Below are 57,671 nucleotides of genomic sequence, written 5' to 3' on the forward strand. Positions count from 1 at the left end.
TGGAATTACCTAATCAAACAACAAAACAAATAAAGTTGTTTAAATGTTTAACCTTAAATTGATGTATTATGAAAAAAATTACTTTAGTATTGAGTGCAGTAGTTCTTTTATTTGGAACAAGTATTGCTAAAGCATCAGCAGAAAAGGTTTTGATGATGTGGAAAGAGGAATGTATCCTCCAGTAGATTACCGTTACGCTGAACCAATTGTGTTCATGGAAAGAGGAATTGAATTTATGGTATTACCAAATGGTGAATTTGATTTTAATACTGTTGCTACTACTGCTCCAAGACCAAGAAATACAACTTATGGCGCTCCAAGAGGAAACGCATATGGTTATTATGGAAATTCAAATGTAGGAGTTCGTGTAGAACATGATTATATGGGACGTGTTAGACGTATTGGAAACGTATACATTAACTACGACAACGTGGGTAGAGTAAAAAGAATTGGTACCGTTTATATGAGATATAACAGTTTTGCGCTAACACAAGTAGGTGGTTTAAGAATTGTATATGATCGAAGAGGACGAATTGTAAACATTGTAGGAAATGTAAATAGTTCTAGTTATGGCTACAACTATAGCCCACAAGGAAACCATTACAGTCCTTCAAACGGAAACTACAACTACGACTACAATGACGATTATGGATATAATGATAACGACTTCTACTACTACAGAACTGATGGTACAAAAGCAAAAATGAGTGATGATGATGTTGTAGAAATCAAGAAAACTGAAAAAGAAAGTTTAGATCGTAAAAAATAAAGTAAATAGATTGGTTGGTTAGTTTGTTAAAAGTCCTGCGGCGCTATATGCAAAGCAGGATTTTTTTATTTACAAACACTATTTCTCTTCGCTTAAAAATAATTGAAATTTTTCTAAATATTGCGCTATGTGATATCCGTCCATTAAAGCATGGTTTGCTTCAACCGAAACAGGTAAAAATCTTTTATTGTCTTTCAAATATGCTTTACCAAACGTAATTTTTGGAACCGATTCACTAGCGCTATTCTTTGTTGGATGTAATAAACCTGTAAAAGAAGACCAAGGCAACGTAGAATGTCTTATTAGATTATGTTTTAAATCTTCATTATTTAGGCGTAAACCTGTTGATTTTTGTACCGCTTCAATCTCTTTTTGTAATTCTAAATTGAACGTTTCAAAATCTTCGGAAAAATGAATAAACGAAAATCCAAATGTTCCATCTGCTCTACCAATTGTAGTTCCAGCATGAATAACATCATAAATAACGACTTCGTCTTCTAAAATTCGATATTTAAAAGCTTCTACTTCATTTACAGCTTTCATCGATTTGTGCAAATAACTCGCAAAAAATGAAATTTTATTTTTTTTAGCATTGTCAAACGCAACGGTACAATCAACTTCAGTAACAATTCCAAAATAAGGATTATCAAAATTTTTAAAGAATTCGTAATGCTCTTTTCTGTTCCAATTTTGTAAATCTAATTTCTTCATTACTGAAATGTGTATTTATTTTAATAAATGACTTAATTGTGCTGTTAATTGCTTTCTGCTGTATTTTTGAAGTCCAACTGCATAAACTTTTAACTCATCTTTTAAAAACGCTCCAAAAAGCTCTAAAATGTGCTTTTTAATATTTTCTTTATCTTGATAGGTAAAAAACTTTCCGGTATTAGTTTCTTTTATTATGGAAGCAAAATCCGCATTTTCGGGTCCAATTGCTATAATTGGTCTATCTGAAACAATATATTCAAAAACTTTTCCAGGAATAATGCATGCTGTTTCTTTCGAATCTATTTCAATTAATAACAATACTTGCGAACATCTTTGTTCTTGTAAAGCTTCTTCGTGTGAAACATAACCTAAATGATGAACAAAATTTTCAAGTCCGCTATCTTTTATGGAACGTAAAACATCTTCGCTTACAGCTCCAATTAGTTTTAATTCAAAAAGTCGAGAAAATGAATCATTTTCTTCCATAATTTCGCTTAAAACTTCCCATAATACTTTTGGATTTCGTTCTGAAAGCAATGAACCAATATGTGCCAAAGTAAATTTTTCATCCATTGGCTTCTTCTCTACTCTTTCTACATCGTAACCATTTGTAATTACAGAAATTGGCTTAGAAGTAATTGCTTCAAACTCTTTTTTGGTTGTTGGCGAGGTTACAATAACTTCATCACAAGTGTTTAAAACTTCTTTTTCTAAAGTCTTATGCTTTTTTGCAGCCCAATTACTCAACTTTAACTTATTGTGATAACCAATAGTTGTCCAAGGATCACGAAAATCGGTAATCCAATTTACATTTGTTTCTTTTTTTAATTGTAAACCAATTAAATGTAAACTATGTGGCGGACCAGTAGTGATAACAGTTTCTATTTGATGTTCAACAATATATTTCTTCAAATAATTAACCGATGGTTTTACCCATAAAATACGAGCATCTGGAATAAATAGATTGCCTCTTACCCACAACATCAGTTTTTCTAAAAAATATTGCTTTTTCTTTTCAGAAATTATTCCTGAACTTATTTTTTTTGCTTTCCCTTTTGAAAAAACAGCCGCTAAAGCATAAGGTTCTCTAATTTTCTGTTTTACAACAATTGCTTTATCCGAAACCTCTTTAATTAATTTCTCATCAAGTAAAGGATAAGTTGGATTTTCTGGAATATATACATGAGGTTCAATTCCGAAATCGGGTAAATACTTTACAAACTTTAGCCAACGTTGGACACCTGGACCTCCAGCTGGTGGCCAATAATATGTAATAATTAATATTTTCTTCGAATCTTTCAGTGCTAAAAATTGAGTCACAAATATAGTCAATAATAAAAGACAACTTTTTAATGCAGATTAAAATTCTATAAAACTTTCAAAAAATTTAATAACACGTTGGCCACCTCCCAAACGTAACTTTGTATCATAATCATAAAATAAAATTGCTATGAAAAAGTTTGTAATAACAACAGTATTAAGTTTAATGAGTTTTGGTTTTTATGCACAAAACTTAAATGTAAAAAGTGAAACTACAACTGAAGTCACAACAGTTAAAGACTCAAAAGGTGTAAAAGAAGTTGAGAAAAAAGTTGTAACCAAAGAGTTTCAAGATGTAAAAGTAGACGACACTAAAAGACATGGTAAAAATGGTAGAAACATGCCACAAGTTACCACAAACCCAGTTGAAGTAGTTGAAACAACTAGTGTTTCGGTAGATGGTGATGTAAAATATGTAGATGTAGATCGTTCTGCTTATTACATGTACAAAGGAAATAAATATCAATTAAAAAGAAATGATAAAGGTTATACATTTCATGCCGATAATGGAAACAAAAATGGTTTCTTAAGAAAAACTAGTGATAATCATTACATATATGTGAGAGGAAACGAAATTTCTGTTGGACACTTTAATGCTGAAGGAAATTTAGTTATTGATACTTACGATAAAGACAGCGACTCCATTATTACCACTATATATACCTCGGCAAAATAATAATTTGCGAGACAAAAAAAAGCCTTAAACAATGTTTAAGGCTTTTTTTATTTTTATTACTTTTTACTTTCCAAGTAAACTCCGTATCCAATTATTAAAAACATAATTATTGAAGCTATTAATGCAATTGTACTTCCTGTTGCAACTACTTTTGGTTCAAATGAAAACTCAATCGTATGTTTACCAGCCGGAACTTGCAAACCACGTAATACATAATCTACATTATAAATACTTGCTTCTTTTCCATCAATTGTCGCTTTCCAACCATTCTTGTAATACATTTCAGAAAACACTGCAAAACCTTCATTTGAATTATTAGATATATATTTTAAATAATTTGGTTTATATACTTCTAATTGAATTGAAGCTAATGAATCTTTTTTATATTCTTGATTTCTAAAAAAATGCTTAGAATAAGATGTTAAACTATTTTCTTTAACACTATTCATTATCTGAAAAATAGTTGCTTCATTCTTAGTGTCTAGTTTATCTAAAGCTTTAATTTCTTCATCTGCAGAATTTACTACTTTAACTTTTTCTACAAACCAAGCATTTCCGTTAGCCGAAGGATTTTTTATTACAATATCTTGTTCTCTACCTGGAAAAATTAAATATTTTACATTTAATAAATCTAAAACAGCATTACTTTTGTTTAAATTGCCCGTTTCTAAATCTACTGAATTAAACAATTCATCAAACTTATTTTCTACTTCATAATTAAACAATTCATCCATTCTTCTTGGCCTTACAGCACTATAGCCACCCACCGATTTATGAAAATATGAGGTTCTTCCTTGCAATCTTCCCTGAACTTCATAAACTCTAAAAATTGATTTATCATTCATGATTTCTTTGTCAGCTTCAGTTTGTTGGAAAGGTTGCTCCATTCTATATGCATCTACAAATTTATCTTGTGCTACATATTTTTTGTCGATTGTAAACAAATCGGATACCATTAGTAATCCTACAACTACAACAGCAATTGTTGACGATAATTTTTCTTTAGTATATAAAAATAAAGCTCCCGCAACTGCTAAAACAAAAAACAAACCTCTTAACAAATCGTTAGTGTACATATTTTTACGATCTTGTTTTAAAGCATCCACAAAACCAACTCCAAATGAATTATCTCCACTTTGTTGGAAAACTTCTAATAATCTTCCATCTATAGCACCTGAAAAACTGAACATTCCTTTTAAAACTAATAAAGCAATTAAAAGTCCGCCAGTATACATTACCGAATTCTTTAAACCTTTTATTTGAGTTTCTTTTGAAGAAATAAAAAACGATTGTAATCCCATCATGGCTAAAATTGGAAAACACAATTCTAACACAACTTGTATAGATGATACCGCTCTAAATTTATCGTATAATGGCACATAATTCACGAAAAACTTCGTTAAGAAATCAAAGTTTTTTCCCCATGATAAGAATAAAGAAATCAAAATTCCAGCAACGAAAACATATTTTACTTTTCTATTATCTATAAACAATGCTAACATTGCCAAGAAAAACACTACAATACCAATATACGCTGGAGCTTCAACAATAGGTTGATCGCCCCAATATGTTCGCCCGTATTCTTGAGCAGTTTGTAAAGCTTCATAAGGAGAAGCGCCGTAACCTAATAAAAATTTATAAACTTCAGAATCTTCATTTAAAGTTTCACCATGACCACCACCATATAATCTAGGAGCAATTAAATTTAAACTTTCCCCTATTCCATAACTATATTCTGTAATATAATCATACTTCATAGAAGTTTTAGTATCATTCTGAGTGCCATCCGGATTAAAAGTTAATTCACTTTTTCCACGAATACTATAATCTGTATATTCCGATGTTGCCATTAAATTTGTAGCATTGGCACCAATTGCTAATAAACCTGCAACTGCAAAAACTCCTAATATTTTAGCTAAATCATTAAATGCTTTTTCTTTTACTAATTGTATAATGTAATAAACACCAACAATCAATAACAGAATTAGCAAATAATAGGTCATTTGAAAGTGGTTGGCTTGAATTTCTAACGCTGCTGCCAACATAGTTAAAATTCCACCCGACCAATATTTTTTTTGAAAAACCAGCAATACACCAGCTAAAACCATTGGAAAATAAGCAATGGCATGTGCTTTTGCATTATGTCCAACACCAAGTATTATAACTAGATATGTTGAAAAACCGAAGGCTAAAGCTCCAAAAAAAGCTTTTAATGGATCTACTTTTAAAACCACTAATAAAATATAGAATCCTAAGAAATATAAAAACAAATAATCTGCAGGACGAGGTAAAAATCGTAAAATACTATCTACTTTCTTAATATAATTATGAGGATAATTTGCACCTAATTGATAAGTAGGCATTCCTCCAAAAGCACTATTTGTCCAAAAAGGTTCTTCTTTAAATTCGCTTCTAAAATCGTTTTGCTCTTTTGCCATTCCGGTATATTGGGCAATATCAGATTGATAAATAACTTTTCCTTCTAAAACCGGATAAAAATAAATAAGCGCCACAATTACAAAACCAATAATAACTAAAGCATGTGGCCAAAGCGATTTTAATCTCTGCATAAATTTGAATTTTAAGTTGCTAAGGTAACAAAAAAAGGATATTGAAAACCAATATCCTTAACATTGAATGTTGTGAATTAATAATTATTCTATTTCTTCAAAATCTACATATTCACCAACTTTTTTCTTCTCTTTTGGCATTTCTTTTTGAGCTGATTTTTGTTGGTTGTATTGTTGATTATTATAAGCTTCTTGCTGTCTTCTCATTTGTTCTTCCATCTTTTCTTGAACCTTTTGTGCCGTTTTTTGAACTAAAATTGGAGCAAAAAGTCTAACTAAGAACTTAAAGAAATAATAAAATAAAATAATGTATAACAAGGTTCTAAAAAAACCTAATACTGAAGCAGTCTCCATTTTACATCTAATTTAAAATTCAAATATACCATTATTAGAAGCTAATTCCATAAAATTGTTTCTTAAAATTATGATAAAAAACATTATTTTTGAAAATAAAATTAAAAATATGAAGTTTACAAAAAGCTTATTAATCGCGTCTTTATTTAGTATTCAATTTATAAATGCACAGTTTACCGATGATATTAATTCAAATCGTCCTGGTAAATCGATGATGGCGTTTTCTGTAGGTAAAACTATTATACAAGCCGAAACAGGTTTATCTTATATTTCAGAAAATCATGATAAATTAAATTATGATGCAAAAGGCTTTATGGGAGAACTTGTACTTCGATATGGTGTTTGGAAAGAAGAATTGGAAGTTATTGGAGAAATACAATACCAAAGAGATAAATTTAATTCAGTTTATGTAGATGAAAGTAGAAGCGGATTTAAACAATTGACGCTTGGTGCCAAATATTTATTTTATGATCCACATAAAAACTATGAAGAAAAACCAAATTTATACAGTTGGAGAGCACAACATAGTTTTAAATGGAGACAATTAATTCCTGCTTTGGCAGGTTATGCAGGTGTAAATTTTGGAATTAGCGATAATCCTTTCAACTACGCTCCTTCTAATATTGAAGAACCTTCATTTAGTCCAAAAGCAACAATTATAGCTCAAAATCAATTTGGTTCTCGCTGGGTTTTGGTTACCAATATTAGTTACGACAAAATAGGAACTGATTTTGCGAGTATCAACTACATCTTAACTTTAACAAGAGGATTTAATTCACAATGGTCGGGTTTCTTTGAAAACCAAGGTTATAATGGTGATTATTATTCTGATGGCGTGTTTAGAATTGGTGCTGCCTATTTATTTCACAAGAACATGCAATTAGATGCTTCATTAGGTAAAAATGTAAAAGGAACACCTAGTATTATGAATGCAAGTGTAGGTTTTTCTTGGAGATTTGCTGATAAATATGAAGAAGTGAAAATTGAAAAAGATAACGGCAGTAAAATGGATAAAAAAATGAAGAAAAAAGCCGACAAAGAGAAAAAAAGAAAAGATCAAGTTGATATTGAAGAATAATGATTGAAGTTAAAGTAGTTAGCACTAAAAAAGAATTAGAACAGTTTGTTAAATTTCAATTTGAAATTTTTAAAAACAATGATTTTTGGGTTCCACCGTTAATTTTTGACGAAATGGATACCTTTGATAAAAGCAAAAATCCAACTTTAAAAAACTGCGATATTCGTTTATTACTTGCTTATAAAAACCATAAAATTGTTGGTCGCGTTGCAGCAGTTGTCAATTGGGAAGAGGTTAACAAATTAGGAAAATCAAAAACACGTTTTGGTTGGTTTGACGTAATCGACGATGTTGAAGTAACCAAAGCATTATTAGACGAAGTTTATAAATTTGGTAAAGAAAAAGGAATGGATCATGTTGAAGGTCCGTTAGGATTTTCTAATTTAGATAAAGTTGGTGTTTTAATTGAAGGTTTCGACCAATTAAGCACTGCTATTTCGTGGTATAGTATGCCTTATTACAAAGAGCATTTTGAAAAATTGGGTTACCAACAAGAGAAAGTTTGGCAAGAAACCATTTTTTCATTTGACAATGTAAATGGAGATGCATTTTTAAGAGCTAGTAGTTTAATTGCTTCGCGTTACAATATTAGTACCAAAAACTTTAAAAAAACAGCTGAAATTCTACCTTACGTTAATGATATGTTTCAATTATTTAATGAAACCTATAGTAAACTAGAATCTTTTGTTGCGGTTACACCAGAGCAAATTGAGCATATTAAACATAAATTTATAAGGTTCATCAATCCAGAATATATTAAGTTTGTATTAGATAAGGACAATAACATTTTAGCTTTTGCGATTGTAATGCCCAACTTTGCACAAGCTTTACAAAAAGCGAAAGGTAAATTATTTCCTTTTGGATGGTGGCATATTCTAGATGCAAAAAAGAACTCTAAAGAAGCTGTTTTTTATTTGATTGGAGTTACTCCAGAATATCAAAACAAAGGAATTACTGCTTTAATTATGGCCGACTATTACAAAGTTTTTACAGAAAAAGGAATTAAAACTTGTATTAGCACACCTGAACTAGTTGATAATCATGCTATTCATAATTTATGGAAGAATTTTGGTCCAAAAGTTAATAAAATGCGTGCTACCTATATTAAATCAATAGACTAAAAATAAAAAGGGATTCCAATGGAATCCCTTTTAAAATTAACATAATCAAATCAGTTATTAAGATTTAACTAATTTTTTCATTCCTGTTTTACCTGATATTGTTTCTACTTTTACCATATAAATTCCAGACATCAAATTAGACACATCTACTGTTGTTACATTTGATGTCGTCACTACTTTACCAGTTATATCTACAACTGAAATTGTTTTTACAGAATCGTTTGGAACATCTACTGTAAACATCGAATTAGTTGGATTTGGATATAAACTAATTTCTTTTAATTCGAAGTTAGAATTTGATAAAACGGCTGCAGGTGAAGTAGTTCTATACATAGTGGCTAAAATCTCTGACTGATCTAAAACTCTGTTATAAACATATACTTCATCAATATTGGAGTTTTGTAGTCTTTTACTACTCATTATATTACCAGAAGCATCTGTACCACCAGCAATTACAAATTTATCAATAAAGCTATATACCGAAGTTGTAGAAGTATTATTGGCTGTTTTGGATAATAACTCTCCATTTCTGTAATAAACTGCATTAAATGATCCGTTATAACTTTTTACGGTTACAGTGTGATGTACCCATTCTGAAATAGGGTTCACAGATGTAGAACCTTCTCCTAAGAACGTTGTTGCGTTACTTGCATACCCTGTCTTAAAAAGACTTTGTCTTCTTCTTGCATAAAGTGATGAACCCAATTCATAAACAGTTGCAAAGTCAGCCCCGCTTTGATTTACATTGGTTTTTTCCCAAGCCATTATGGTAAATTCACCATAATTTATAGCTTGCCCTATAGCATCGTTATAAACAGGATTACCTAAAAATTTTCTTGACTGACCAATAATACCTGTTTCATATGTGTTTTCTGCAGGGTTTTGTGCCGTTAAATTATAAGTAGCATCATTAGTACAATCTAAATTATTTTCGAAACCGTAATATGCAACTAAATTTGTTGGATTAAAAGCTACTTCATCAGCATACATTTGTTTAATTTGAGCTTGTGTGAGTACTTGATTATAAATTTTGAAATCATCTAATAGAAAATCAAGGGTAGAATCCGTGGTATAAGTATCCATAAGTGGTAATCCAAATCTTATATTGGTGCCACTTGTAGTTAAAGTAATAGAGTTTGTAGCTATAAGCACACCATTCTTGTAAAGTTTTGTTCCAGATGCTTCAGCAGTAACAGTATAGTGTATCCAGGCATCTTGATCTGAGGAGTTTATCGAAACATAACGAGGATGTCCGCTGTTTGCAAATTGAACATACGTATTTGGACCGTAAACAATATATGCAACTGTAGTTGTTGAAGGAATAACCATACTAAACATGTTACTATTAGTTGTACCTCCGTATGAAAACAAACTTTGATTTCCAGGATTTTTAATTCTTAGCCAGAAAGAAAATGATCTTGGGTTATTACCTTGTGGTAAATTAGCCAAATTTGCATAATAGATAAAGTCAGTTTGATTTTTAACAATTAAGCTACTACCTGAGTTTCCAAAACGATCCATTCCGAAATTTGAGGCATTTGTAGTACCTCCAGAAACTTTAAATAATGAACCACCATAATATCCTTGAGGGTTTACTGGTGATGAATTACCATCAAATGCATAATGCCAAATAGGTGTTTGTGCAACTAAATTTAAGCTAGTTAACACTAAAAAAAGTAAAAATTTTTTCATAATAAATAGATTTATTTTAAAGCAAAAGTCTTGTTTTGTGAGCTGAAATTATTTTGAAATATGGTGAAACCCTTGTTTGAGTTTGTGAAAATAAAAAAGCACTTATTTCTAAGTGCTTTTACAAACCAACCCACTCTATGATTACTTTACTGCCATCTTTTTAAACTCTGCAAATTCTGCATCGGTTAAATCTTGGTCAGCAAATGAATAACCGTTATAATAAGGCTTATCGTAACCTGATCCGTTATATTTTCTTCTTAAATTAGCTCCTATTAAATAGTACTTTCCTCTTACATCCTTTTTCATAGCTTCTGGAGAACGCTCTACAACAAACCAATACGTAGCTGATTGATACAATGGCACTCCAAATAATGGATGATAAGTAGTAATCCAACCTGCGTTTGGCGCATACCCGTACTTAATTGTTTTTCCAGCCGATAAATCATTCGTCATGCCTGATTTAGCAGTGTTATACCATTCTTTAGTCGTGTAAAATTCGCCAGAAGTTGTACCTTTTGGTTTTGCTTGATTTCCAGCTCTTGCTGCTGCAGCCATAGAAAAATATTCTTTTGGAATATATTTTTTCTCAATTGTTTCTATTAGTTTTTTACCTGTTAATCCTTCTAATTGTTTTAAATCTTTAACTAATATCAATAACGTTTTTTTAGGTTCTTTTAAGAAACCATTGACTTCATTAGATATATCATAACTATTCGATACTCTACTATCAGGAAAAGGTTCTTGTGTATTTAAGTCATAATTATTTTTAATCCAACCTTTATCATCGCGCATATTTCTTGGATAATTCAATACAAACATATCTTGCTCTGGACTTAAAATTTTACCCGGTGTAATTTGATACAACAAACCGTGAGCACTTAACAAATTACTTTCATAAGGATACAAATCGTATCGCATATAGGATTTATCTGCACTTTCTTTTGTCCAAATAGAAGTTACTACGTTCATCCCTGGAAAAGTTTTCGATTCACTTTTATAGGTGTAATCGTTCCAACGAACAAATACTTTTTCAACCGTATTAAAAACTGGCGAATACATATAATAATATCCTGAAATCTTTTTGGCGTCTTTTACTTCTTCATTCTTAGTCCAATCTGCATTTTTTACAGTTAAAGTTCCGTCGTAATTAAAATTCTCTAACGCTTCTTGAACTTGAACCGTTAACGGACTTTTACTTTTTTTAGATTTCGTTTCTGATTTTGAATTATCAGCTTTCTCTGTTTTTTCTTTTTTCTTAGCTAATTTATTTTTTACCAAATCTCCTAATTGAGCCTGAGATTGTAAACCACTTGTTAGCAACACAGCTGCTAAAAATACTTTTAACTTCATACTTTTTATTTTTATAATTATCAGTGAACGAGGCAAAAGTGATCGTTTTCAGACAAAAAAAGGGATGAAAATTAGGTGAAAACCATATTTGAGTTTGTGAAATACACTTTTAAAACTAATTTTATCAAGTACATTTGCAAAAACCCTATTTGTGAAAAAATATTTTTTCAAAATTATCGGCTTCTTTCTTTGCGTTTCCTTACATGCGCAGGGCGTTTTCTTTGAAAATATCAATTCGCAATCGGGTTTACCTTCCGAAAATATTTACGACATTTATAAAGATTCCAAGGGTTATATTTGGTGTACTTCTGAAATTGGGTTACTCCGATTTAATGGAAAATCTTTTAAGTTATTTGAAAACAATTGTAGTTTATCTAAATCAGGCTCTTACATTAAAGAAGATCCTTATGGAAGAATTTGGTACCAAACTTTTGATGGTTATTTCTTTTACACCGAAAATAATAATTTAAAACAATTAAATTCTACTGAAAGTTCAGGTTTTAAATCCTATGCGATAAGTAAAGATTATTTATTTAAGGTTGTGGATCAAGGAATTGAGCAAATTAATTTAAAAACACTAAAACAAGATCTTTTAATTAAAGGAAATTACTTTGTTTTTTGTCAAATTTTAGGCGATTGGTTGTATTATGGTGATAAAACTATTTATCGTTATCATCTTAAAAAGAAAACTACTGAAAAAATCATAAGTCTTCAAGACGATTTTAAATCTCTGATTACTTTTGCTAATGATAAATGTATAGCTGTGGCCGATAGAAGTCAGCCTAAAACTCCTTTTATCCTTTTAAACACTTCGGGCATTGTTACCCAAAAAACTTTGGCTTTGCCAGAAACTCTTCAAAATATATATTTACAAAAGGATGAAATTTGGTGTTTAACCAAAAATGGTATTTATCGATTAGATTATGAATTGCAACCTAAAGCCGATTTTCATTTTTTAACCGATAAAAATGTCTCAAGTTATACTAAAGATTCCAATAATTTTATTTGGATAGGTTCGCCAACTAATGGAATTTACGTTATTAAAGATTTATTAAGCAAAGAATTTTCGTTACCAAATGATGAATTTTCGAGTATTTCTCAAAAAAACGGAATCATTTATACCGGAACCAATAGCGGAAAAATCTATGAACATTCACCTAATCTTGAAGCTCAACTTTTTTTTGACACCAAAGAAAATAATCACATTTTATTTCTCGATTTTAATTCATTTTCGAATTGGAATTTCTTTACTGGAAACGGATTTTATGCTCAAGATATTTCGAAAAATAAATTGTACCGAAACTATACTTCAGTAAAAGATATAGTAAAGATTAATGATACTTTAGTTGGAATTGCATCGACTGGTTATGCTGGAAAAGCAGATTTACAAACCATCATTAAAGAAGAAGTTAACCGACACAATACCATAGAAAATTTAAGAGCTAAATCATGCGCTTATTCCTTTAATAGCCAAACTCTTTTTGTAGCAACAAACAAAGGTTTGTATAGTATTAGCAAACAAAATTCTGTAACTAAAATTCTTTTTAACAATCAAGATATTTATGCTAATAAAGTTGCTTTTGCTAATGATACTTTGTGGGGTTTAACTAACGATAGAAAAGCATTTTATAAAACGAAAAGCAACATAAACTTTATAAACGAAAAAATTGATTTCAGAAACATAAAGGTTTATAAAAATCGTTTTTATTTATCTTCAAAAAATGCGATTTTTAAATTACAAAAAAATAAAATACAGAAATTAAATAGTATAAGTGCTTCGTACTCAATTATTGATTTTGAAATTGTAAACAATGAACTGTTTTTAATTACCAATAAAAAACTGATTCAAATTCCATTAGAAAATAACACTCAATTGAAGGAATTACCCAAAATCAATATCAACTCCATAACTTTTAACGATAAAATATTTCCAATTACGGAATTTAGAAAAATACCGCATAACTTTAATTCGGTTACCATTAATTTTGATATTATCAACTTTGACATTCTAAATGAGTATGATTTCTATTATTACATTAATGGCAAAGCTTTTCGATTTGATGCAAATGCAGAATCAATTGTTTTACCTGAGTTAAAATCGGATGATTATATCATAGATTTCAAAATTTTTGATCAAAAAACCAATAATCTAATTTTTTCAACTGAAACCGAACATTTTAAAATATTACTTCCATTTTGGAAACGATGGTGGTTTGTCAGCTTGATTGTTCTTTTCATCTTACTCATTATTTATTGGATTTATAGCATCAAAATTCAACAAATATAAAAGAAAAACTTAGCTAAAGTGGCTCAATTAACATTGGAAAATAACTTAAAAGAATCGCGCTTACAATTAATTAAATCACAAATGAATCCGCATTTCTTTTTTAATGCCATTAATAATATTCAATCGTATATTTTTACAAATGAAACTAAAGAAGCTTCTCAATATTTATCTAAATTTTCTAAACTAACACGCAAGATTTTAGAATTTTCAGATGTTGATACTATTAGTTTGAAAGAAGAAATAGAATCGCTTCAACTCTATTTAGAATTACAACAAATGCGTTTTAAAGATTTACATTTTACAATCGATTCGCATAACATTGATAACTTGGAACAAATTAAAATTCCAACAATGATGTACCAACCTTATGTAGAAAATGCCATTTTACACGGTTTAAGTCATAGTTTAAAACATAAAGAATTAGCCATTGATTTTTCATTGGAAAACCAAAACACGCTTATTGGAATTATAAAAGATAATGGAATTGGTAGAATTAAATCGGCTGAATTAAACAGTTTAAATACCAATAAACCAAAATCTTTTGCCACAAAAGCTAATTTAAAGCGCATACAATTACTGAATAAAGACCAATATAAAATTACTGTTGAGTACACTGACTTATATACTGAAAATGGAGAAAGTATAGGTACTCAAGTAATCATTAAAATCGAACTGTAATGGAAACTATTAAAGCTATTATAATTGAAGACGAAAGCAGAGCCCAAATTTATTTAAAAGGTGTTTTAGAAATGGTAGCACCACAAGTTGAAATTGTTGCTGTTTGCGACGATTTGCCGTCAGGTGTTATTGCTATTCGAAAACACAAACCAAGCTTAGTTTTCTTAGATATTGAAATGCCAAAGTACAATGGTTTAGAAATTGTGAATTTCTTTGATGAAAACGAAATGAATTTTTCCATTATTTTTACAACCGCTTATAATCAATATGCCATACAAGCTTTTAAAACCTCAGCCATTGACTATTTACTTAAACCTATTGATCCTGAAGAATTAAAAACAACGATTGAAAGATTTACCAAAAAACATTCCAATCCATTTAACGGTATCATTCAAGTTTCGGAACAATTAAAAAAAGAATCTAAAATTGCTGTACCAGATGGTAATAATTTGGTTATGATTGCGCCATCGGAAATTTTATATTTAAAAGCCGATAATAGCTATACGCAAATTGTATTAACTTCGGGGAAAAAGATGGTGACTAGTCGGTTTTTAAAGAATTTTGAAGAAAGTTTGAAAGAATATAATCAGTTCTTTAGATGCCACAAATCGTACATCATTAATACAGAATATATTGTGAGTTACAGTAAATCAGATGGCGGGACCGTAACACTTCAAAATCAGATTGAAATACCGGTTTCTACAGATAAATCGGAAGAACTATTGGCTTTATTCATTAGAGTTGTTAGATAATAAAAATTAAATAAAACAATAATGTTCCTAAAGCAGCATAAAGTAAAACAAGTAAAATCTCTAATCTATATTCCTGAATTTTTCTTCTCATGACTAATTAATTTGTTCCCAAAATTAATTACTAAGAATTTAGAACCTAAAGGGAACTTTACGAAAAGGTGATTTCAATTTTTGAAAACAAAAAAACCACTTGTAAACAAGTGGTTTTTTAAAATATTTTTTAGAAAATTATTTTTCCATATCTACAACATTCGCTTCTGCAATTTGCTTATAAGTTCCGTTTACTAATTTCTCACGGATAGCTTCAAACGCTGCTAATGTTTCTTCAATATCTTGTAATGTATGCGAAGCTGTAGGAATCATTCTCAATAAAATAATACCTTTTGGAATTACTGGATAAACCACAATTGACAAGAAAATACCATAGTTCTCTCTCAAGTCATTTACCATTACCATTGCTTCAGGAATAGATCCTTCTAAATATACTGGAGTAATACAAGTATTAGTATCACCAATATTAAAGCCTCTTTCTTTTAAACCATTTTGTAATGCATTTACGTTTTCCCATAATTTATCTTTAATTTCAGATGAATTACGCAATAACTCTAAACGTTTCAAAGAACCAATAGTTTGAATCATTGGTAACGCTTTAGCAAACATTTGCGAACGTAAATTGTATTTTAAATAATCGATAATGTCTTTATCTGCAGCTACGAAAGCTCCAATATTTGCCATTGATTTAGCAAATGTCGAGAAATAAACATCAATTCCATCTTGACAACCTTGCTCTTCTCCTGCTCCTGCTCCAGTTTTCCCTAAAGTACCAAAACCATGAGCATCGTCAACTAATAAACGGAAATTGTATTTTTCTTTCATGGCAACAATTTCTTTTAATTTCCCTTGTTGACCACGCATACCGAAAACACCTTCTGTAATGAATAAAATTCCTCCTCCAGTTTCAGTAGCCATTTTTGTAGCTCTCTGAAGGTTTTTCTCCATACTTTCTAAATCGTTGTGCTTATAAGTGAAACGTTTTCCCATATGTAAACGTACTCCATCAATAATACAAGCATGAGAATCAACATCATAAACAATAACGTCATTTTTAGTCACCAAAGCATCAATTATTGAAACCATTCCTTGGTAACCAAAATTTAACAAATAAGCAGCTTCTTTTTGAACAAAAGCAGCTAATTCATTTTCTAATTGTTCATGGTATTTTGTATGGCCACTCATCATACGAGCCCCCATCGGATATGCCGCTCCCCATTGTTGCGCTGCTTCAGCATCTGCTTTACGCACTTCTGGATGATTTGCTAATCCTAAATAATCATTTAAACTCCAGTTTAAAATATCTTTGCCGTGAAATTGCATTCTTGGCCCTAATTCACCTTCTAACTTAGGAAAAACATAATATCCCTCTGCCTGTGAAGCCCACTTTCCTAGAGGACCTTTATTATCTTGTATTCTTGCAAATAAATCTTTTACCATGATTTTAGTTCGATATTTAAAAATCGGGACAAAAGTATAAAGAAAAAAGTTTTTATTATAAATTTTGCGACTAAAAAAAATTTCAAACAAAATAAAATCTAAAAAAAGATTGTTAAATCAATAAATACAATTACATTTGCAGCAGAACGCACAGAAATGTGGTTACACGTTCACTTAAAAAGTCGGGGGCTCCACCTCGGCTTTTTTACTTTTTATACATTTTGTATTTTTACTACCTAATTTTTTCTTATGAAACTAGTCTTTGCCTCTAACAATAAAAATAAAATTGCAGAAATAAAACAAATGTTACCCGAATCTATTGATCTATTAAGTTTAGAAGATATTGGTTGTACTGAAGATATCCCTGAAACTGCTACTACTATTGAAGGAAATGCAATTTTAAAAGCAAATTATGTAACTGAAAAATATGGTTTACCTTGCTTTGCTGATGATACAGGTTTAGAAGTTGCCATTTTAAATGGTGAGCCCGGAGTTTATTCGGCGCGTTATGCTGGCGAACAAAAAAATGCGGACGACAACATGAATAAACTTCTTAAAAATCTAGAAGACAAGCAAAACAGACAAGCTCAATTTAAGACAATTATTGCGTTAAATATTAATAACACACAACATCTTTTTGAAGGTATTATAAAAGGTGAAATCATCTCAGAAAAAAGAGGTATTAAAGGTTTTGGATACGATCCAATATTTGTTCCAGAAGGCTTTACAACTACTTTTGCCCAGATGGAAATGAGCGAAAAAGCTAAACTAAGTCACCGAGGAATTGCTACTCGAAAACTTATTGATTTTTTAGAAACTAATTTTTAATCGAAACTACTGGTAAACTCCAATTATAACGCACAGCTGCCAATCGAACTGAAATAATAGTTAAAGAAGTTACTAATTCGTTTATTGAACTTTCTAAACCTAATTTACGTAATATAAAAAACTGAATACCTCCAAAAATACAAATGGTGGCATAAATAGTTCCTTTTCTTAATAATAATGGAATTTCATTACATAAGATATCACGAATTAAACCACCAAAACTAGCCGTAATGGTTCCTAAAGCTATACAAATAATAGGATGCAAACCATATTCTAAACCTTTTTCAATCCCTATTAAGGTATAAATTCCTAAACCAATAGTATCAAACAAAAAAAGTGAAACTCTTAGTTTATTTAAGTAATTTCGAAAAAATAATGCGGTTAAATAACCTACAATTATAATGTAAACATAATCTAAATTTTGCATCCAACCTACTGGCATTCTACCAATTAAAACATCGCGTAAAGTACCGCCACCAACTGCAGTAACAAAGGCAATTATAAATACCCCAAACAAATCTAGCTTCTTGTTTATAGCTGTTAAAACTCCAGAAATAGCAAATACAAAAACCCCTATTACATCTAAAATTTCAATCATTTCTTATTTTTTTACAAATTTAAAATTTTCGTCATTCAATACCGAGATTTATTTCTTTTAAACCAACTATATTTCATTTTTTTTATAACAAATTAATATTCAAAACTTTATAAATTAGATTATCTCATTTATTAACACTACCTTTGCACCCAATTTTAAATATATACATGAACAAATTTGAACAATTAGGTCTTAATGAATCGCTTCTGCTGGCGATAAAAGACCTTGGATTTGAAAATCCATCGGAAGTACAGGAAAAGGCGATTCCTATTTTATTAGAAAAAGACACTGATATTGTTGCATTAGCTCAAACCGGAACTGGTAAGACAGCAGCTTTTGGTTTTCCGCTTATTCAAAAAATTAATGCTGATGATAGAAATACTCAAGCGTTAATTTTATCTCCAACAAGAGAATTATGTTTACAAATCACTAACGAAATTAAGCTTTATTCAAAATATATCAAAGGCTTAAACACGGTTGCCGTTTATGGTGGTGCAAACATTAATGAACAGGCTAAAGAGGTGAAACGTGGAGCACAAATTATTGTAGCTACTCCAGGTCGTATGCAAGATATGATTAACCGTGGTTTGGTTAACATTAAAAATATCGATTATTGTGTTTTAGATGAAGCAGATGAAATGTTAAACATGGGATTCTATGATGACATTTGCTCAATCTTAGCTGACACTCCAGATGAAAAATCTACTTGGTTATTCTCTGCAACTATGCCACAAGAAGTTGCTAGAATTGCTAAAGAATTCATGAGTAGACCATTAGAAATTACTGTTGGTCATAAAAACTCTGGAAACACAAATGTTTCTCACGAATTTTATGTAGTTAACGGACGTGATAGATATTCTGCTTTAAAACGTTTAGCAGATGCTAATCCTGCAATTTTCTCAGTTATTTTCTGTAGAACAAAACGTGATACTCAAGCTATTGCTGATAAGTTAATTGAAGATGGTTATAACGCTGCTGCTTTACACGGAGATTTATCTCAAACACAAAGAGACAGTGTAATGAAATCGTTCCGTCAACGTCAAATTCAAATGTTAGTTGCTACTGATGTAGCGGCTCGTGGAATTGATGTAGATGATGTAACACACGTAATCAATTATCAATTACCTGATGAAATTGAAACGTATACGCACCGTTCTGGTCGTACAGGTCGTGCAGGGAAATCAGGAACTTCATTAGTAATTATTACCAAAAGTGAAATTCGTAAAATTCATCAAATTGAGAAAATCATTAAAACTAAATTTGAAGAAAAACCAATTCCTTCTGGAATCGAAATTTGCGAAATTCAATTATTCCATTTAGCAAACAAAATTAAAGATGTTGAAATCGATCATGAAATCGACACTTATTTACCTGCTATTGAAGAAGTATTAAAAGATATTCCAAAAGAAGAATTAATTAAGAAAATGGTTTCTGTTGAATTTAACCGTTTCTTATCTTACTATAAAAACTCTAGAGATTTAACTGCAATAAGCGCTGGAAACAACAAAGGAGAAATTCCAACTGAAGGTTCTGTTCGTTATTTTATTAATATTGGAACTAGAGATAATTTCGATTGGATGTCTTTAAAAGATTTCTTACGTGATACGTTAGAAGTTGGTAGAGACGATATTTTCAAAGTGGATGTAAAAGAAGGTTTCTCTTTCTTTAATACTGATGCAGAATTAGTAGAAAAAGTAATGAGTACTTTCGAAGAAATTAACATTGAAGGAAGAAAAATTAACGTTGAAATTTCTAAAAACGACGGTTCTAGAAACTCTGGAAGAAGAGATCACGGTGGAAGAGGCGGAAAAAGAGAAGGTGGTCGCGACGGTGGAAGAAGAAATGAAACTTCTGGAAGAAGAAATGAAGGTGGTGGAGATAGAAGACGTAGTGATAGAAGCGATAGAAACGACAGAGGTGGCGACAGAAGACGTGACAGCAAACCATCTGGAGAAAGATCTGGAAGAAGAAGTAATTCTTCATCAGACAACTCAAAAGGTTTCTTCGATAAAGCGAAACGTTCTAGAAGAAGTTAACTCCTTTAGTTAATTTTCTGATAAAAAACATAGAAACTATAAAATATCTCGGTTTGATTTGTATTTTTGAATCAACATTGCCCATATGAGATATTTTATAGTTTTTTTATTTCTACTAATTACAACAATAGGTTTTTCTCAAAACGATACTATTGCAGTAGCTATACAAGGTACAGTTATTAGTGCCGAAACTCGTTTACCTATGAATAACGTTCACGTTATTAATGCTACAAGAGTAAAAGGTGTCATTACAGATGGAAATGGTTTATTTGAATTAACAGCTAAAGCAAACGACACCATTTTATTTTCTTATTTAGGTTATGAAACTATTAAAGTAAGGGTAACAAACGACTGGATTAAAAACAAAACAGCTAAAGTAGCCTTAACCGAAAAGGCTTATGCTTTAGAAGAAGTTGTTATGGCGCGCTATAATTTAACAGGATATATTGAAGTCGACACAGAACTAATCCCTGTAGACGAAAATAATTATCGTTATAGTATTTCTGGATTAAATGCAGGTTATGAAGTTGGTGATAAATCACCTAGTGCTGTTGGTAAGGTTTTGCAATCTATTTTTAATCCGGCAGATTTCCTGTATAATGTTTTTGGCAAACGACCAAAACAAATGAAAAAGCTAAAGGAAATGAAAAAAGACGATACCATTCGTGAATTACTAGCAACAAAGTACGACAGAATTGTTTTAGCTTCTATGTTAGAGATTGACAAAGACGATATTCCTTTAATTCTACAAAACTGTAATTATTCTGAGCAATTTATAAAAACAGCTAACGATTTACAGATTCTAGATGCTATTAGCGGTTGTTATGAAGAATACAAAGTATTGAAAAAGAATAAATAGTTTCAAGTAAAAAGTAAAAGGGATAAGTCAAAAGAAAATCTTAAAAATACTTTTGCCTTTTTACTTTCTACTTTTCACTTTCGTAGAATTTCTTTTCAATAAAGTCGATATCTTTTATTGATTTTCGTGTCCAATCTAATTGTTTTTCCAAAAACTCTTCTTCCGTCAATTTCCAATCTATAGCTGAGCGTCGCAATCTTGCTGTTATATCTTGAATAACAATTGCTGCCGAAACTGAAATATTCAAACTCTCGGTAAAACCAACCATCGGAATTTTCAAATAACCATCAGCTTGCTGCATAACTTCTTCTGATAGCCCCAATTTTTCGGTTCCAAAAAATATTGCTGAAGGTTTACTGATGTCAAAATCTTGCAACAAACACGAATCATTGTGTGGAGTTGTGGCAATAATTTGGTACCCATTTCCTTTTAAATCATCGATACAATTTTGAATAGTAGAAAATCGACGAACATCAACCCACTTCTCTGCTCCTAACGCTATTTCTTTATCGATTCGCTTTCCAAAACGTTGTTCAATTACATTTAATTCTTGTATACCAAAAACTTCACAACTACGCATAACCGCACTGGTATTATGTAATTGGTAAACATCTTCCATGGCAATAGTAAAATGCTTGGTACGGTTTTCTAAAACGCGTTTAAATCCTTCTTTTCTGTTTTCGGTAATAAATCCTTCTAAATATTCTAAAAGTGCTTTTTTCTCGGTATTCATTTATTGTTATCTTTAATGCAAAGAAAACATTTTTTTATTTATTGAAAGAAAATACGTGATGTATAGCCCCGATGGAAGCGGCATCTTTTATGAGTTCTCGATACATTTTGTTTCGTCACTTCGAGTTTTCGCAAGAAAGTATCGAGAAGCGAAACAAAAAACTCAAACTGACGAATAAAAATACAGCGGACAGCGGGACAATTAGTAAACTAAAAAACAAAATAATTGCTACAAATGAAGAAAAAACTTGTTGTTTTAAGCGGAGCCGGAATTAGCGCCGAAAGTGGTATTAAAACATTTCGAGATGCCGATGGTTTATGGGAAGGACACGATGTTATGGAAGTGGCTTCACCTCAAGGTTGGCGTAAAAATCCTGAATTAGTTTTAGATTTTTATAACCAACGTAGAGTGCAATTAAAAGAAGTTCAACCGAATGCCGCACATACCATTTTAGGTGAATTAGAAGAGCATTTTAATGTTCATATCATAACCCAAAACGTGGACGATTTGCACGAGCGAGGTGGAAGTACAAAAATTATTCATTTACATGGTGAATTGCTTAAAGTGCGTGGCGAACATTCTCAAAATGAATTGATTCACTTGGAAGACGAAGTTAAACTAGGCGACAAAAACAAATTAGGCGAACAATTACGTCCCGCAATTGTTTGGTTTGGAGAAGCTGTTCCCGAAATTGAACGTTCAATACCTGTTGTGGAACAAGCTGATATTTTAGTGGTTATCGGAACTTCGTTACAAGTATATCCAGCAGCAGGATTGATGCATTATGCTAAACCGCATATTCCAGTGTATTATATTGATCCAAAACCTGCAACTATTTACGATTTACCAAATCCACTTGAGGTATTTGCACTTTCTGCCACAGAAGGAATGATGAAGCTTCGTGATTTGTTGATTCGTTGATTTGTTTAATTGGTTTGTCATGCTGAGCTTGTCGAAGCATCTTTTTAACACCCCGCTATTTGGTTGCACAAATAATCCTCAAGGGGACAATATAAATTAAAAAAACTATCTACTAATAACTGATAACTAATCACTAATTACTAAATTTGCACTTTCTTAAAAACAACACAACAAAATGCAACAACTTACAGAACTAAATGCTATTTCGCCAGTTGATGGTCGTTATCGTAGTAAAACTCAAAATTTAGCGCCTTATTTTTCAGAAGAAGCTTTAATCAAGTATCGTGTTTTAGTAGAAGTAGAATACTTTATTGCACTTTGCGAAGCGGGAGTTCCTCAATTATCAGGTGTAGATAAAAATCTTTATCCAGAATTACGTAAAATGTATGAGCAATTTTCAACTGAAGATGCTCTTTGGATAAAAGAAACTGAGAAAACTACCAATCACGATGTTAAAGCAGTTGAGTATTTCATTAAAAGTAAGTTCGATGCTTTAAATTTAGAACAATATAAAGAGTTTATCCATTTTGGGTTAACTTCTCAAGATATTAACAATACAGCTATTCCGCTTTCTACAAAAGAAGCTTTTGAAAACGTTTATATGCCAAGTTTAATTTCGGTGATTCAAAAGTTAAAAGATTTATCGATTGAATGGAAAGACGTTCCAATGTTAGCAAGAACACATGGACAACCGGCTTCTCCTACTCGCTTAGGAAAAGAAATTTTAGTTTTCGTAGAACGTTTAGAAGAGCAAATGCGTTTATTATTCAACGTGCCATTTGCGGCTAAATTTGGTGGTGCAACAGGAAATTACAACGCACACAAAATTGCGTATCCAAACACCGATTGGAAAGCTTTTGGAACTAAATTCGTAGAAGAAAGTTTAGGTTTACACCATTCGTTTCCAACGACACAAATTGAACATTACGACCATTTTGCAGCGTTTTTCGATGCTTTAAAACGTATTAATACAATTCTAATTGATTTAGATAGAGATATTTGGACCTATGTTTCAATGGATTATTTCAAGCAAAAAATCAAAGCGGGAGAAATTGGTTCGAGCGCGATGCCACATAAAGTAAACCCAATTGATTTTGAAAACTCGGAAGGAAACTTAGGCATAGCTAATGCTATTTTCGAACATTTATCGGCTAAATTACCGATTTCGAGATTACAACGCGATTTAACAGATAGTACGGTTTTACGTAACGTAGGTGTTCCTTTTGGACATACCATTATTGCTTTTGAAGCTACATTGAAAGGTTTAAACAAATTGTTGTTAAACGAAGATAAATTTGCCGAAGATTTAGAGAAAAACTGGGCGGTTGTTGCCGAAGCGATTCAAACAATTTTACGTCGTGAAGGCTATCCTAATCCTTATGAAGCTTTGAAAGATTTAACGAGGACCAACTCGGTTATTAATAAAGAATCGATTCATGCGTTTATTGAAACGTTAATAATAAACGATAATATTAAGAACGAGTTAAAACAAATTACACCAAGTAATTATTTGGGAATTTAAATTAGTGTTCAGTCTCAGTTTTCAGTGTTCAGTTTTGTCATTAGCTACGCTCTGTTCGTCTTTGCCTCGAGTCTAAACGTAAGTGAAGAATCTAAAATCGTCAGTTCGAGTATTCCGATAAAATCGGAATGTATCGAGAACATATCTAAATGTTAAAAACTTTATTATATATTAATCCTGTCGAAAGACGGGATTTTTTATATTTGAAATATTAAAGAATTACTTACATAAAATAGTTAGTTACAAGCTTATGAAAAAACACGATGTCGAAACATATACAAAACTAGCTGAAGGAGCAAAATTCTTTTTAGATGAATCTTTTAAATATATAGATGAAACATTAATATCTGAATCTGCTTCATTAATATATTCAAAGATACTTGACAAGATAGAACCAAATGAAAAAGACATTGAAATTTTCAATACAACAACTTTCTCAGATAACACTATAGAATTATCACAATCAGAAGAAGGAATTCTACTTTCTGAGGAAACCCAAGATGCTTTCATAAAAGCTTGGCAAGATGCAAATACATTGGCTCGTAAATATGTAATTAAACATCAAATAACCCACAAAATTAACTCGATTGAAATTTTGGGACATTTAAATAATCTAGGTTTTTTTATTGAAACACTTACTAATAGACACTTACTATTTTTATATCAATCAAGAATAATAGATGATTTTTGTTATTCGCGAATTTCGGTAGCAAAAATTATGGAAAGACTAATTTTCATATTTAAAGATGAAATAATTAGTAAAAAAGTACATCTAAATGAGATAACAAATTTATTTTCCTTGAGAAATAAAACTGTACATTATACTCCTGACAATTCGATTCTATTAAAACCAAGTATTTCCGAATTAATACAAATTTGGAATCAATGTAAAAAAATTATAGAACGATTTGAAAAAATTGAAAAGATAAACGAGGAAAAATTCTCAATACTAATAAATGCATATATTGATGGTTTTAAAAATAAATGGATTTAAAATTCTGTCTATAACTGCAATTTTATGAAAATGATTTTTGATTTATATTAGTTAGAATTAGTAATTTCATTTTTTCTCTATGATAAGATTTTAATTATCCTTTTTTTAATTTTTTAAACGCTTTTTTATTGGTGCAAAATTTGATAAATTCAAATCATGAAAAACCTTATTTTATACCTTTTTCTTTTAACGAATTGTATTTCTTACAGTCAAGAAGACAGTAAAATTGATTTGGAACAATTAGAAAGCAAAGTTTTTAGCTTAATAAATGATTATAGAGTGTCTTTACAGGTAACGCAATTAGAAAAAGATATAATCTTACAAAAAGCGGCAAAAGATCATTCTATTTATATTGCTAAGAAACAATCGCTAACACACGAACAAAGCAATCCAAATAAAAAGCTTCCTAAAGACCGAGTGTATTTTTATAAAGGAACTGATTTTATATTAGTTGGCGAAAATATCCTTTATACTTCCATAAAGAACAAAGTTTATACAAATGATGATTTAGATATTCTAGCCGTCAAAATTTTCGACTTATGGAAGAATTCTCCAAATCATTTAAAAATTCTTTCCGACTCAAAATTTACTTTCACTGAATTAGGCTTCACTTTAGACTCGAAAAATAATCGCCTCTATGTAGCGCAAGTTTTTGGCGCAAAATAAAAAATCCACTAGCATACACTAATGGATTTTTTTATAGATTGCTTCGTTCCTCGCAATGACATTTTATTGTATAGTCACTTCGAGTATTTACGAGAAGTCATATAAAGATGAGATGCTTCGACAAGCTCAGCATGACAATTCTTATAAATTAACGTGAATAATTCGGAGCTTCTTTAGTAATTGTAACATTGTGAGGGTGGCTTTCCCCTATTCCACTTGCTGTTAAACGAACAAAACGAGATGATTCTTGTAATGTTGGAATATCTTTTGCACCGCAATATCCCATACCAGCACGAAGTCCGCCAACAAACTGTAACATACTTTCTGCCAATTCCCCTTTGTAAGGCACACGACCAACAATTCCTTCAGGAACTAATTTTTTAACATCGTCTTCTACGTCTTGAAAATAACGATCTTTTGAACCTTCTTTCATGGCTTCAACTGATCCCATTCCTCTATATGATTTAAATTTTCTTCCTTCAAATATAATGGTTTCACCAGGTGATTCTTTGGTTCCTGCTAACATTGAACCTAACATAACACTGTCTGCTCCAGCTGCTAATGCTTTAGGAATATCTCCCGTATAACGAACTCCACCATCTGCAATTACCGGAACTCCAGTACCTCTAATAGCAGCTGCTACTTCTAAAACTGCAGAAAATTGAGGGAAACCAACACCTGCCACAACTCGAGTTGTACAAATAGATCCAGGTCCAATACCAACTTTTACACCATCGGCACCATTTTCAACTAAATATTGAGCAGCTTCTGGCGTAGCAATATTTCCAACCACTACATCTAATTGCGAAAATTCAGCTTTAACAGCCTTTAAAACATCAACTACACCTTTTGTATGTCCGTGAGCCGTATCTATAATTACAGCATCTACACCAGCATTTACTAAAGCTCTAGCGCGCTCCACAGCATCAGCAGTAACACCAAGTGCAGCAGCAACACGTAAACGTCCATACTGGTCTTTATTTGCCATTGGTTTTAAAGTTAACTTTGTAATATCGCGAAATGTAATTAAACCGATTAATTTAAAGTCTTCACCAACAACTGGTAATTTCTCAATCTTATTTTCTTGTAAAATTTCTTCGGCTTGTGCTAAAGTTGTTCCTTGTTTTGCAGTTACTAAGTTCTCAGAAGTCATAACTTCAGTAATCGCTCTTGCATTTTCTTTTTCGAAACGTAAATCACGATTAGTTACAATTCCTTTTAAAACCATGTTTTCATCTACTACAGGAATTCCACCAATACTATATTCTTTCATAGCACGTTTCGCATCTCCAACAGTAGCTGATAATGGTAAAGTAACAGGATCTATAATCATTCCACTTTCGGCACGTTTTACTTTACGTACCTCAGCAGCCTGACGCTCAATAGACATGTTTTTATGTAAAACACCAATTCCTCCTTCTCTTGCCATAGCAATTGCCATGTCACTTTCTGTAACAGTATCCATAGCTGCAGAAATTACAGGAACGTTTAATGTAATATTTCTTGAGAATTTAGACTGAATGCTTACTTCTCTTGGTAATACTTGTGAATAATTTGGGATTAATAGGACGTCGTCGTAGGTTAAACCTTCACCTACAATTTTAGCATTGTGTGCTTTCATTGCAATTTAGTTGTAGTTGTTAAATTGCATGCAAATATATAATTTTTTCGGTACATAATAAAATTTTTATAAGTTTGCAACATGCTGAATTTCTTACTAATAGTTTTTGAAATATTATTATTAGGCTTTCTAATAACATTTATGCACTATATGCGAAAACAAATCGGGTATGGTGTGCTTTATGTTTTTGTAGGAGCATTGCAATTTTTTCAAACATTATTGGTCTCAAATGTATACGATACCAGTATCTTTAATTACCAATTTTCTCCAGGATCAACCATATTTTATACTGCCTCACTATTCACCATATTATTAACGAACTATTCCGAAGGAATAGTTAAAACAAGAGGTCTTATTTATGGAGTAATAATTTCAAATATTGCATTAACCTTGTTTTCGCATTTTTTACTCATTCATGCGGAGACGAATGCAACAGATAGTGGCATTTTTCTAGAAGAAATTTTAAGTTTTGAACTTAGTCTGTTTGTAGTAGGAACAAGTTTACTATTTTTTGAAAGCTTTTTTATTGTGTATACTTTTCAATATTTACATTTAAAAATGCCCAAATTAAATTTATTTCTAATTATTTATTTAACAATGTCAATTGTTTGTTTATTTGATTCTGTAATCTTTTATTCTGTCTTTTTTTATGAAAAAGAAAATTTTAAACAAATGTTAATTGGCAATATTGTAGGCAAACAAATAACAGTATTTTTCTTATCTATTATGTTTTATACTTACATAAAAGTAAATCCAAATACTAAGAATGTAAGAGTAAAATCTTTAAAAGATGTAATTCACATTTTTACATTTCAATGATATACATTAAAAATCTTTAAAGCTTCATTATATGAGCTTTCAAAACTCATTGCGTGACAATTTGTATCTACTTTGTTAGCAGTAAAATAAGATAATATTTTTTCGGTAGGCATATTACCCGTTAAATCGTCTTTAGCCATTGGACAACCTCCAAAACCTTTTATAGCTCCATCAAATCGTTTACAACCTGCTTTATAAGCTGCATCTATTTTTTCGTGCCAAGAATCGGGAGTCGTGTGTAAATGTGCTCCAAACTCAATTTCTGGATATTTAGGAATTAAATTTGAAAACAAATAATCTATAACTTCTGGTGTTGAACTTCCAACAGTATCTGAAAGCGATAAAATTTTCACTCCCATATTGGCTAATTTTTCGGTCCATTCTCCAACAATTTCAACATTCCATGGATCTCCATAAGGATTTCCAAATCCCATTGACAAATAAGCTACAACTTCTTTGTTAGTTTTATTGGCTATTTCTAATATTTCTTGAAGCGTAACGATAGATTCTGCAATGGTTTTATGCGTATTACGCATTTGAAAGTTTTCGGAAATAGAAAACGGAAAACCTAAATATTGAATTTCTTTATGAACCGAAGCTAATTCCGCTCCTTTTGTATTCGCTATAATGGCTAATAATTTACTTTCTGTCTTAGATAAATCTAATTGAGCCAAAACTTCAGCAGTATCAACCATTTGCGGAATTGCTTTTGGAGAAACAAAACTTCCAAAATCGATTGTATCAAAACCTACACGCAATAATGATTGAATATATTGCACCTTTTTTTCGGTCGGAATAAAATCTTTAATGCCTTGCATTGCATCGCGCGGACATTCAATAATTTTTACTTGGCTCATAGGTTTCAAAAATACTAAAAAGAAATCGTTTTCGTAAAATTATTTCTTTGCTAAAGCTTTATTAATTTCTTTAATCAATTGCGGACCTTCATAGATAAATCCTGTATACAATTGCACTAAACTTGCTCCTGCCTCTAACTTTTCTAAAGCATCTTCTGCGGAATGAATACCACCAACACCAATAATTGGAAACGCTTTGTTACTTTTTTCAGAAAGAAAACGAATCACTTCTGTTGAACGTTTCGTTAATGGTTTACCCGACAAACCTCCTGTTTCAGTCTTATTATCCGATTGTAAACCTTCTCTTGAAATGGTTGTATTTGTAGCAATTACACCTGCAATTTTAGTTTCTTTCACAATATCAATGATATCTAACAATTGCTCGTCTGTTAAATCAGGAGCGATTTTTAAAAGAATTGGTTTTGGCTTCTCGACTCCGTTCGAAGTAACAGGTTTTTCGTTATTTAAATTTTGTAAAGTTTGAAGTAATTTGGTCAACGGCTCTTTGTCTTGTAACTCACGTAAATTTGGAGTATTTGGAGAGCTTACATTTACCACAAAATAATCTACATAAGGAAACAAAGCTTCAAAACAAATTTTATAATCATCAACTGCATTTTCGTTTGGTGTAACTTTATTTTTTCCAATATTTCCACCAATTAAAACGCCTTTATTTTTCTTTAATCTTAAAACAGCTTCTTCTACTCCTCCATTATTAAAACCCATTCTATTGATAATGGCTGAATCTGCTTTTAAACGAAACAAACGTTTTTTTGGATTTCCTTCTTGAGGTTTCGGAGTTAACGTTCCTATTTCAATAAAACCAAAACCTAAATTTGATAATTCTTGATATAAGTTAGCATCTTTATCAAAACCTGCTGCTAAACCAACTGGGTTCTTGAATTTTAATCCAAAAACTTCTCTTTCAAGCTTAGGATCATTTACTTCGTAAAGGCTTTTAAAAACTGGTCCGAAACCAATTTTATTTAAAAAACGAATTAACGAAAAGGTAAAATAATGCACTTTTTCAGGATCAAAAAGAAAAAGTAACGGACGTATAAATAATTTGTACATGTGTTGTGTTGTTGGTACTGCAAAAATAGAAATTCAAAAGCAAAATTTAAACATTGTTTTAAGATTTTACAACTAGGTCATTTCTTTGATAAATAGTATCTTTGACAAAATTAAAATTAAAACATGCAAAAAATTATAGATAGATTTGTAAGTTACGTTACAATCGACACTGAATCTGATCCAAATTCATCAACAACTCCAAGTACAGCAAAACAATGGGATTTAGCTAATAAATTAGTTGAGGAACTTAAAGCAATAGGAATGGAAGACGTTACTATTGATGAAAATGCATACATAATGGCAACTTTACCAAGTAATGTAGAACATGAAGTTCCTACAATTGGTTTTGTTTCACATTTTGATACTACGCCAGATTTTACTGGAGCTAATGTAAAACCGCAAATTGTTGAAAATTATGATGGTGGAGATATTGTTTTAAATGCTGAGCATAACATTGTTTTATCGCCAAGTTATTTTGAAGATTTATTACTTTATAAAGGTCAAACTTTAATCACTACTGATGGAACAACACTTCTAGGTGCTGATGATAAAGCTGGAATTACAGAAATTATGTCGGCAATGGAATACTTAATCCAACATCCAGAAATTAAACACGGAAAAATTAGAGTTGGATTTACACCAGATGAAGAAATTGGTCGTGGCGCTCATAAATTTGATGTTGAAAAATTCGGTTGTGATTGGGCTTACACTATGGATGGAAGTCAAATTGGTGAATTAGAATATGAAAATTTCAATGCTGCAGGTGCAAAAATCATTTTTAAAGGTAAAAGTGTTCATCCAGGTTATGCAAAAGGGAAAATGATTAATTCAATGTTATTAGCAAATCGTTTTATTTCTTTATTACCTGAAAATGAAGTGCCAGAAAGAACTACAGGTTATGAAGGTTTTTTCCATGTACACCATTTAAATGGAAGTCTTGAAGAAACTGTTTTAGAATTAATTATTCGAGATCACGATAGAGAACATTTTGAAGCAAGAAAAGAATTAATCCATACTATTGCAGCTAAATTTAATGCAGAATATGCTAAACAATTTGGTGAAGATATTTGTATTGCTGAAGTAAAAGATCAATATTTCAACATGCGCGAAAAAGTAGAACCAGTTTTCCATATTGTAGAAATTGCTGAAGAAGCAATGAAAGAATTAGGAATTGAACCAATTATCAAACCAATTCGTGGTGGAACGGATGGTTCGCAATTATCATATATGGGATTACCTTGTCCAAATATTTTTGCTGGCGGACATAATTTCCACGGAAAATATGAATATGTTCCGGTTGAAAGTATGATTAAAGCAACTGAAGTAATTGTAAAGATAGCAGAGCTTACTGCAAAAAAATAAAAATTTAAAGAGCTTTTTTAAAGCTCTTTTTTTATATTTGAGAATATCGTTTTTAATATAAAAAGCATGCAAATATTGAAATCAAAAACTATTATTCTTGTCACATCACTTTTCTTTTTATTAGTAATGCGCAAGAAACAAACATAAAAAACTTAAAACAATTAACTTTTGGTGGAGATAATGCCGAAGCATATTTCAGCCCAAATGGAAAAAGCTTAACACTGCAAATTACAAATCCTCAATTTGGAATCGAATGTGATCAAATTTATAAGTTAGATTTAAATAAAGACAGTCATTCTCCTGAAGATTTACAATTAATTTCAACTGGATTAGGAAGAACAACTTGTTCGTTCTTTATGCCTGATGGGAAACATATTTTATATGCTTCAACTCATGAAGGCGGACATGCTTGTCCAGCCCCGCCAAAATCGACGGATGGAAAATACCTTTGGGCAGTTTATCCTGAATTTGATATTTACGTTGCCGATTTAAACGGAAAAGTGGTGAAACAATTAACAAATTCTCCAGGTTATGATGCAGAAGCTGTAGTTTCTCCTGATGGAAAGAAAATTGTTTTTACCAGCACGCGTAGTGGCGATTTAGAATTATGGATAATGGATATCGATGGTTCAAATTTAAAGCAATTAACTGATAGATTAGGTTATGATGGTGGTGCATTCTTTTCACACGATAGTAAAAAATTAGTTTTCCGTTCGTCTCGACCAAAAACAGCTGAAGCTATTGCTGAATACAAAGATTTGTTAAGCAAAAACTTAGTTGCGCCAACAGAAATGGAAATTTATACCATCAACATTGATGGAACAAACTTAAAACAAGTAACACATTTAGGAAAAGCAAATTGGGCGCCTTACTTCCACCCTTCTGATAAGAAAATTATCTTCTCGAGTAATCATCATTCTACAAGAGGTTACGATTTTCAATTGTTCATGATTGATGAAGATGGGAAAAATTTACGTCAAATTACATGGGAAAGTGAATTTAATGCGTTTCCAATGTTTTCTCCTGATGGAAAAAAATTAGTTTTCTCAAGTAATAGACAACAAAGTAAGCCAAGAGAAACTAATGTTTTTATTGCTGATTGGGTTGAAACAGATGAAAAAGAAGTCATAAACGACGCTAATTTAAAAGGTCATATCAAATATTTAGCTTCTGATGAATTAGAAGGTCGTTTAACAGGTTGAATTGGTGAAGAAAAAGCAGCAAATTACATCGCTACTGAGTTCAGAAAATTAGGATTAAAACCTTACGATAAAAGCTATACGCAAAAATTCAATTATAAAGTTCGATTAAACCCGCATGATAGCACCAGTGTTAAAGCTAATCACGGAATGAACGTAATTGGAGTGATAATAAAGCGAAGAAAACTATAGTAATTGGTGCGCATTACGATCATTTAGGACGAAATGAACACAATCACTCAACAAAACCAAATTCACACGGAGAAATTCATAATGGTGCTGACGATAATGCTTCTGGAGTTTCAGGAGTTTTAGAATTGGCTCGCATTTTGGCACAAAATAAATCTAAAGAAAAAGTAAATTATGTTTTTGCTCTATTTTCAGGAGAAGAAGACGGTTTAATTGGTTCAAAATTCATGGCAGAAACTTTAAAAGATAAATTTCCAAATGTAGTAGCTATGATTAATATGGACATGATTGGTCGTCTAAACGATAACAAAGCGTTGGTTGTTGGCGGTGTGGGTACAAGTCCAGTTTTTGAAAAAATAATCGAAAAGAACAAACCTGCAGGTTTTAATGTAACAATAGAAAACACTGGAATTGGCCCATCAGATCATACTTCATTCAATTTAAAAGATATTCCAGTATTGTTTTTCTTCACAGGAACTCACATGGATTATCACAAACCAAGTGATGATGAAGAAAAAATCAATTATTATGGTGTAAGAGCTATTGTTGATTACATTTTTAGAGTTACTAATGAAATTTCAAATACAAACGAAATTCCATTTACAAAAACTAAAGTAGAAGCTGGGAAAAAAGTTCCAACTTATAAAGTAACTTTAGGAATTATGCCTGATTATACCGATTATGGAGATGGCTTACATATTGATGGTGTTACTGATGATCGACCTGCTGCAAAGGCTGGAATACTTTCTGGTGATGTTTTAACTCAAATTGGCGATTGCAAAATAAAAGAAGTTTACAGTTACATGGATTGTCTATCAAAACTAAAAATTGGTGATGAACGAGAGATAACTGTTATTAGAAAAGGTGAAGAACTGAAATTTAAAGTTATATTTTAATAAAAAAGGAAGCTTTTAGCTTCCTTTTTTATTTTCTAACCATATCAACTTTTCCTTTTGAATCAATTGTTACTATTTCAGTTGTAGTTGTCGATTTGGTTAATTTCATTTCATCTGGAGTTCTCAAATAATTATTTTGAACCATTGTTTTATTAACAATTAAATTTCCATTTTCAATTTTAATATTTGTTTGTGTAATATCTTCATAAGCAGTTACAGGATCTTTCATATAGTTCAATTTATAACGATTTTCACCAATTACAAAACTATTCTTCCAAGTTCCATTAACATCATACATATCTATATTGTAATACGACTCTAAATGACCATCAGAATTGTATTTTGTTACAACGTAGTAAATTAAAAAAGTTAATTCGTTAAATTTAAATTTTCCAACAGAAAAATAACGTGAATTTGAGTTATAGTACTCTCCATTATCTTTAAATGTTTTTGTTATTTCTGATATTAATCCACCTTCATTTGGAACAAAATCTACTTCAACATCGTAAAGTTCGTCATGTCCAATTTTAGGATAATAATCTTTTGTAGTTTCATAAGGCAATTTTATTTCTTTAAACTCTTTTTCTAGTTTTGAAAAATTTTTTTGAGCAAAGCCAATGTTTGCCATAACTACAAAAAACAATACTATTTTTTTCATACTTTTACTATTATTGATTTGTTTTCAAAACTATTTTTAAATGACTTAGAAAACAATACGACAATTGCCTTATTTATGGAAGAAAAAAAGAAAAATCCTTGGAACAAAACCAATCAATGGAGTGAAGAATTAGATTTACTTCATAGTATTTTAAGAAAAACTCCTCTAGTCGAAATGACAAAATGGGGTGGTCCAACTTATACTTACAACGGTAAAAATGTGGTTGGAATTGGAGGATTTAAGTCGTATTTTGGAGTTTGGTTTTTTAATGGCGTTTTCCTTAAAGATGATAAAAATCTTTTGATTAATGCTAATGAAGGAACTACCAAATCTTTACGACAAATGCGATTTAATTCAAAAGAAGAAATTGATGAGAAAATAATCTTAGCTTACGTAACTGAAGCAATAGCTATTGAAGAAAAAGGATTGGCAATAAAAAAGAGAAAAAAGAAACTGTTATTTCTGAGTTTTTTGAAAATTTTCTAAATGAAAATTCAGTTTTAAAAAAGCAATTTGAAAGCCTTTCTCCTTATAAACAAAGAGAATATTTAGAATTTATTGATACTGCTAAACAAGAAAAAACAAAACTATCCCGACTAGAAAAAATAAAACCTTTACTTGTTGAAGGTAAAGGTCTTAATGATAAATATCGTTAATTTTTCTTTGTCATTCTGAATGAAGTGAAGAATCTTTTTACTAAAATTATGAGATTTCTCGACTTCGCTCGAAATGACATAGATTAACTTGTTATTTCTTCTCGTTTAATTTAGCACTCATTTCCATTGAAATTGCTGACTTTTCCATTTTAATTTTTCCTGCCATAGTTTCGATAACTACAGTCGAATCTGCCATTTCAGCTATTTTCCCATGAATTCCAGCTTTGGTAATAATTTTATCACCAACTTTTAAAGCGGCTTCAAATGCTTTTTCTTTTTTAACTCGTTGTTGTTGTGGACGTATTAATAAAAAATAGAAAATTGCTACCATAAGTAACAACTGACCTATCATCATTGGACTCATAATCTATTATTGTTTTGGATTAACATTTGCTTTAATTGAAAAGGCTTCGCTACCATTTTCAGTATTTGTTGTTAGGGTAACCGTTTTGTTTTGTTGCCCTGATTTACCAGCTGAATTAAAAGAAACTTTTATAGGTGCAGATTCTCCTGGTTTAATTGGTTGTTTAGGATAATCTGGAACTGTACAACCACAACTTGCTTTAGCATCTGAAATTAATAAATCAGATTCTCCATTATTTGTAACTGTAAATTCTGTTTCAACAACATCTCCTTCTGTAATTGTCCCAAAATCATATTCTGCTTTATCAAAAGATACTTTTGGCAATTTAGTAGCTAATTCTTTTGCTGTCTCTACTGCTTTAATATCTTCTTCAGTAATTTTACTTTTAGCAGCATCATTACAAGATACTAAACCAATAATTAATGAAAACGATGCGATTGATAATAAGTTTCTTCTTTTCATTTTTTTATTTTTAAATTTATAATAAACCTCTTCCCGCTTTATTTAAACGGTTTTCATTTTTAAATTCTTTTACAAGATTATCTAAAATTCCGTTTATAAAAATACTACTTTTTGGTGTAGAATACTCTTTGGCAATTTCTAAATATTCGTTAATTGTTACTTTTACCGGAATTGATGGGAACTTTAACAATTCGCAAATTGCCATTTTTAAAATAATAGTATCCATTTCTGCAATACGTTCAGCATCCCAATTCGGAGTTTTATCTATATATTCCTTAGAAAGTTCTTGCTCATTTAAAACCGTTTTTCTAAATAAACTTTTCACGAAATCTTTATCGTCTTCGTCTTTGTATAAAGCTGAAACTCTAAAAATATCATCTTCCGATTTTAAACTTTTAATTTGTTTTAAAATTAAAGTATTTACAGAAGCTAAATCGTCTACCCAGGTTAACTTATAATCTTCGATATAATCATAAAGTTTTTCATTTGGCGCAATAACTTCCGAAAATAAATCGGCTACAAAATATTTATCATCATTAAAATTACTTTCCGTTTTGCTCATGTAATCTTGATAAATAGTACTTGCTTTTACTTCTTCTAATAAAAGTAAAATAATATCATCATTGCGTTTCCAGTTAGAAATACTATTTTCTTCTAAAGCATTTTCGATATTACCTGAATTAACTAATAATCGTAAAACTTTATTATTGATAAATTTTTTGTTTGGATTGCGTTCTTCTTTTGTTGCTAAATGCTTTTTAGAAGCCAAATCAAGATATTCTTCTTCTTTGTTACGAATTTCTATTAATGCTGCAACCAATAACAAGTAGAGATCTTGCATGTTTTCAATACTTTGAAATAAGAATTTTTCTTCCTTTTCAAGATTATCTGATTCGTGTTGATGCATGGCATAAATGCTTTGCATTACTTTAATTCGTATATGTCTTCTGTTTAACATACTTACTTTAAGAACTTTAAAAAATTAAGAAAGCGAAAGATTACTCTTTCGCTTTGCAAAAATACAATATTATTTAAAAATTACTTGTTTTGTAATTCATTTTTTCTGTCTTCAATTCGCTTTTGAGCTATTGATAATGCAGCAGCATGTGTTGTTACATTATTTTTATCAGCAAAATCAAAAATTTCTAAAGCAGTATTGTAAATGTTTTCAGTTTTCTCCATTACTTGAGCTTTTGTCAAGTTCGCTAATTCTGAATATACATTAATTACACCACCTGCATTAATTAAGAAATCTGGCGCATATAAAATTCCTTTTTCCTTAAGAATTTTACCATGTTTTAATTCATTTGCTAATTGGTTATTTGCAGCACCTGCAATTACTTTTGCTTGAATTTTATCAATGGTGTCGTCATTAATAGTAGCACCTAAAGCACAAGGAGCATAAATATCAACATCGGCAGCATATAAATCGGCTCCTGTAAAGATTTTCGCACCATATTTTGAACCAACTTGGTGTACTCTATCTTCGTTGATATCAGTAATTGAAACAATAGCACCACTTTCTGTTAAGTGTTGTACTAAAACCTCACCTACGTGACCAATTCCTTGAACTAAAACGCTTTTTCCTTCTAAATTATCAGAACCAAATTTGTACTTAGCTGCAGCTTTCATTCCCATAAAAACTCCGTAAGCTGTAACAGGAGAAGGGTTACCTGAACCACCTCTTTCTACTGAAATTCCAGCAACATGCTTTGTAACATTATTTACAATATCCATGTCTTTAGTCTCCATTCCTACGTCTTCAGCTGTAATATATTTTCCTGATAAAGAATCAACAAACTGACCGAAACGAGTCATTAATTCAGGAGTTTTTTCAGTTTTAGCATCACCTATAATAACAGCTTTACCTCCACCTAAATTTAATCCAGAAATTGAATTTTTAAAAGTCATTCCACGAGATAAACGCAAAACATCGTTTAATGCTTCCCACTCGTTTGTATATTTCCACATTCTAGTTCCACCTAATGCTGGACCTAAAACGGTATTATGTATACCGATAATTGCTTTTAAACCTGTATCTTTGTCGTAGCAAAATACAACTTGCTCATGACCGTCAAAAGACACTTGACCAAAAACCGGATCTACTTTGTGAAGCTCACTAGTAGTTAATAAATCTGCTGTCATGCTGTAAAATTTTGAAAATTATTCAATAAATGTATGCAATATTACGAATAAATTTAATTTGTTTCAATTTTTTATATTTTTTTAATAATATGACAATACAAATCATGATGTTAATATTAACCAAAAGTTCATTTTTGTTGGGCTTTAATTTATAATTTTACTAAAAAATTGCTTTTTTATCTACATAAATGAAAGAATTACAATATTTAAATAAATATCTCCTCAAATATAAATTCCGCTTTTTATTTGGGATTTTGATTACAATTGTTGCCCAAATCATAAAACTATTTGTTCCTGAGTACATTGGAGATTCAATTGCTTTGGTACAAAAGTTTATAGAAAACTCTCAAACCAATACAAGCGAACTTTTTTCTGCAATCTTAGAAAAATTTATCTGGGTTTTAGTGGTAACTATTGTTGCAGGTTTTTTTACTTTTTTAATGCGTCAAACCTTAATTGTAATGTCGCGTTATGTTGAGTTTGATTTAAAAAATGAAGTTTACAAACATTATCAAGTTTTATCGCAAAGTTTTTATAAGCGCAATAGAACTGGAGATTTAATGAATCGTATTAGTGAAGATGTTAGTAAAGTGAGAATGTATGTTGGTCCGGCTGTAATGTATTCCATCAATACCTTTATAACGTTTGTAACAGTAATTGTTTACATGTACAACATTTCTCCTCGATTAACTATTTATTCATTATTGCCATTACCGCTATTATCTTATGGGATTTTCAAAATAAGTTCGGAAATTCATAAAAGAAGTGGAGCATTTCAAAAGAATTTATCGACGCTTTCTTCATTTGCACAAGAAATGTTTTCTGGAATTAGAGTTATCAAAGCTTATGCTATCGAACCTCAAAAACTAAATGAATTTGGGGAACTTACCGTAGACAGCAAAAAAAAGGCTATGGACCTAGCGAAAGTGAACTCGCTTTTTGGTCCCTTAATGATATTGTTAATTGGCTTGAGTAATTTAGTTGTAATTTACTTTGGTGGTTTAATGTATATGGAAGGAAGTACAGAAATTAACGACCTTGGAAAGATTGCCCAATTTATGCTATACATTAATATGCTAACTTGGCCAGTTGCTTCATTAGGTTGGGTTTCTTCTTTAATTCAAGAAGCAGAAGCTTCACAAGAACGAATTAATGAATTTTTAAAAGAACAACCTGATATTAAAAATAATAATCCTGAATCTTCTCATATAAGCGGAAAAATCGAATTTAACAATGTAAGCTTCACTTATGACGATACTAATATTGAAGCTTTAAAAAACATTTGTTTTACAGTAAATAAAGGAGAAACGTTAGGTATTTTAGGAAAAACAGGTTCTGGTAAATCAAGTATTTTATCACTTATCAGTCGCTTGTATGATACTACAAGTGGAGACATATTTATTGACAACCAAAATATTAAAAATTTAAACTTATACAGTTTAAGAGATGCCATCAGTGTTGTTCCGCAAGATGCCTTTTTGTTTTCCGATTCAATTAAAAACAACATCAAATTTGGTAAAGAAGATGCAACGGATGAAGAAATTGAAGATGTTGCAAAAAAAGCTTTGGTTCACCATAACATTATGGAATTTACTAACAAATATGATACTGTTTTAGGCGAAAGAGGAATTACATTATCTGGCGGACAAAAACAACGTGTTTCAATCGCAAGGGCTTTAATTAAAAATGCTCCTGTTTTACTTTTAGACGATTGCTTAAGCGCTGTAGATACAGAAACCGAAGAAGCTATTTTAAATAATTTAACAGAATTTTGTAAAGACAAAACAACACTAATTGTTAGTCATAGAATTTCATCTGTTAAAAATGCAGATAAAATTATAATTCTAGACGATGGTAAAATAATACAGCAAGGAACTCATAATCAATTATTAGACGAAGAAGGATATTACAAAGAATTATATTTAAAACAATTGTCTGAAAAAGAAATTGTATAAAAAATTGGTTTATAATTTTTTTTTTAGATTTTTGAAACACTAAAACCACTAATTGAAAGATTGGATTATGAGAGAAAATGAAATGTTAGAAAAAGAAGAAATCTTTTCTAAAGTATTAAGAGCTGGTAGAAGAACATATTTTTTTGATGTAAGATCTACAAAAGCAGACGATTACTACATTACAATTACTGAAAGCAAAAAATTTACTGAAGAAGATGGTTCTTACCACTTTAAAAAACACAAAATTTATTTATACAAAGAAGATTTTGCTGCTTTCCAAGAGATTTTAACTGAAATGACTGATTTTGTAGTTTCTCAAAAAGGAGAAGAAGTAATTTCAGAAAGACATCAAAAAGATTTTAAAAGAGAAAGTTATTCTACTGAAGGTTCTTCAACAGAAAGCTTTACCGATATTAGTTTTGAAGATATTTAATTGAAACTTAAATATAAAAAAGTCCAACAATTGTTGGACTTTTTTATTTTAGAATCTGAAACAAGTTCAGATTGACAAAATATTTATAGCTTTTATGCCATTCTTAAACCGTTTTCTACTTTAAAATTAGGCGAAAGTAATACTACATCTTTATCGTCGCCTACAATTCCTAAAACTAGACATTCACTCATAAACTTGCCAATTTGCTTTTTAGGAAAATTTACAACCGCAATTATTTGTTTTCCAATTAACGCTTCCTTTTGATAGCGTTTTGTAATTTGTGCCGATGATTTTTTAATTCCTATTTCTGCACCAAAATCTATATGTAATTGATAAGCTGGATTTCTTGCTTCTGGAAAATCATTTACTTCCAAAATAGTTCCTACCCTTATATCTATTTTTTCAAAATCTTGCCAAGTTATTTCTTCTTTTATCATGATTCCTTTTTTATTCAAATTTAAGAAAATTCATCGCTTTTGTAACATTCTCTATACAATTTCGTATAACAACTATAACTTCTAATTTCCAAACCAAAAATGGCGCAAACTCCATCAAATATGTTAGCTCTTGGAACAAAAGCTCCTGATTTTAATTTACCAGCAACTAATTTTAATCAACATTTTTCATTTAAAAATATAAAAGGTAACAAAGGAACACTAGTAATCTTTATTTGCAATCATTGTCCGTTTGTGCTACATGTTATTGAAGAAATTGTAATGATTGCGAACGATTATCGCGTTCAAGGAATTGGTGTAGTTGCAATTTCAAGCAATGATGTGGTGAAATATCCACAAGATGCACCTGATAAAATGGCAGATTTTGCATTGGAACAAAAAATAGATTTCCCTTATTTGTTTGACGAAACGCAAGAAGTTGCCAAAGCTTATGATGCCGCTTGTACACCGGATTTTTATTTATTTGACAATCAAGATAAACTAGTTTATCGTGGACAATTAGACGATTCTCGTCCAGCAAATGGTATTCCAGTTTCGGGAAGTGATTTGCGTAATGCAATTGATGCTATTATTTACAATAGAAAGATAAATGATATTCAAAAACCAAGTATTGGTTGTAATATTAAATGGAAGTCTTCTTAGAGTTCAGTATCCAGTTTTCAATATCTGGTCGCTGTAGACCTTAATAAGCAAAGTTTACATTTAAACTACGATTATTTCCTCTCCAAAACTACTTCAACTGGACTATTTGTTCTTCTACCGAACATTTTAGCTTTTTCATTTTCTGAAGAACATAAAATATAAAGATTAAAACTTTGTAAAGGAAGAATTTGAGTTTTATAAAGTCCATTAACATCTTCAATCTTTACACTAAAGTTTTCAATTGGAAATGTATTATTAACAGACAAAAAATATTGGTCTTGAGCATAAGGAAAGAAGTAACGTTCTTTTTCGCTTTCCTTACTAATCAAGTAATTTTGAGTAAACAAAAGCGGTTTATTGGCGTTATTCCAACTGTATTTATTATTGATATTTAAAACCTCAACATTATTTTCATCAACAATTGAAATTTTAAGGTTTTTAATATTTTCTGTTTTGCCATTTTCGTGAACATCTACTACAATGTAAGATGTAAAATCATATCCACAATGCGGTATTTGTCCTATTGAAAAAATAGAAAAAAGAGGAAAGAGGAAAGAAAATAGATTCTTCATATAAAAAATTGACTCGCATTTATTGATATACCACGAGTTTTAAAAATTATTTCATCGTTACATAGTTGTAAACTAACTCACGTTCTTCATCAGAAATTTTAGCTTTTTTTTGCATGCGTAACATAATGGGTTGCCATTCTTCAACTGTAAAATCTTCAACTGCTGGAAGTTTATGACATCTTCCACATTTTCCTTCATAAATAGATTTCCCTTGAGCTAACTCGGGAGTTAATTCTACAACCTCTAATACAGCAATAGGTTTTGTTTTTGTTTCCGTTTTAGCAACGGCATTTTTACTAGAAGAACATGATGCTAGTAATGTTAAATCTACAATAATGCTTAATAATTTAGTTCTCATAGTTTATTGATTTGGGTAAAAATAGTTATTTTCAAAACAAAAAATCCCAAAATATAAAATTTTGGGATTTAATTTATCATTTAAAATAGTTTTAAAACTATTTCACGTCCATTAATTCAACATCGAAAACTAAAGTTGCATTTGGAGGAATTACACCACCAGCACCTCTACTTCCATACCCTAAGTAAGACGGAATCACAAAACGAGCTTTATCACCTACTTTTAAAAGAGCAATACCTTCGTCCCATCCTTCAATTACTTGACCAACTCCTAAAGTAAAATCAATTGGTTGTTTTCTTTTGTATGATGAATCAAAAACTTGTCCGTTTTCTAATGCACCTTGATAGTGAACTGATACTTTTTTACCTTTTTCAGCTTGTTTACCACTTCCTTTTTGAATGATTTGGTAACGTAAACCACTTTCTGTTTTTTGGAAACCAGCAGCTAATTTTTCTAAAGCTTCTTCAGCTAATCTTTTTTGTTCAGCAATTCTTTTTTCTCTAGAACCTTCAAAAGTTCTGAAAGCTTCAATTGCGTTCCAGTTTTTAGCCTCATCTCCTACTCTAACAATTTCGATAGATTCTATAGCATCTCCTTGAGCGATTGCATCTACAACATCTTGTCCTTCAACAACATGTCCAAAAACAGTATGTTTTCCATCTAACCAACCTGTTTCAACATGAGTAATAAAAAATTGAGAACCATTAGTTCCTGGTCCAGCATTTGCCATAGATAAAACTCCTGGTCCATCATGTCTTAATTCTGGATGAAACTCATCATCAAAGTTGTAACCAGGTCCACCTGTTCCTTGCCCTTGAGGACAACCTCCTTGAATCATAAAATCAGGAATAACACGGTGAAATTTTAATCCATCATAGTAAGGTTTTCCCATTGGACGAGCCGAATTCTCTAATTGTCCTTCTGCTAAACCAACAAAGTTACCAACAGTTCCTGGTGTTTTATCGTGAGTTAATTTAACCAAAATACTACCTTTTGGTGTATTAAATTTTGCGTAAATTCCGTCTTGCATCGTTTTAATAATTAAATTTGAATGCAAAATTACGATTTTCTATTCAAAATAGAACATATTAAAATATAATGGATAACGAAAAGTATTTTGAAATCAACAAACAAACCTGGGATAATAAAGTTCCCATTCATCTAGATTCTGAATTTTACGATCAAAAAGTTTTTTAAATGGTAAAAATTCTCTTCCTGAAATCGATATTAACTTATTAGGAAATATCAAGGATAAATCCATTTTGCATTTACAATGCCACTTCGGTCAAGATTCTATTTCTATGGCTCGAATGGGTGCAAAAGTTACCGGAATCGATTTATCTGACAAAGCAATTGAAGAAGCTCAAAAAATAAATTCAGCTTTAAATCTCGATGCAAAATTCGTTTGTTGTAACGTTTATGACACGCTAGAGCAAATTGATGAACAATTTGACATTGTTTACACAAGTTATGGCGTTATTGGTTGGTTACCCGATTTAGACAAATGGGCTAACATAATTTCAAAAAGTTTAAAACCTGGCGGAAAATTAATTTTTGTAGAATTTCACCCTTTTGTTTGGATGTTTGATGATAATTTTAAAGAAATAAAATATCATTATCATAATGAAAGACCCATTATAGAAGAATATTCAGGAACATATGCCAACAAAGAAGCCGATATAAAAACAGATTATGTGGGTTGGAATCATTCTTTATCAGAAATATTTACAAGTTTCATCAAACACGGGCTTGAAATTCAACATTTCGAAGAATATGATTATTCGCCTTACAACTGTTTCAATGAAACAATAGAATTTGAAAAAGGAAAATATAGAATTAAGCATTTTGGAAACAAAATTCCGATGCTATTCAGTTTAATTGTAAATAAAAAATAATTTATGGAAAATTTAAAAGGTAAAAAAGCAATCATAACGGGCGGTAGTAGAGGTTTAGGAAAAGCTACGGCAATAGCACTTGCAAAAGAAGGAGTTGATGTAGCCATAACAGGAAGAAATGAAGAACAATTAGTTGCTACGGTTAACGAACTAAAAAGCTTAGGTGTTAACGCAACTTATGCCGTTTTTGATGTTGGAAACTATGAAGAAGTAAAAAAAGGAATTCAATCTATTTTTACATCATTTGAAACAATTGACATCTTAATCAATAATGCTGGAATTGCTGCTTTTGGCTCGTTTAACGAAATGGATGTTACTACTTGGTCAAACATTATTCAAACAAACGTAATGGGAATGTATTATGTTACTAAAGAAGTGCTTCCTCATTTAATTGCTAAAAATCAAGGCGATATTATCAATATATCTTCAACAGCAGGATTAACAGGAAATCCAAATACTTCTGCTTATTCAGCATCTAAATTTGCTGTAATAGGATTATCAGAAGCTTTAATGAAAGAAGTGCGTAAGAATAATATTCGTGTTTGTACTTTAACGCCAAGTACAATTGCTTCAGATATGTCTATTTCGTTAGGAATTGCAAAAAAGAAGATGTAGAAACAGTTTTACAACCAGAAGATTTTGCAGAACTTATTGTTGCAAGTTTAAAATTACCACGAAGAGCCATGTTAAAAGGCGCTTCATTATGGTCTACAAATCCATAATTTTAAAATATTCTTATCAAATCCATAAGTCAGTACACTTTCTTTCTTATGGATTTTTTTATTATTTTTATTTCGACCAAAACAAATAATTTAAAGAAGATTTGCTTCTGAAGGTCACGGAGCCATTAAAAATCAAACACATCCTTTTTTTGGCAAAATGAGTTATAACGAATGGGATAAATTACATTATATGCATTTAGATCATCATTTAAAACAGTTTAATGTTTAATCCATTAATAAACAATAATTTACATAACATCATCTGAATTTTACGACTTTCATCGATTTTTTATAGTTAATTAACTAATATTCAATATTTTCACTTTCCAATTTTTCAAAAAAATTAGAATTCCAAATTCTACGTCATAGAATGCTTTAGTTGTTTAAATATTGTTTGACTATAAAAAAATGGCTTATGAAAAGTATTTACAATTCTTATGACACTCGTGAATTAATTGAAAGAATTGATTTGCTTGAGGAAAATTCTAAAACTTTAGATGGAAAATTAACTGCTGAAATGCTTTACCGACAAATGCTCATTGAATTAGATATTGCTTTTGGAAAACAAGACATCAAAGTAAGTGGATTAAAAAAGTCATTGAGTGTTGTTTTTAAAAATTATTTTATAAAAAATGCGCTCACTCAAGAAAGTCACGATTATTACTACAGAAAATCACCAAAAGAATTGAATACTTTGGAATTAAAACTTGAGGTAATCCAAAAAATAAATCGAATTGGCAATCAAGGTAAACACGCCATTATGAAAATGCATCATCCTTTTTGGGGAAAAATGACTTATCACGATTGGGATAAATTTGTTTGGGATTACATGGATAATCATTTAAAACAATTTGGTGTATAGGCATATCAATCAATTATTATAAATTTGCATCGAAAACATTTTTAGAATGCGAATTGATATCATTACCGTTTTACCCGATTTATTAAGAAGTCCATTTGAAGGTTCAATTATGAAAAGAGCCATACAAAAAGGCTTAGTGGAAGTACATTTTCACAATTTAAGAGATTACAGCACTAATAAACACAAAAATGTTGATGATTATCAATTTGGTGGGGGTGCTGGAATGGTGATGATGATAGAACCTATTGATTTATGCATTTCTAAATTGAAAAGTGAGCGTAAATACGACGAGGTTATTTACATGACACCTGACGGCAAAACTTTAAACCAAAAAATGGCAAACTCTATGTCAATGCTTGAGAATATTATAATCTTGTGCGGACATTATAAAGGAGTCGATCAACGCGTTCGCGACATGCACATTACTAAAGAAATTTCGATAGGAGATTATGTATTAAGTGGAGGTGAAATTGGTGCTATTGTTTTTTGCGATGCTTTAATTCGATTAATTCCCGGAGTATTAAGTGATGAAACTTCTGCTTTAACAGATAGTTTTCAAGATAATTTACTATCGCATCCTATTTATACAAGACCTGCAGAATATAAAGGTTTAAAAGTACCTGATATTTTATTAAGCGGAAATTTTCCTGAAATTGAAAAATGGCGCGAACAAAAAGCTTATGAACATACAAAAGAAAGAAGACCCGATTTATTAGAAGATTAATTCTGTAAATATAACATCAAGATCTCTTTCTTTTATCTTGTTTAAAATGAAAGCTTTACAACTCTAGTATAATCTTTAGAAAATTTTCTTTTACCTGTTCCATTACATAATTTACAAATACTTTTTGTATATCCATCGCTAACTTTTTGTTTAGAAACCCAAGTAGCTTTATAATCTACAGTTTGGCCTTTAGACAAATATTTTAAGCCATCTTTATAAAATATTACTGGACTAATATAAGACGAATGGTTGTAAGTATTTTTAACATCTATAATTTTAAATTTTTCTGTTAAAACCTCAGGGTTACAATTAACCTCAACTTCTTTTTTACCCATTACCTTACAGTAAACTTCTGAAAAATCTCTTGTTATGGTAGCATAAACATTTTTTTCATCAGTTTCAATTTTAAAACTTCTATCCTTCTCATTAACTGAATGTACAATCATCTCTCTTTTTAAAGTTTTTACATATACTTTATCACCAGGTTTTAGATAGTTTAAAGAAGTTGTTTCTGCAATTTGACCTAAATATTTATATTCAAATGGAACTTCTTTATTTACAAAATTAATTCCTTCCAGCGGCATTTTTTCCCATATTTCATTATCCTCTTTTTGAATTACATTATTTAGTCTTCTACCTTTTATTAATTCTCCATTTTCAAAAATTCCTATTTGAGCATCAATTTTCATATCTAAAGGACTATATCTACCATCAGATGTTGTTGGATCAATAAAGTATTTATTTTGAAACAAATGTGTTATTTTACAACGATAACCTAATCCATTTAACTTCCCGTTTTTAAATTGTCCTACCTTTAAATACCTAACCTGTCCTGGGAATAGGCTATCAACAGCTTTCATTGAAATACCATAACCCGAATAACTTGGTGAAATTCCGCTGTCTACATTTGCAATACAATAAGGATTAACACCATCACTCAATACCATATAATTATTTTTTAAATATTCATAGGCATCTAGCTTGGGCGCTCGCATTTTAACTATAGTTTTATAAGATTGTCCAAGCTTATTTATTAAATCATCAATATTAGGTTTATCCGTTAAATTTGCGGGCACAGTCATTTCTATTTTACCATTGATAATTAAAGCCCAATAAGCTTTTTGGGTAGTATTGTCTTCCATAAAAACAACCGAACCATTACCTAATTCTTTTATTGTAGGCAAGAAAAAACCAGCAAAAGTAATATTTTCAATAGAATAATAACTACCCGCTGCCGTATAACCAAAATATGAATCATTGTTTTTCAATGTTTGTAAAAATGGCTGTATTGCATCTGGTGAAGGTAATCTACCTGCTCCATAATTTGTATAATAAACAGGTAATCCATTAAAATTCTCTTTTTTTCCTTCATCTCCATATTGTTTGTCGCTCGAAAAGCGTCTTACCAAACTCCCTTCTTTATCATATTCTTCATAAACTTGAACATATTTGTTAAGAGGATCTTTAGTTATTTTCTGATATAATTTACCATTAGGATGAAACAGGCTACTTTCAACATCAACACTTTTTAAATTGTTTCCAGGATCTTTTATAAATATTTGTCCGTTTTTATGATAAATTGGTCCATCTGGCTCAACATAATAATATGCATTATTTGAACCCCTTTGCCATTTTACTCTTTTTATTATTTTGCCTTTACAATAAACATCATAACCTAAATTAAAAGAAATTTTATTATAACTTTTATTAAAATCACAGTTTTGTCCATCGCATTTTGCACCATTAATTTTAGGCTTGTCCTTAAAGACATTATAATTGGGTTGATAACCTACTTGGAGTTCTCTACTATTAATGATAAGATTATCAATGTTTTTAGCATTATCTCCATTATCATATCTATTCACAGTCAAAAAACTATAGTTTCCTTCTTGAGCTTGAAATTGAATCGTAAAAAGTGTAAATAGAATTAGACCTAATTTGTTTCTGAATAATATTTTTATTAATTCTATTTTCATTGAAAGCATTTTAAATAATACATTCAAAACTAAGTATAGTAAAAAAAGTAGTCAATAAGGCAAATGCCCTATATTCAAATCAAAAAAAATCATACATTTATGTGTTACTAATATTTTTTTTATTAATTTTGCACCCACATTTGGATCAACCTCTGGCGAAAGACGTGTATGTTGTTCTGATTCAAACGTTTATTTTTAAAAACAATGGCTAATTTAGTAGATTTCGTACAAAACGAATTTGTAGCAAAAAAAGATTTCCCTGAATTCAACTCAGGAGACACGATTACTGTGTATTATGAAATTAAAGAGGGTGAAAAAACTAGAACTCAGTTCTTCAAAGGAGTTGTAATCCAAAAAAGAGGTGCTGGTTTAACTGAAACTTTCACAATTCGTAAAATGTCTGGTTCTGTAGGTGTAGAGCGTATCTTCCCTGTTAACATGCCAGCTTTACAAAAAATCGAAGTTAACCAAAGAGGTAAAGTTCGTAGAGCTCGTATCTTCTACTTCAGAGAACTTACTGGTAAAAAAGCAAAAATTAAAGAAAGAAGAAGATAATCTTCCCTTTAAGAAACCAATAAAAAAACCGCAACGCTGTTGCGGTTTTTTTATTTTAATAATTTTACACAATATAAATTATCAATTTCATAATATTTTAATCCTAAAATATTAAATCCCTAATTCAATCGTTTTCGCTCTTAACTGGTTTATATTTAGGCTCATTTTTCTTATATTTGTCAGGTTTTCTCTGAAAATTTTAAACAAACAAACACTAAATTAAATTTACATGTCAAATCAACCTAAAATTATTTATACGATTACTGACGAAGCACCCATGCTTGCTACACATTCATTTTTACCTATTGTACAAGCATTCTCAAAACCTGCGGGTGTTTCAATTGAAACAAGAGATATTTCATTAGCCGGAAGAATTTTAGCAAACTTTCCAGAATTTTTAAAAGATGATCAAAAAATTGGTGATGCTTTAACAGAATTAGGACAATTAGCTACGACTCCAGATGCTAATATCATTAAATTACCAAATATTTCGGCTTCTATTCCTCAATTAAAAGAAGCCATTGCAGAATTACAATCTCAAGGTTTTGCAATTCCAAATTATCCAGATGATCCTAAAAATGAAGAAGAAAAAGCAATTAAAGCTAAATATGCAAAAGTTTTAGGTTCTGCTGTTAATCCAGTTTTACGTGAAGGAAACTCTGATCGTCGTGCTCCTAAAGCGGTTAAAAATTACGCAAAAGCTCATCCTCATTCAATGGGAACTTGGGCAGGCACATCAAAAACTAAAGTTGCTCACATGAGCGAAGGTGATTTCTACGGAACTGAAACTTCAGTTACACTAGATAAAGATTCTCAATTTAAAATCGAATTTGTTGCCAAAGACGGAAGTGTTAAAGAATTAAAAGGATTAGCTACTTTAAAAGCTGGAGAAGTTATTGATAGCGCTGTTTTAAATATCAATGCTTTAAAAGCATTTGTAGCTCAAACTAAAGAAGAAGCAAAAGCTGCTGGAGTACTTTTATCAGCTCACTTAAAAGCTACAATGATGAAAGTATCTGATCCAATTATCTTTGGAGCAATTGTAGAAGTTTACTTTAAAGATGTTTTTGAAAAATACGGAAGTGTTTTTGCAGAATTAAACATCAATAAAAATAATGGTTTAGGTGAAGTTTTCGGTAAAATTGCCGGACACGCTCAAGAAGCTGAAATTAAAGCTGCTATTGAAACCGCTATTAACAACGGCCCTGATTTAGCCATGGTGAATTCAGACAAAGGAATCACTAACTTACACGTTCCTTCTGATGTTATTGTAGATGCTTCTATGCCTGCAATGATTCGTATTGGAGGTAAAATGTGGGATAAAGAAGGTAAAGAGCGTGATACTGTTGCTATGATTCCAGATCGTTCTTATGCTGGTGTTTACGTGGCTGTAATTGATGATTGTAAAGCAAACGGAGCATACGATCCTAAAACTATGGGTTCTGTGCCAAACGTAGGTTTAATGGCTCAAAAAGCAGAAGAATATGGTTCTCACGACAAAACGTTCCAAGCGGAAGCTGAAGGAACTATTCGCGTAGTTGATGCAGAAGGAAATGTATTTTTACAACAAGCTGTTGAAGCTGGTGATATTTTCCGTATGTGTCAAACCAAAGATGCTCCTATCCAAGATTGGGTTAAATTAGCTGTAAATAGAGCTCGTTTATCTAACACTCCTGCTATTTTCTGGTTAGACGAAAACCGTGCTCACGATAGAGAAATCATCAAAAAAGTAGAAAAATATTTAAAAGATCACGATACAACAGGTTTAGATATTCGCATTTTAAATCCTATTGAAGCTACAAAATTCTCTGTAGAAAGAATTCGTCGAGGTTTAGACACTATTTCTGTTACAGGAAACGTGTTACGTGACTACTTAACTGACTTGTTCCCTATTTTAGAAGTGGGTACTTCTGCAAAAATGCTTTCTATTGTTCCATTAATGAATGGTGGTGGATTGTTTGAAACTGGTGCAGGTGGATCGGCTCCTAAACACGTTGAACAATTTGTTGAAGAAGGATATTTACGTTGGGATTCATTAGGAGAGTTCTTAGCTTTAGGTGCTTCTTACGAGCATTTATCGCAAACTCAAAACAATCCTAAAGCTATGGTTTTAGCTGAAGCTTTAGATGTTGCTACTGAGAAATTCTTAGAAAACGACAAATCACCAGCGCGTAGAGTAGGACAAATTGATAACAGAGGTTCTCACTTCTACTTAGCTTTATATTGGGCAAACGCTTTAGCTACTCAAGATAAAGATGCTGAATTGAAAGCTAAATTTGCTCCAATTGCTGAAGAATTTAATGCTAACGAAGCTAAAATTAACGAAGAGTTGATTGCTGCTCAAGGTACAGCTCAAAACATTGGTGGTTACTATCATCCAAATGAAGAGTTGACTGCAAAAGCAATGCGTCCAAGTACAACTTTAAACGCAATCTTAGCTAAATTGAATTAATCAATTCTAGATAAATAAAAAAGGCTTCCATTTAGGAAGCCTTTTTTATTGGTATTCTATTTTTATTTTATTTATCTAATGGTTTCTTATAATCAATAATAAACTTAGCGGAAACACCCGTTTTTAAATTCCAGTCATTTGTAGTTATTAAATTATCATTCTCATCATAAATAGCAAAGTTCGCTGTATTTGGTCCAGCTAAACCTTGATTTAAAGCCATTATATCAATTGCATTTTCTCCTTCTCTCAAATTCACTACATAAGTTTCATAATTACTTCCCAAAAGTTCATTTAAAAATAAGATTTGATAATTCAAGAAAATTCTAATTCTATCTCCATCTGGTTCCATAAAGTCTCTTGTCTTTATTTTTATGGTTGACGTTCTTACTACATATTTCCCAAAGAAAACATCGTCCCAGTTTCCTTCTTTATTAATTTCTTTATTCAATTTATCCATTACCTCATCTCCAGGATTTTTAAAATCTGTTGATGTATCTAAAATACTTTTAGGCGTTTCTTTATCGTTCGATAAAATAGAATATCTACTCTTTTTGGGACTATCAAAAACACTTTTATATTCAAGTGAAGGTAAATTAGAATCATTAGCAGGAGTTTGCTCAAACGGATTATCTAATTTCAATTTTAAAGGCGTACTTTTCTTGGTGTCAATTTGTGCAACTGATACCGAAACAAAAAGCAGTAATACAAGGTTTATAAAAATCTTCATATTCTAATTTCAACAAATCTATAGAAAAGTGTTAATACAACTTGTAAATTAACCAATGATTAACAATTGTATTGTAACAAATAAAAAAAATATCGTCAAATTTGTCAATCAAAAAATATACCATGTTCACGAACTTTAGGCAAGTTAGCATTTTTTTAGTTTTTTTATTCAGTTTTATTGGATATTCACAAGAAAAATTTACAATTAGTGGCACTGTTAAAGATAGTTTATCAGGCGAAACACTTATTGGAGTTACTATTGCTATTCCCGAACTCAAAACCGGTACTACTACTAATGAATATGGTTTTTATTCGTTAACACTTCCCAAAGGCGAATACACAGTTTGGGTAAGTTACATCGGATTTAGTGATTTTTATCAAAAAATAACCTTAACTAGTAACCAAAAAATCAACGTTGATTTAAAAGAATCATTAGAAAATTTACAAGAAGTAATTGTAACTGATAATCCCAATAAAGTTGTACTGGATAAACCGGAAATGAGTACGCATAAAATTACGGCGGCTACGATAAAAAAAATGCCTGCTGTAATGGGTGAAACAGATATTTTAAAATCGATTTTAACCCTACCTGGAGTAACAAATGCTGGCGAAGGTCAATCGGGTTTTAATGTGAGAGGTGGCGCTGCCGATCAAAACTTAGTTTTATTAGACGAAGCAACACTTTACAATTCATCACACTTATTTGGTTTCTTTTCCGTTTTTAATACCGATGCCATCAAGGATATTAAATTGTATAAAGGCGGAATTCCTTCTCGTTTTGGAGGAAGAGTTGCTTCCGTTTTGGAAATATATCAAAAAGATGGAAACAATACTGGTTTTCATGTAAATGGAGGAATTGGTGTTATTTCGAGTCGTTTGTTAGCGGAAGGACCGATTGTAAAAGACAAAGGTTCTTTCCTTTTTGCAGGAAGAAGTTCGTATGCACATCTGTTTTTAAAATTAGCCGACAATGATAATTCGGCGTATTTCTATGATTTAAATACGAAATTGAGTTACCAACTCAATGATAATAACAGTTTATTTTTATCTGGATATTTTGGCCGCGATGTTTTTAGTTTGAGTGATAGTTTTAAAAACACCTACGGAAATTCGGTTTTTAACCTGAGATGGAATCATTTGTATTCGGATAAATTATTCTCGAATCTTTCACTTATTTACAGTGATTACTATTATGGTTTAACCCTGAATTTTGTAGGCTTCAATTGGGACAGCGGTATAAAAAATTACAATCTTAAATACGATTTCAAACATTATCTTTCCGATAAAACCAAACTTTTTTATGGAGTAAATGCCATTTATTATGATTTCAATCCTGGCGAAATTAATCCAACCGATGATTCTTCCGGTATAAATCCGGATCAATTGGCTAAAAAATATGCTTTTGAACCTTCTTTCTATATTGATTCGGAACAAAAAATTTCAGACAAGTTAAGTGTAAATTATGGTTTGCGATATAGTTTATTTTATCGATTGGGAGATGAAGAAATTAATCTTTACGAAAACAATCAGGCAGTCGTTTTCAACGAAGACTTTCAGATTTATGAAAAAGCGACTCCAATTGGCACCAAAAAATATGGTAAAAACGATATCATTTCGCAATTTGGCAATTTAGAACCTCGATTAGCTTTGGCTTACACTTTAAACCAAAAAAGTTCTCTTAAAGCGAGTTACAACCGAATGACGCAATATTTGCATTTAATTTCCAATACGCAATCTCCTACTCCATTAGATGTTTGGACACCAAGTGACGATTATTTGAAACCGCAAATTTTAGATCAAATTGCCTTTGGATATTTTAGAAATTTTAAAAACGGTGCATATTCCTTAGAAGCCGAAACGTTTTTCAAAAAAGTCAAAAACCGATTGGATTATATTGACGGTGCCGATTTAATTGCTAATGATGATATTGAACAAGTGGTTTTAAATGGAGAAGCTAGAGCGTATGGCTTGGAACTTTTGGTTCGCAAAAACAACGGAAAATTAACTGGGTGGCTTTCCTACACTTTATCGCGTTCGGAGCAAAGAACTCCTGGAAGAACAGCCGAAGAAACCGGAATTAACAATGGCGAATGGTACAAAACAGGTTGGGACAAATTGCACAATCTTTCAGTGACTTCTATGTACCAACTTAATGAAAAATGGAGTTTTAGTAGCATTTTCACCTTACAAAGCGGACAGCCGGTTACCTATCCAAACGGACAATATCAGTATCAAGGAATTATGGTTCCAACCTATGGATTACGAAATGAAAACCGCTTGCCTACGTATCATCGTTTGGATGTTTCGGCTACTTTGGTTCCCGAAAAAAATAAAAATAGAAATTGGTATGGCGAATGGGTTTTTGGAATTTATAATATTTACAGCCGAAAAAATGCTGCTTCTATGAGTTTTAGACAAAATCAAGATTCTGGAAATAATGAAGCCGTTCGTTTATCAATTTTTGGAATTGTACCAAGTGTAACCTATAATTTTAAATTTTAATTATGGTAAAGATAATCTTGAAAATAACAACATTTATTGTCCTTACAATAGTAACGCTTCTCATACTTATAAGTTGTGAAGATGTGGTTGATGTGGATTTAGAAACAGCTGAACCTAAATTAGTTATTGATGCTTCTTTAAAATGGCAAAAAGGAACTACCGGAAACGAACAAACTATCCTTCTTTCCACAACAGCTGGTTTTTATGAGAATGAAGTTCCAACAGTAAGAGGCGCAACAGTTTTTATTACTGACGGAAATGGAATTCAATACGATTTTATAGAAATCCCTGGAACTGGAAATTACGTTTGTACTAATTTTAATCCTGAAATACGTCAAACTTACACGCTAACTGTAATTCATAATAGCCAAGTTTATACTGCTACAGAATCATTAATTGAAGTTCCAACAATTGATTATATTGAACAAAACGAAAATGGAGGTATTACTGGCAATCAAATAGAAGTTAAATTCTTTTATCAAGATAATGGATTGATAGACAATTATTATTTAATTAATTTCAACGCTTCAAATGCTCTTTTACCCATAATTGACGTAATAGATGATGAGTTTTTTCAGGGAAATCAAATGTTTGCATATTTAGCAAATGACCTTAATGCTGGAGATTCTATACAACTTCAATTAAATGGTATTTCTGAAACGTATTACAATTATATGAATATCTTATTAAGCATTGCGGGTTCAAGCGGAGGAAGTCCTTTTCAAACACCTCCTGCTACTGTGAGAGGAAACATTGTAAACCAAACCAATTTTGATAATTATGCTTTAGGTTTCTTTAGATTGTCGGAAACAGATACAATGGATTACGTAATTGAATAAATATTGTTTAATTTCGTAATTCTAAATCTGTAATTCTAAATTTTAAAATGTCTTCACATCACATTGTTCGCGACGATCAAGAACCTGCTTTAATTATTGCCAATGGTGCTGCTTGTAGCAAAGAGCTTTTAGGCCAACTTTTAGAATGGTCGCCATTTGTAGTGGTTCTCGATTCAGCAATAGATAGAGTTTTAAATTTAGGTATTAAAGTTGATGTTTTATTGGGTGATTTTGATCGCGATTTTAATCCCGATATTTATAAAGAATCTCAATTTCCACTTGAAATCATTCACACTCCTAATCAAGATAAAACCGATTTGGAAAAAGCTTTTGACTTCTTAATCGAACGCGGTCACCAAGCGGTAAATGTAATTTGGGCCACCGGAAGAAGAGCCGATCACACGATTACCAATATCACCAATATTGTTCGCTACCGAAATATTCTAAAAATTGTTATTCTAGACGATCATTCCAAAATTTTTTTATTGCCCGAAAAGTTCCAAAAATGGTATCCTAAAAACACGCCGCTTTCTCTTATTCCAATTGGAAAAGTTAGCGGAATTCACTCTCAAAATTTATTTTATCCATTACAAAATGATGAACTAACCATCGGTTACAGAACCGGAAGCAGTAATCACGTTTTTGAAGATGGCCTTGTAGTTATTGAACATAGCGAAGGCGATTTATTACTTATGGAATGTTGGGATTAAAATTATATAAAAAATTCTAATTGAGATGTAAAACGCATCAACACTTACCATCATAAATTTGTAAAAAAGCAGTTATGAAAAGTAAGTTATCAATTATAATCCTATTAATCGTTATAATTTCAAGTTGTAAAAACAACAAAAATTTAGATACTTCAAATCTAGAAATCGATGAAGCGATTGCTATTACGCAAAAGAAATTAAATCCTTTTTAGCTGATTATCCGAAATTTAAAAAGTACAAAAAACAATTAATTGCACTTTATAAAAGTCAAAATTCTGAATCTCTTTGGTTTAATGAAAATGAAGAAATTCAAGAATTAGCTTCGGTATTACATTACAACTTACATAATATTTCAACGGAAGGTTTAGATGAGGAAGTTCCTTATTTAGAAAAATTTGATTCAATCTTTAAAACTGAAATTGAAAACGAGAAGTCATTAAAAAACAATGATATTTTAATTTCTAGCTTGTATTTGTATTATAATGATAAAGTAGTTGAAGGAACCGACTATAATTCGAGAAAACTAGGCTGGTTTATTAGTAAAAAGAAAGTCGATTATATCCATTTAATAGATTCTATTAAAGCGAATCCTGATGCGGATATCAAAAAAATCACTTTTATTGACCAATATTACAAATTACACGAAAAATTATTATTCTATAACGAAATCGAAAAAAAAGGTGGTTGGAAAAAAATTGCATATTCTAAAAATGATTTTCCTATAAATCTTGACGATAATTCTACAGTAATTTCTGCTGTAAAGAAGCGCTTAATTAGAGAAGGTTATTTAAATCACGACGATTCGTCAAATGTTTTTAATGTTAGTCTAAAAGTGGCATTAAAAGAATATCAAGAAACTAATAGCTTAACTATTAACGATACTATAATTACGAGCGAACTTTTAGAAAATCTCAATAAACCAGTAGAAGAGAAAATCACTACATTGAAATTAAACATGGAGCGTTGTAGATGGATGGATCCTAAA

General features: G+C 30.8%; 56 protein-coding genes and 2 pseudogenes (1 of these 58 cut by a window edge). 35 read left to right on the forward strand and 23 right to left on the reverse strand.

Annotated elements, in window-relative coordinates; genetic code table 11:
* Positions 1–157: 157 nt before the first annotated feature.
* Positions 158–769 (forward strand): hypothetical protein, encoded by a 612-nt coding sequence (locus tag GCU34_RS05645; RefSeq protein WP_152378376.1) that lies wholly within the window; start codon positions 158–160, stop codon positions 767–769.
* Between the two features lie 78 nt (positions 770–847).
* Here the strand turns inward: GCU34_RS05645 and GCU34_RS05650 are convergent, their stop codons facing one another.
* Together GCU34_RS05650 and GCU34_RS05655 are read right to left on the reverse strand one after the other, a co-directional pair.
* The gene (locus GCU34_RS05650) at positions 848–1,480 is read right to left on the reverse strand and encodes a chloramphenicol acetyltransferase (RefSeq protein ID WP_072785752.1); all 633 of its coding nucleotides are present in this window, start codon (positions 1,478–1,480) and stop codon (positions 848–850) included.
* Between the two features lie 15 nt (positions 1,481–1,495).
* Entirely contained in the window at positions 1,496–2,800 is a 1,305-nt protein-coding gene (locus GCU34_RS05655; protein WP_227658745.1) for a glycosyltransferase family 4 protein, read from the reverse strand.
* Positions 2,801–2,930: 130 nt separating this feature from the next.
* On the opposite strand from GCU34_RS05655, the gene GCU34_RS05660 reads away from it, so the two are divergent.
* A complete protein-coding gene (locus GCU34_RS05660; RefSeq protein ID WP_072785754.1) occupies positions 2,931–3,476 on the forward strand; it encodes a hypothetical protein in 546 nt (181 codons plus the stop codon).
* Positions 3,477–3,532: 56 nt separating this feature from the next.
* Here GCU34_RS05660 and GCU34_RS05665 read toward each other — a convergent pair whose 3' ends face one another.
* Both GCU34_RS05665 and GCU34_RS05670 read right to left on the reverse strand, forming a co-directional pair.
* Positions 3,533–6,046 carry a YfhO family protein gene (locus tag GCU34_RS05665; RefSeq protein ID WP_072785756.1) on the reverse strand — a complete coding sequence of 838 codons (2,514 nt, stop codon included), beginning with the start codon at positions 6,044–6,046 and terminating at the stop codon, positions 3,533–3,535.
* A gap of 84 nt (positions 6,047–6,130) precedes the next feature.
* Entirely contained in the window at positions 6,131–6,400 is a 270-nt protein-coding gene (locus GCU34_RS05670; RefSeq protein ID WP_072785758.1) for a DUF4834 family protein, read from the reverse strand.
* Between the two features lie 109 nt (positions 6,401–6,509).
* Between GCU34_RS05670 and GCU34_RS05675 the strand changes: the two genes are divergently transcribed.
* Both GCU34_RS05675 and GCU34_RS05680 read left to right on the forward strand, forming a co-directional pair.
* Entirely contained in the window at positions 6,510–7,478 is a 969-nt protein-coding gene (locus tag GCU34_RS05675) for a transporter (protein WP_072785881.1), read from the forward strand.
* Positions 7,478–8,599, forward strand: a complete 1,122-nt coding sequence (locus tag GCU34_RS05680) for a GNAT family N-acetyltransferase (RefSeq protein ID WP_072785760.1) — start codon at positions 7,478–7,480, stop codon at positions 8,597–8,599. The genes GCU34_RS05675 and GCU34_RS05680 overlap by 1 nt, the downstream gene beginning before the upstream one ends.
* A gap of 57 nt (positions 8,600–8,656) precedes the next feature.
* On the opposite strand, the gene GCU34_RS05685 is transcribed toward GCU34_RS05680, so the two are convergent.
* On the reverse strand, positions 8,657–10,291 hold the full coding sequence (locus tag GCU34_RS05685) for a LamG-like jellyroll fold domain-containing protein (protein ID WP_072785762.1): 1,635 nt from the start codon (positions 10,289–10,291) through the stop codon (positions 8,657–8,659).
* A 141-nt stretch (positions 10,292–10,432) separates the two neighbouring features.
* On the reverse strand, positions 10,433–11,641 hold the full coding sequence (locus GCU34_RS05690) for a hypothetical protein (RefSeq protein WP_072785764.1): 1,209 nt from the start codon (positions 11,639–11,641) through the stop codon (positions 10,433–10,435).
* A 151-nt stretch (positions 11,642–11,792) separates the two neighbouring features.
* Between GCU34_RS05690 and GCU34_RS05695 the strand changes: the two genes are divergently transcribed.
* Genes GCU34_RS05695 through GCU34_RS05705 form a run of 3 tightly spaced genes read left to right on the forward strand, consistent with a single transcriptional unit; the run spans position 11,793 to position 15,358 of the window.
* Positions 11,793–13,928: a two-component regulator propeller domain-containing protein gene (locus tag GCU34_RS05695; RefSeq protein ID WP_072785766.1), complete on the forward strand. Its 2,136-nt coding sequence runs from the start codon at positions 11,793–11,795 to the stop codon at positions 13,926–13,928.
* 18 nt (positions 13,929–13,946) lie between these two features.
* Positions 13,947–14,606 carry a sensor histidine kinase gene (locus GCU34_RS05700; protein WP_072785768.1) on the forward strand — a complete coding sequence of 220 codons (660 nt, stop codon included), beginning with the start codon at positions 13,947–13,949 and terminating at the stop codon, positions 14,604–14,606.
* On the forward strand, positions 14,606–15,358 hold the full coding sequence (locus GCU34_RS05705; RefSeq protein ID WP_084657021.1) for a LytR/AlgR family response regulator transcription factor: 753 nt from the start codon (positions 14,606–14,608) through the stop codon (positions 15,356–15,358). Before GCU34_RS05700 ends, GCU34_RS05705 begins: the two co-directional genes overlap by 1 nt.
* 228 nt (positions 15,359–15,586) lie before the next feature.
* On the opposite strand, the gene GCU34_RS05710 is transcribed toward GCU34_RS05705, so the two are convergent.
* The gene (locus tag GCU34_RS05710; RefSeq protein WP_072785770.1) at positions 15,587–16,849 is read right to left on the reverse strand and encodes an aminotransferase class I/II-fold pyridoxal phosphate-dependent enzyme; all 1,263 of its coding nucleotides are present in this window, start codon (positions 16,847–16,849) and stop codon (positions 15,587–15,589) included.
* 249 nt (positions 16,850–17,098) lie between these two features.
* Here GCU34_RS05710 and GCU34_RS05715 point away from each other — a divergent pair, with 249 nt between their 5' ends.
* On the forward strand, positions 17,099–17,677 hold the full coding sequence (locus GCU34_RS05715; RefSeq protein ID WP_072785772.1) for a non-canonical purine NTP diphosphatase: 579 nt from the start codon (positions 17,099–17,101) through the stop codon (positions 17,675–17,677).
* Here the strand turns inward: GCU34_RS05715 and GCU34_RS05720 are convergent.
* Entirely contained in the window at positions 17,667–18,275 is a 609-nt protein-coding gene (locus tag GCU34_RS05720; protein ID WP_072785774.1) for a trimeric intracellular cation channel family protein, read from the reverse strand. The two genes, GCU34_RS05715 and GCU34_RS05720, sit on opposite strands and share 11 nt — an antisense overlap.
* Before the next feature lie 167 nt (positions 18,276–18,442).
* On the opposite strand from GCU34_RS05720, the gene GCU34_RS05725 reads away from it, so the two are divergent.
* Together GCU34_RS05725 and GCU34_RS05730 are read left to right on the forward strand one after the other, a co-directional pair.
* Entirely contained in the window at positions 18,443–20,311 is a 1,869-nt protein-coding gene (locus GCU34_RS05725; protein ID WP_072785776.1) for a DEAD/DEAH box helicase, read from the forward strand.
* Between the two features lie 85 nt (positions 20,312–20,396).
* Positions 20,397–21,170, forward strand: a complete 774-nt coding sequence (locus tag GCU34_RS05730; protein WP_072785778.1) for a carboxypeptidase-like regulatory domain-containing protein — start codon at positions 20,397–20,399, stop codon at positions 21,168–21,170.
* 67 nt (positions 21,171–21,237) lie between these two features.
* Here the strand turns inward: GCU34_RS05730 and GCU34_RS05735 are convergent, their stop codons facing one another.
* A complete protein-coding gene (locus GCU34_RS05735) occupies positions 21,238–21,903 on the reverse strand; it encodes a TrmH family RNA methyltransferase (RefSeq protein ID WP_072785780.1) in 666 nt (221 codons plus the stop codon).
* Between the two features lie 234 nt (positions 21,904–22,137).
* Between GCU34_RS05735 and GCU34_RS05740 the strand changes: the two genes are divergently transcribed.
* The 4 genes from GCU34_RS05740 (at position 22,138) to GCU34_RS05755 (ending at position 26,006) form a co-directional block, all read left to right on the forward strand.
* On the forward strand, positions 22,138–22,824 hold the full coding sequence (locus GCU34_RS05740; protein ID WP_072785781.1) for an SIR2 family NAD-dependent protein deacylase: 687 nt from the start codon (positions 22,138–22,140) through the stop codon (positions 22,822–22,824).
* A gap of 175 nt (positions 22,825–22,999) precedes the next feature.
* Positions 23,000–24,346: an adenylosuccinate lyase gene (gene purB, locus GCU34_RS05745; RefSeq protein WP_072785783.1), complete on the forward strand. Its 1,347-nt coding sequence runs from the start codon at positions 23,000–23,002 to the stop codon at positions 24,344–24,346.
* Positions 24,347–24,596: 250 nt separating this feature from the next.
* Entirely contained in the window at positions 24,597–25,340 is a 744-nt protein-coding gene (locus GCU34_RS05750; protein WP_072785785.1) for a hypothetical protein, read from the forward strand.
* A gap of 156 nt (positions 25,341–25,496) precedes the next feature.
* Entirely contained in the window at positions 25,497–26,006 is a 510-nt protein-coding gene (locus GCU34_RS05755) for a CAP domain-containing protein (RefSeq protein WP_072785787.1), read from the forward strand.
* A gap of 148 nt (positions 26,007–26,154) precedes the next feature.
* Here GCU34_RS05755 and guaB read toward each other — a convergent pair whose 3' ends face one another.
* Positions 26,155–27,627: an IMP dehydrogenase gene (gene guaB / locus GCU34_RS05760; RefSeq protein WP_072785789.1), complete on the reverse strand. Its 1,473-nt coding sequence runs from the start codon at positions 27,625–27,627 to the stop codon at positions 26,155–26,157.
* 81 nt (positions 27,628–27,708) lie between these two features.
* Between guaB and GCU34_RS05765 the strand changes: the two genes are divergently transcribed.
* On the forward strand, positions 27,709–28,446 hold the full coding sequence (locus GCU34_RS05765) for a hypothetical protein (protein WP_394332676.1): 738 nt from the start codon (positions 27,709–27,711) through the stop codon (positions 28,444–28,446).
* On the opposite strand, the gene GCU34_RS05770 is transcribed toward GCU34_RS05765, so the two are convergent.
* Positions 28,440–29,303, reverse strand: a complete 864-nt coding sequence (locus GCU34_RS05770; protein ID WP_143146245.1) for a hydroxymethylglutaryl-CoA lyase — start codon at positions 29,301–29,303, stop codon at positions 28,440–28,442. The genes GCU34_RS05765 and GCU34_RS05770 overlap by 7 nt on opposite strands.
* Before the next feature lie 39 nt (positions 29,304–29,342).
* Positions 29,343–30,377, reverse strand: a complete 1,035-nt coding sequence (locus GCU34_RS05775; protein WP_072785794.1) for a quinone-dependent dihydroorotate dehydrogenase — start codon at positions 30,375–30,377, stop codon at positions 29,343–29,345.
* Between the two features lie 123 nt (positions 30,378–30,500).
* On the opposite strand from GCU34_RS05775, the gene pepT reads away from it, so the two are divergent.
* From pepT to GCU34_RS13625, 3 genes are all read left to right on the forward strand, one after another.
* Positions 30,501–31,739 (forward strand): peptidase T, encoded by a 1,239-nt coding sequence (gene pepT, locus GCU34_RS05780; RefSeq protein ID WP_072785796.1) that lies wholly within the window; start codon positions 30,501–30,503, stop codon positions 31,737–31,739.
* A 356-nt stretch (positions 31,740–32,095) separates the two neighbouring features.
* A complete protein-coding gene (locus GCU34_RS13620) occupies positions 32,096–32,941 on the forward strand; it encodes an oligogalacturonate lyase family protein (RefSeq protein WP_227658746.1) in 846 nt (281 codons plus the stop codon).
* 191 nt (positions 32,942–33,132) lie between these two features.
* The gene (locus tag GCU34_RS13625) at positions 33,133–34,023 is read left to right on the forward strand and encodes a M20/M25/M40 family metallo-hydrolase (RefSeq protein ID WP_244889109.1); all 891 of its coding nucleotides are present in this window, start codon (positions 33,133–33,135) and stop codon (positions 34,021–34,023) included.
* A 28-nt stretch (positions 34,024–34,051) separates the two neighbouring features.
* On the opposite strand, the gene GCU34_RS05790 is transcribed toward GCU34_RS13625, so the two are convergent.
* Complete coding sequence (locus GCU34_RS05790) at positions 34,052–34,681, reverse strand: hypothetical protein (protein ID WP_072785798.1); 630 nt, start codon at positions 34,679–34,681, stop codon at positions 34,052–34,054.
* Between the two features lie 75 nt (positions 34,682–34,756).
* Between GCU34_RS05790 and GCU34_RS05795 the strand changes: the two genes are divergently transcribed.
* Both GCU34_RS05795 and GCU34_RS14210 read left to right on the forward strand, forming a co-directional pair.
* Entirely contained in the window at positions 34,757–35,167 is a 411-nt protein-coding gene (locus GCU34_RS05795) for a DUF1801 domain-containing protein (protein WP_317162529.1), read from the forward strand.
* Entirely contained in the window at positions 35,140–35,337 is a 198-nt protein-coding gene (locus GCU34_RS14210) for a YdeI/OmpD-associated family protein (RefSeq protein WP_317162532.1), read from the forward strand. The genes GCU34_RS05795 and GCU34_RS14210 overlap by 28 nt, the downstream gene beginning before the upstream one ends.
* 91 nt (positions 35,338–35,428) lie before the next feature.
* Here GCU34_RS14210 and yajC read toward each other — a convergent pair whose 3' ends face one another.
* The 4 genes from yajC to GCU34_RS05815 all read right to left on the reverse strand — a co-directional run bounded on the left by yajC (position 35,429) and on the right by GCU34_RS05815 (position 38,308).
* On the reverse strand, positions 35,429–35,701 hold the full coding sequence (yajC, locus tag GCU34_RS05800) for a preprotein translocase subunit YajC (protein WP_143146246.1): 273 nt from the start codon (positions 35,699–35,701) through the stop codon (positions 35,429–35,431).
* Positions 35,702–35,707: 6 nt separating this feature from the next.
* Positions 35,708–36,163: a DUF1573 domain-containing protein gene (locus GCU34_RS05805; RefSeq protein ID WP_072785800.1), complete on the reverse strand. Its 456-nt coding sequence runs from the start codon at positions 36,161–36,163 to the stop codon at positions 35,708–35,710.
* A 16-nt stretch (positions 36,164–36,179) separates the two neighbouring features.
* The gene (nusB, locus tag GCU34_RS05810) at positions 36,180–37,121 is read right to left on the reverse strand and encodes a transcription antitermination factor NusB (RefSeq protein WP_072785801.1); all 942 of its coding nucleotides are present in this window, start codon (positions 37,119–37,121) and stop codon (positions 36,180–36,182) included.
* 80 nt (positions 37,122–37,201) lie between these two features.
* A complete protein-coding gene (locus GCU34_RS05815) occupies positions 37,202–38,308 on the reverse strand; it encodes a Glu/Leu/Phe/Val family dehydrogenase (RefSeq protein ID WP_072785803.1) in 1,107 nt (368 codons plus the stop codon).
* 188 nt (positions 38,309–38,496) lie between these two features.
* On the opposite strand from GCU34_RS05815, the gene GCU34_RS05820 reads away from it, so the two are divergent.
* Together GCU34_RS05820 and GCU34_RS05825 are read left to right on the forward strand one after the other, a co-directional pair.
* Entirely contained in the window at positions 38,497–40,263 is a 1,767-nt protein-coding gene (locus tag GCU34_RS05820; protein WP_072785805.1) for an ABC transporter ATP-binding protein, read from the forward strand.
* A 67-nt stretch (positions 40,264–40,330) separates the two neighbouring features.
* The gene (locus GCU34_RS05825; protein WP_072785807.1) at positions 40,331–40,696 is read left to right on the forward strand and encodes a PUR family DNA/RNA-binding protein; all 366 of its coding nucleotides are present in this window, start codon (positions 40,331–40,333) and stop codon (positions 40,694–40,696) included.
* Between the two features lie 92 nt (positions 40,697–40,788).
* On the opposite strand, the gene GCU34_RS05830 is transcribed toward GCU34_RS05825, so the two are convergent.
* Positions 40,789–41,133, reverse strand: coding sequence for a tRNA-binding protein (locus GCU34_RS05830; protein WP_072785809.1), 345 nt, complete (start codon positions 41,131–41,133; stop codon positions 40,789–40,791).
* A 99-nt stretch (positions 41,134–41,232) separates the two neighbouring features.
* Here GCU34_RS05830 and GCU34_RS05835 point away from each other — a divergent pair, with 99 nt between their 5' ends.
* Entirely contained in the window at positions 41,233–41,793 is a 561-nt protein-coding gene (locus GCU34_RS05835; RefSeq protein WP_072785811.1) for a thioredoxin family protein, read from the forward strand.
* A gap of 71 nt (positions 41,794–41,864) precedes the next feature.
* Here GCU34_RS05835 and GCU34_RS05840 read toward each other — a convergent pair whose 3' ends face one another.
* The 3 genes from GCU34_RS05840 to GCU34_RS05850 all read right to left on the reverse strand — a co-directional run bounded on the left by GCU34_RS05840 (position 41,865) and on the right by GCU34_RS05850 (position 43,753).
* Positions 41,865–42,365 (reverse strand): hypothetical protein, encoded by a 501-nt coding sequence (locus GCU34_RS05840; RefSeq protein ID WP_072785812.1) that lies wholly within the window; start codon positions 42,363–42,365, stop codon positions 41,865–41,867.
* 46 nt (positions 42,366–42,411) lie between these two features.
* Positions 42,412–42,723: a c-type cytochrome gene (locus tag GCU34_RS05845; protein WP_072785814.1), complete on the reverse strand. Its 312-nt coding sequence runs from the start codon at positions 42,721–42,723 to the stop codon at positions 42,412–42,414.
* Between the two features lie 97 nt (positions 42,724–42,820).
* Positions 42,821–43,753 carry a peptidylprolyl isomerase gene (locus tag GCU34_RS05850; protein ID WP_072785815.1) on the reverse strand — a complete coding sequence of 311 codons (933 nt, stop codon included), beginning with the start codon at positions 43,751–43,753 and terminating at the stop codon, positions 42,821–42,823.
* A gap of 68 nt (positions 43,754–43,821) precedes the next feature.
* On the opposite strand from GCU34_RS05850, the pseudogene GCU34_RS05855 reads away from it, so the two are divergent.
* The 5 genes and pseudogenes from GCU34_RS05855 (at position 43,822) to trmD (ending at position 46,926) form a co-directional block, all read left to right on the forward strand.
* Positions 43,822–44,618 (forward strand): annotated as a pseudogene (locus GCU34_RS05855) (class I SAM-dependent methyltransferase).
* A 3-nt stretch (positions 44,619–44,621) separates the two neighbouring features.
* Positions 44,622–45,340: pseudogene (locus tag GCU34_RS05860) on the forward strand (3-ketoacyl-ACP reductase).
* 124 nt (positions 45,341–45,464) lie between these two features.
* Complete coding sequence (locus GCU34_RS05865; protein WP_227658776.1) at positions 45,465–45,569, forward strand: DUF1569 domain-containing protein; 105 nt, start codon at positions 45,465–45,467, stop codon at positions 45,567–45,569.
* 186 nt (positions 45,570–45,755) lie between these two features.
* The gene (locus tag GCU34_RS05870) at positions 45,756–46,202 is read left to right on the forward strand and encodes a hypothetical protein (RefSeq protein ID WP_072785820.1); all 447 of its coding nucleotides are present in this window, start codon (positions 45,756–45,758) and stop codon (positions 46,200–46,202) included.
* A 46-nt stretch (positions 46,203–46,248) separates the two neighbouring features.
* Complete coding sequence (gene trmD / locus GCU34_RS05875) at positions 46,249–46,926, forward strand: tRNA (guanosine(37)-N1)-methyltransferase TrmD (protein WP_072785822.1); 678 nt, start codon at positions 46,249–46,251, stop codon at positions 46,924–46,926.
* 41 nt (positions 46,927–46,967) lie between these two features.
* On the opposite strand, the gene GCU34_RS05880 is transcribed toward trmD, so the two are convergent.
* A complete protein-coding gene (locus GCU34_RS05880) occupies positions 46,968–48,902 on the reverse strand; it encodes a hypothetical protein (RefSeq protein WP_072785823.1) in 1,935 nt (644 codons plus the stop codon).
* 204 nt (positions 48,903–49,106) lie between these two features.
* On the opposite strand from GCU34_RS05880, the gene rplS reads away from it, so the two are divergent.
* Together rplS and GCU34_RS05890 are read left to right on the forward strand one after the other, a co-directional pair.
* Entirely contained in the window at positions 49,107–49,457 is a 351-nt protein-coding gene (gene rplS / locus GCU34_RS05885; RefSeq protein ID WP_072785825.1) for a 50S ribosomal protein L19, read from the forward strand.
* 229 nt (positions 49,458–49,686) lie between these two features.
* Positions 49,687–51,909, forward strand: coding sequence for an NADP-dependent isocitrate dehydrogenase (locus GCU34_RS05890; protein WP_072785827.1), 2,223 nt, complete (start codon positions 49,687–49,689; stop codon positions 51,907–51,909).
* A gap of 67 nt (positions 51,910–51,976) precedes the next feature.
* Here the strand turns inward: GCU34_RS05890 and GCU34_RS05895 are convergent, their stop codons facing one another.
* Positions 51,977–52,636, reverse strand: a complete 660-nt coding sequence (locus tag GCU34_RS05895; RefSeq protein ID WP_072785828.1) for a hypothetical protein — start codon at positions 52,634–52,636, stop codon at positions 51,977–51,979.
* Positions 52,637–52,758: 122 nt separating this feature from the next.
* Here GCU34_RS05895 and GCU34_RS05900 point away from each other — a divergent pair, with 122 nt between their 5' ends.
* The 5 genes from GCU34_RS05900 to GCU34_RS05915 all read left to right on the forward strand — a co-directional run.
* Positions 52,759–55,137 (forward strand): TonB-dependent receptor, encoded by a 2,379-nt coding sequence (locus tag GCU34_RS05900; protein ID WP_072785830.1) that lies wholly within the window; start codon positions 52,759–52,761, stop codon positions 55,135–55,137.
* Between the two features lie 2 nt (positions 55,138–55,139).
* A complete protein-coding gene (locus GCU34_RS05905) occupies positions 55,140–55,976 on the forward strand; it encodes a DUF4249 domain-containing protein (protein ID WP_072785832.1) in 837 nt (278 codons plus the stop codon).
* Between the two features lie 47 nt (positions 55,977–56,023).
* Positions 56,024–56,686, forward strand: coding sequence for a thiamine diphosphokinase (locus GCU34_RS05910; protein WP_072785834.1), 663 nt, complete (start codon positions 56,024–56,026; stop codon positions 56,684–56,686).
* A gap of 74 nt (positions 56,687–56,760) precedes the next feature.
* On the forward strand, positions 56,761–56,898 hold the full coding sequence (locus GCU34_RS13630; protein ID WP_193702259.1) for a hypothetical protein: 138 nt from the start codon (positions 56,761–56,763) through the stop codon (positions 56,896–56,898).
* Between the two features lie 38 nt (positions 56,899–56,936).
* Positions 56,937–57,671: the 5' portion of a L,D-transpeptidase family protein gene (locus GCU34_RS05915; RefSeq protein WP_227658777.1), read on the forward strand. Its footprint extends 642 nt past the window's final position; the window shows 735 of its 1,377 coding nt (coding positions 1–735); the start codon lies at positions 56,937–56,939; its stop codon lies off the right edge, out of view.

The sequence above is a fragment of the Flavobacterium haoranii genome, assembly GCF_009363055.1.
Taxonomy (GTDB): Bacteria; Bacteroidota; Bacteroidia; order Flavobacteriales; family Flavobacteriaceae; genus Flavobacterium; species Flavobacterium haoranii.

Excerpts from the sequence above, each read along its gene's own strand:
- GCU34_RS05650 (WP_072785752.1), bottom strand. The coding sequence starts at position 1,480 with ATGAAGAAATTAGATTTACAAAATTGGAACAGAAAAGAGCATTACGAA.
- GCU34_RS05660 (WP_072785754.1), top strand. The coding sequence starts at position 2,931 with ATGAAAAAGTTTGTAATAACAACAGTATTAAGTTTAATGAGTTTTGGT.
- GCU34_RS05665 (WP_072785756.1), bottom strand. The coding sequence starts at position 6,046 with ATGCAGAGATTAAAATCGCTTTGGCCACATGCTTTAGTTATTATTGGT.
- GCU34_RS05670 (WP_072785758.1), bottom strand. The coding sequence starts at position 6,400 with ATGGAGACTGCTTCAGTATTAGGTTTTTTTAGAACCTTGTTATACATT.
- GCU34_RS05675 (WP_072785881.1), top strand. The coding sequence starts at position 6,510 with ATGAAGTTTACAAAAAGCTTATTAATCGCGTCTTTATTTAGTATTCAA.
- GCU34_RS05680 (WP_072785760.1), top strand. The coding sequence starts at position 7,478 with ATGATTGAAGTTAAAGTAGTTAGCACTAAAAAAGAATTAGAACAGTTT.
- GCU34_RS05685 (WP_072785762.1), bottom strand. The coding sequence starts at position 10,291 with ATGAAAAAATTTTTACTTTTTTTAGTGTTAACTAGCTTAAATTTAGTT.
- GCU34_RS05690 (WP_072785764.1), bottom strand. The coding sequence starts at position 11,641 with ATGAAGTTAAAAGTATTTTTAGCAGCTGTGTTGCTAACAAGTGGTTTA.
- GCU34_RS05705 (WP_084657021.1), top strand. The coding sequence starts at position 14,606 with ATGGAAACTATTAAAGCTATTATAATTGAAGACGAAAGCAGAGCCCAA.
- GCU34_RS05710 (WP_072785770.1), bottom strand. The coding sequence starts at position 16,849 with ATGGTAAAAGATTTATTTGCAAGAATACAAGATAATAAAGGTCCTCTA.
- GCU34_RS05715 (WP_072785772.1), top strand. The coding sequence starts at position 17,099 with ATGAAACTAGTCTTTGCCTCTAACAATAAAAATAAAATTGCAGAAATA.
- GCU34_RS05720 (WP_072785774.1), bottom strand. The coding sequence starts at position 18,275 with ATGATTGAAATTTTAGATGTAATAGGGGTTTTTGTATTTGCTATTTCT.
- GCU34_RS05725 (WP_072785776.1), top strand. The coding sequence starts at position 18,443 with ATGAACAAATTTGAACAATTAGGTCTTAATGAATCGCTTCTGCTGGCG.
- GCU34_RS05730 (WP_072785778.1), top strand. The coding sequence starts at position 20,397 with ATGAGATATTTTATAGTTTTTTTATTTCTACTAATTACAACAATAGGT.
- GCU34_RS05735 (WP_072785780.1), bottom strand. The coding sequence starts at position 21,903 with ATGAATACCGAGAAAAAAGCACTTTTAGAATATTTAGAAGGATTTATT.
- GCU34_RS05740 (WP_072785781.1), top strand. The coding sequence starts at position 22,138 with ATGAAGAAAAAACTTGTTGTTTTAAGCGGAGCCGGAATTAGCGCCGAA.
- purB (WP_072785783.1), top strand. The coding sequence starts at position 23,000 with ATGCAACAACTTACAGAACTAAATGCTATTTCGCCAGTTGATGGTCGT.
- GCU34_RS05750 (WP_072785785.1), top strand. The coding sequence starts at position 24,597 with ATGAAAAAACACGATGTCGAAACATATACAAAACTAGCTGAAGGAGCA.
- GCU34_RS05755 (WP_072785787.1), top strand. The coding sequence starts at position 25,497 with ATGAAAAACCTTATTTTATACCTTTTTCTTTTAACGAATTGTATTTCT.
- guaB (WP_072785789.1), bottom strand. The coding sequence starts at position 27,627 with ATGAAAGCACACAATGCTAAAATTGTAGGTGAAGGTTTAACCTACGAC.
- GCU34_RS05765 (WP_394332676.1), top strand. The coding sequence starts at position 27,709 with ATGCTGAATTTCTTACTAATAGTTTTTGAAATATTATTATTAGGCTTT.
- GCU34_RS05770 (WP_143146245.1), bottom strand. The coding sequence starts at position 29,303 with ATGAGCCAAGTAAAAATTATTGAATGTCCGCGCGATGCAATGCAAGGC.
- GCU34_RS05775 (WP_072785794.1), bottom strand. The coding sequence starts at position 30,377 with ATGTACAAATTATTTATACGTCCGTTACTTTTTCTTTTTGATCCTGAA.
- pepT (WP_072785796.1), top strand. The coding sequence starts at position 30,501 with ATGCAAAAAATTATAGATAGATTTGTAAGTTACGTTACAATCGACACT.
- GCU34_RS13620 (WP_227658746.1), top strand. The coding sequence starts at position 32,096 with ATGCCTGATGGGAAACATATTTTATATGCTTCAACTCATGAAGGCGGA.
- GCU34_RS05790 (WP_072785798.1), bottom strand. The coding sequence starts at position 34,681 with ATGAAAAAAATAGTATTGTTTTTTGTAGTTATGGCAAACATTGGCTTT.
- GCU34_RS05795 (WP_317162529.1), top strand. The coding sequence starts at position 34,757 with ATGGAAGAAAAAAAGAAAAATCCTTGGAACAAAACCAATCAATGGAGT.
- yajC (WP_143146246.1), bottom strand. The coding sequence starts at position 35,701 with ATGAGTCCAATGATGATAGGTCAGTTGTTACTTATGGTAGCAATTTTC.
- GCU34_RS05805 (WP_072785800.1), bottom strand. The coding sequence starts at position 36,163 with ATGAAAAGAAGAAACTTATTATCAATCGCATCGTTTTCATTAATTATT.
- nusB (WP_072785801.1), bottom strand. The coding sequence starts at position 37,121 with ATGTTAAACAGAAGACATATACGAATTAAAGTAATGCAAAGCATTTAT.
- GCU34_RS05815 (WP_072785803.1), bottom strand. The coding sequence starts at position 38,308 with ATGACAGCAGATTTATTAACTACTAGTGAGCTTCACAAAGTAGATCCG.
- GCU34_RS05820 (WP_072785805.1), top strand. The coding sequence starts at position 38,497 with ATGAAAGAATTACAATATTTAAATAAATATCTCCTCAAATATAAATTC.
- GCU34_RS05825 (WP_072785807.1), top strand. The coding sequence starts at position 40,331 with ATGAGAGAAAATGAAATGTTAGAAAAAGAAGAAATCTTTTCTAAAGTA.
- GCU34_RS05830 (WP_072785809.1), bottom strand. The coding sequence starts at position 41,133 with ATGATAAAAGAAGAAATAACTTGGCAAGATTTTGAAAAAATAGATATA.
- GCU34_RS05835 (WP_072785811.1), top strand. The coding sequence starts at position 41,233 with ATGGCGCAAACTCCATCAAATATGTTAGCTCTTGGAACAAAAGCTCCT.
- GCU34_RS05840 (WP_072785812.1), bottom strand. The coding sequence starts at position 42,365 with ATGAAGAATCTATTTTCTTTCCTCTTTCCTCTTTTTTCTATTTTTTCA.
- GCU34_RS05845 (WP_072785814.1), bottom strand. The coding sequence starts at position 42,723 with ATGAGAACTAAATTATTAAGCATTATTGTAGATTTAACATTACTAGCA.
- GCU34_RS05850 (WP_072785815.1), bottom strand. The coding sequence starts at position 43,753 with ATGCAAGACGGAATTTACGCAAAATTTAATACACCAAAAGGTAGTATT.
- GCU34_RS05870 (WP_072785820.1), top strand. The coding sequence starts at position 45,756 with ATGAAAAGTATTTACAATTCTTATGACACTCGTGAATTAATTGAAAGA.
- trmD (WP_072785822.1), top strand. The coding sequence starts at position 46,249 with ATGCGAATTGATATCATTACCGTTTTACCCGATTTATTAAGAAGTCCA.
- GCU34_RS05880 (WP_072785823.1), bottom strand. The coding sequence starts at position 48,902 with ATGAAAATAGAATTAATAAAAATATTATTCAGAAACAAATTAGGTCTA.
- rplS (WP_072785825.1), top strand. The coding sequence starts at position 49,107 with ATGGCTAATTTAGTAGATTTCGTACAAAACGAATTTGTAGCAAAAAAA.
- GCU34_RS05890 (WP_072785827.1), top strand. The coding sequence starts at position 49,687 with ATGTCAAATCAACCTAAAATTATTTATACGATTACTGACGAAGCACCC.
- GCU34_RS05895 (WP_072785828.1), bottom strand. The coding sequence starts at position 52,636 with ATGAAGATTTTTATAAACCTTGTATTACTGCTTTTTGTTTCGGTATCA.
- GCU34_RS05900 (WP_072785830.1), top strand. The coding sequence starts at position 52,759 with ATGTTCACGAACTTTAGGCAAGTTAGCATTTTTTTAGTTTTTTTATTC.
- GCU34_RS05905 (WP_072785832.1), top strand. The coding sequence starts at position 55,140 with ATGGTAAAGATAATCTTGAAAATAACAACATTTATTGTCCTTACAATA.
- GCU34_RS05910 (WP_072785834.1), top strand. The coding sequence starts at position 56,024 with ATGTCTTCACATCACATTGTTCGCGACGATCAAGAACCTGCTTTAATT.
- GCU34_RS13630 (WP_193702259.1), top strand. The coding sequence starts at position 56,761 with ATGAAAAGTAAGTTATCAATTATAATCCTATTAATCGTTATAATTTCA.